The organism is Shewanella sp., assembly GCF_048265805.1.
Lineage (GTDB): Bacteria > Pseudomonadota > Gammaproteobacteria > Enterobacterales > Shewanellaceae > Shewanella.
Genome location: NZ_JBLXAT010000012.1, coordinates 1 through 57,671 on the forward strand (window position 1 = coordinate 1; position 57,671 = coordinate 57,671).

59 protein-coding genes and 1 tRNA gene are annotated in these 57,671 nt (G+C 47.5%); 42 read left to right on the plus strand and 18 right to left on the minus strand.

Translation table 11 applies throughout. From position 1 onward, the window contains the following. Positions 1–235: 235 nt before the first annotated feature. Entirely contained in the window at positions 236–1,231 is a 996-nt protein-coding gene (pseB, locus tag ACN0TT_RS09980; protein WP_417762000.1) for a UDP-N-acetylglucosamine 4,6-dehydratase (inverting), read from the plus strand. Beyond that, positions 1,228–2,376 carry a UDP-4-amino-4,6-dideoxy-N-acetyl-beta-L-altrosamine transaminase gene (pseC, locus tag ACN0TT_RS09985; RefSeq protein WP_417762001.1) on the plus strand — a complete coding sequence of 383 codons (1,149 nt, stop codon included), beginning with the start codon at positions 1,228–1,230 and terminating at the stop codon, positions 2,374–2,376. Before pseB ends, pseC begins: the two co-directional genes overlap by 4 nt. Here pseC and ACN0TT_RS09990 read toward each other — a convergent pair. Genes ACN0TT_RS09990 through ACN0TT_RS10050 form a run of 13 tightly spaced genes read right to left on the minus strand, consistent with a single transcriptional unit; the run spans position 2,369 to position 16,282 of the window. After that, the gene (locus ACN0TT_RS09990; RefSeq protein WP_417762002.1) at positions 2,369–2,959 is read right to left on the minus strand and encodes a class I SAM-dependent DNA methyltransferase; all 591 of its coding nucleotides are present in this window, start codon (positions 2,957–2,959) and stop codon (positions 2,369–2,371) included. The two genes, pseC and ACN0TT_RS09990, sit on opposite strands and share 8 nt — an antisense overlap. A 3-nt stretch (positions 2,960–2,962) precedes the next feature. Next, positions 2,963–4,063 (minus strand): ATP-grasp domain-containing protein, encoded by a 1,101-nt coding sequence (locus ACN0TT_RS09995; protein WP_417762003.1) that lies wholly within the window; start codon positions 4,061–4,063, stop codon positions 2,963–2,965. After that, positions 4,056–5,774 (minus strand): cytidylyltransferase domain-containing protein, encoded by a 1,719-nt coding sequence (locus tag ACN0TT_RS10000; protein ID WP_417762004.1) that lies wholly within the window; start codon positions 5,772–5,774, stop codon positions 4,056–4,058. Before ACN0TT_RS10000 ends, ACN0TT_RS09995 begins: the two co-directional genes overlap by 8 nt. After that, positions 5,771–7,678 (minus strand): glycoside hydrolase, encoded by a 1,908-nt coding sequence (locus ACN0TT_RS10005; RefSeq protein WP_417762005.1) that lies wholly within the window; start codon positions 7,676–7,678, stop codon positions 5,771–5,773. Before ACN0TT_RS10005 ends, ACN0TT_RS10000 begins: the two co-directional genes overlap by 4 nt. Positions 7,679–7,681: 3 nt before the next feature. Continuing rightward, on the minus strand, positions 7,682–8,899 hold the full coding sequence (locus ACN0TT_RS10010; RefSeq protein WP_417762006.1) for an ATP-grasp domain-containing protein: 1,218 nt from the start codon (positions 8,897–8,899) through the stop codon (positions 7,682–7,684). Beyond that, positions 8,900–10,087 (minus strand): class I SAM-dependent methyltransferase, encoded by a 1,188-nt coding sequence (locus tag ACN0TT_RS10015; protein ID WP_417762007.1) that lies wholly within the window; start codon positions 10,085–10,087, stop codon positions 8,900–8,902. It abuts the gene before it with no gap. Between the two features lies 1 nt (position 10,088). Next, a complete protein-coding gene (locus ACN0TT_RS10020) occupies positions 10,089–11,201 on the minus strand; it encodes an FkbM family methyltransferase (protein WP_417762008.1) in 1,113 nt (370 codons plus the stop codon). After that, complete coding sequence (locus ACN0TT_RS10025; protein WP_417762009.1) at positions 11,194–11,940, minus strand: SDR family NAD(P)-dependent oxidoreductase; 747 nt, start codon at positions 11,938–11,940, stop codon at positions 11,194–11,196. Before ACN0TT_RS10025 ends, ACN0TT_RS10020 begins: the two co-directional genes overlap by 8 nt. Continuing rightward, entirely contained in the window at positions 11,933–12,901 is a 969-nt protein-coding gene (locus ACN0TT_RS10030) for a transketolase family protein (protein ID WP_417762010.1), read from the minus strand. The genes ACN0TT_RS10025 and ACN0TT_RS10030 overlap by 8 nt, the downstream gene beginning before the upstream one ends. Further along, positions 12,891–13,733: a transketolase gene (locus ACN0TT_RS10035; RefSeq protein WP_417762011.1), complete on the minus strand. Its 843-nt coding sequence runs from the start codon at positions 13,731–13,733 to the stop codon at positions 12,891–12,893. Before ACN0TT_RS10035 ends, ACN0TT_RS10030 begins: the two co-directional genes overlap by 11 nt. A gap of 31 nt (positions 13,734–13,764) precedes the next feature. After that, positions 13,765–14,631, minus strand: a complete 867-nt coding sequence (locus ACN0TT_RS10040) for an N-acetylneuraminate synthase family protein (RefSeq protein ID WP_417762012.1) — start codon at positions 14,629–14,631, stop codon at positions 13,765–13,767. A gap of 44 nt (positions 14,632–14,675) precedes the next feature. Continuing rightward, on the minus strand, positions 14,676–14,954 hold the full coding sequence (locus tag ACN0TT_RS10045; RefSeq protein ID WP_417762013.1) for a hypothetical protein: 279 nt from the start codon (positions 14,952–14,954) through the stop codon (positions 14,676–14,678). Continuing rightward, the gene (locus tag ACN0TT_RS10050; protein WP_417762014.1) at positions 14,954–16,282 is read right to left on the minus strand and encodes a motility associated factor glycosyltransferase family protein; all 1,329 of its coding nucleotides are present in this window, start codon (positions 16,280–16,282) and stop codon (positions 14,954–14,956) included. Before ACN0TT_RS10050 ends, ACN0TT_RS10045 begins: the two co-directional genes overlap by 1 nt. Positions 16,283–16,659: 377 nt before the next feature. Here ACN0TT_RS10050 and ACN0TT_RS10055 point away from each other — a divergent pair, with 377 nt between their 5' ends. After that, entirely contained in the window at positions 16,660–18,231 is a 1,572-nt protein-coding gene (locus ACN0TT_RS10055) for a methyl-accepting chemotaxis protein (protein ID WP_417762015.1), read from the plus strand. A gap of 393 nt (positions 18,232–18,624) precedes the next feature. Here ACN0TT_RS10055 and ACN0TT_RS10060 read toward each other — a convergent pair. Together ACN0TT_RS10060 and ACN0TT_RS10065 are read right to left on the minus strand one after the other, a co-directional pair. Further along, a tRNA-Arg gene (locus ACN0TT_RS10060) sits at positions 18,625–18,700 on the minus strand. Between the two features lie 54 nt (positions 18,701–18,754). Beyond that, positions 18,755–19,897, minus strand: a complete 1,143-nt coding sequence (locus tag ACN0TT_RS10065; RefSeq protein WP_417762016.1) for a flagellar assembly protein T N-terminal domain-containing protein — start codon at positions 19,895–19,897, stop codon at positions 18,755–18,757. A gap of 229 nt (positions 19,898–20,126) precedes the next feature. Here ACN0TT_RS10065 and ACN0TT_RS10070 point away from each other — a divergent pair, with 229 nt between their 5' ends. Together ACN0TT_RS10070 and ACN0TT_RS10075 are read left to right on the plus strand one after the other, a co-directional pair. Next, positions 20,127–20,723, plus strand: coding sequence for a FlgO family outer membrane protein (locus ACN0TT_RS10070; RefSeq protein ID WP_417762017.1), 597 nt, complete (start codon positions 20,127–20,129; stop codon positions 20,721–20,723). Continuing rightward, entirely contained in the window at positions 20,723–21,172 is a 450-nt protein-coding gene (locus ACN0TT_RS10075; protein ID WP_417762018.1) for an LPP20 family lipoprotein, read from the plus strand. Before ACN0TT_RS10070 ends, ACN0TT_RS10075 begins: the two co-directional genes overlap by 1 nt. A gap of 198 nt (positions 21,173–21,370) precedes the next feature. Here ACN0TT_RS10075 and ACN0TT_RS10080 read toward each other — a convergent pair whose 3' ends face one another. The 3 genes from ACN0TT_RS10080 to flgA form a co-directional block, all read right to left on the minus strand. Then, the gene (locus tag ACN0TT_RS10080; RefSeq protein WP_417762019.1) at positions 21,371–21,799 is read right to left on the minus strand and encodes a flagella synthesis protein FlgN; all 429 of its coding nucleotides are present in this window, start codon (positions 21,797–21,799) and stop codon (positions 21,371–21,373) included. Next, positions 21,799–22,113 carry a flagellar biosynthesis anti-sigma factor FlgM gene (gene flgM, locus ACN0TT_RS10085; protein WP_417762020.1) on the minus strand — a complete coding sequence of 105 codons (315 nt, stop codon included), beginning with the start codon at positions 22,111–22,113 and terminating at the stop codon, positions 21,799–21,801. The genes ACN0TT_RS10080 and flgM overlap by 1 nt, the downstream gene beginning before the upstream one ends. Before the next feature lie 76 nt (positions 22,114–22,189). Continuing rightward, positions 22,190–22,897 (minus strand): flagellar basal body P-ring formation chaperone FlgA, encoded by a 708-nt coding sequence (gene flgA, locus ACN0TT_RS10090; protein WP_417762021.1) that lies wholly within the window; start codon positions 22,895–22,897, stop codon positions 22,190–22,192. Between the two features lie 190 nt (positions 22,898–23,087). On the opposite strand from flgA, the gene ACN0TT_RS10095 reads away from it, so the two are divergent. The 37 genes from ACN0TT_RS10095 to flhB all read left to right on the plus strand — a co-directional run bounded on the left by ACN0TT_RS10095 (position 23,088) and on the right by flhB (position 57,624). Next, positions 23,088–24,011 (plus strand): chemotaxis protein CheV, encoded by a 924-nt coding sequence (locus tag ACN0TT_RS10095; protein ID WP_417762022.1) that lies wholly within the window; start codon positions 23,088–23,090, stop codon positions 24,009–24,011. Positions 24,012–24,141: 130 nt separating this feature from the next. Continuing rightward, positions 24,142–24,975: a CheR family methyltransferase gene (locus ACN0TT_RS10100; RefSeq protein ID WP_417762023.1), complete on the plus strand. Its 834-nt coding sequence runs from the start codon at positions 24,142–24,144 to the stop codon at positions 24,973–24,975. A 182-nt stretch (positions 24,976–25,157) separates the two neighbouring features. Next, entirely contained in the window at positions 25,158–25,556 is a 399-nt protein-coding gene (gene flgB, locus ACN0TT_RS10105; RefSeq protein ID WP_417762024.1) for a flagellar basal body rod protein FlgB, read from the plus strand. A gap of 2 nt (positions 25,557–25,558) precedes the next feature. Continuing rightward, positions 25,559–25,981, plus strand: coding sequence for a flagellar basal body rod protein FlgC (gene flgC, locus ACN0TT_RS10110; RefSeq protein ID WP_417762025.1), 423 nt, complete (start codon positions 25,559–25,561; stop codon positions 25,979–25,981). Positions 25,982–26,000: 19 nt separating this feature from the next. Next, a complete protein-coding gene (locus ACN0TT_RS10115; protein WP_417762113.1) occupies positions 26,001–26,678 on the plus strand; it encodes a flagellar hook assembly protein FlgD in 678 nt (225 codons plus the stop codon). A gap of 53 nt (positions 26,679–26,731) precedes the next feature. Next, positions 26,732–28,096 carry a flagellar hook protein FlgE gene (gene flgE, locus ACN0TT_RS10120; protein WP_417762026.1) on the plus strand — a complete coding sequence of 455 codons (1,365 nt, stop codon included), beginning with the start codon at positions 26,732–26,734 and terminating at the stop codon, positions 28,094–28,096. 231 nt (positions 28,097–28,327) lie between these two features. Beyond that, the gene (flgF, locus tag ACN0TT_RS10125; RefSeq protein WP_417762027.1) at positions 28,328–29,071 is read left to right on the plus strand and encodes a flagellar basal-body rod protein FlgF; all 744 of its coding nucleotides are present in this window, start codon (positions 28,328–28,330) and stop codon (positions 29,069–29,071) included. Between the two features lie 11 nt (positions 29,072–29,082). Continuing rightward, the gene (gene flgG / locus ACN0TT_RS10130) at positions 29,083–29,871 is read left to right on the plus strand and encodes a flagellar basal-body rod protein FlgG (RefSeq protein WP_417762028.1); all 789 of its coding nucleotides are present in this window, start codon (positions 29,083–29,085) and stop codon (positions 29,869–29,871) included. 12 nt (positions 29,872–29,883) lie between these two features. Further along, the gene (gene flgH / locus ACN0TT_RS10135) at positions 29,884–30,561 is read left to right on the plus strand and encodes a flagellar basal body L-ring protein FlgH (protein ID WP_417762029.1); all 678 of its coding nucleotides are present in this window, start codon (positions 29,884–29,886) and stop codon (positions 30,559–30,561) included. Between the two features lie 11 nt (positions 30,562–30,572). After that, positions 30,573–31,661 (plus strand): flagellar basal body P-ring protein FlgI, encoded by a 1,089-nt coding sequence (locus ACN0TT_RS10140; protein ID WP_417762030.1) that lies wholly within the window; start codon positions 30,573–30,575, stop codon positions 31,659–31,661. Between the two features lie 17 nt (positions 31,662–31,678). Next, positions 31,679–32,740: a flagellar assembly peptidoglycan hydrolase FlgJ gene (gene flgJ, locus ACN0TT_RS10145; RefSeq protein WP_417762031.1), complete on the plus strand. Its 1,062-nt coding sequence runs from the start codon at positions 31,679–31,681 to the stop codon at positions 32,738–32,740. Between the two features lie 3 nt (positions 32,741–32,743). Then, positions 32,744–34,666: a flagellar hook-associated protein FlgK gene (flgK, locus tag ACN0TT_RS10150; RefSeq protein ID WP_417762032.1), complete on the plus strand. Its 1,923-nt coding sequence runs from the start codon at positions 32,744–32,746 to the stop codon at positions 34,664–34,666. Between the two features lie 12 nt (positions 34,667–34,678). Continuing rightward, positions 34,679–35,884 carry a flagellar hook-associated protein FlgL gene (flgL, locus tag ACN0TT_RS10155; RefSeq protein ID WP_417762033.1) on the plus strand — a complete coding sequence of 402 codons (1,206 nt, stop codon included), beginning with the start codon at positions 34,679–34,681 and terminating at the stop codon, positions 35,882–35,884. Positions 35,885–35,990: 106 nt separating this feature from the next. Continuing rightward, on the plus strand, positions 35,991–36,812 hold the full coding sequence (locus ACN0TT_RS10160) for a flagellin (RefSeq protein ID WP_417762034.1): 822 nt from the start codon (positions 35,991–35,993) through the stop codon (positions 36,810–36,812). A 223-nt stretch (positions 36,813–37,035) separates the two neighbouring features. Further along, positions 37,036–37,845, plus strand: coding sequence for a flagellin (locus ACN0TT_RS10165; protein ID WP_417762035.1), 810 nt, complete (start codon positions 37,036–37,038; stop codon positions 37,843–37,845). Positions 37,846–37,973: 128 nt separating this feature from the next. Next, complete coding sequence (locus ACN0TT_RS10170) at positions 37,974–38,375, plus strand: flagellar protein FlaG (protein WP_417762036.1); 402 nt, start codon at positions 37,974–37,976, stop codon at positions 38,373–38,375. Positions 38,376–38,402: 27 nt separating this feature from the next. Continuing rightward, positions 38,403–39,770, plus strand: coding sequence for a flagellar filament capping protein FliD (gene fliD, locus ACN0TT_RS10175; protein WP_417762037.1), 1,368 nt, complete (start codon positions 38,403–38,405; stop codon positions 39,768–39,770). Between the two features lie 3 nt (positions 39,771–39,773). After that, positions 39,774–40,097, plus strand: a complete 324-nt coding sequence (locus ACN0TT_RS10180) for a hypothetical protein (protein ID WP_417762038.1) — start codon at positions 39,774–39,776, stop codon at positions 40,095–40,097. 7 nt (positions 40,098–40,104) lie between these two features. Continuing rightward, positions 40,105–40,512, plus strand: a complete 408-nt coding sequence (gene fliS / locus ACN0TT_RS10185) for a flagellar export chaperone FliS (protein ID WP_417762039.1) — start codon at positions 40,105–40,107, stop codon at positions 40,510–40,512. 273 nt (positions 40,513–40,785) lie between these two features. Continuing rightward, the gene (locus ACN0TT_RS10190) at positions 40,786–42,216 is read left to right on the plus strand and encodes a sigma-54 dependent transcriptional regulator (RefSeq protein WP_417762040.1); all 1,431 of its coding nucleotides are present in this window, start codon (positions 40,786–40,788) and stop codon (positions 42,214–42,216) included. Positions 42,217–42,303: 87 nt separating this feature from the next. Then, the gene (locus ACN0TT_RS10195) at positions 42,304–43,383 is read left to right on the plus strand and encodes a sensor histidine kinase (RefSeq protein ID WP_417762041.1); all 1,080 of its coding nucleotides are present in this window, start codon (positions 42,304–42,306) and stop codon (positions 43,381–43,383) included. Continuing rightward, positions 43,380–44,720, plus strand: a complete 1,341-nt coding sequence (locus ACN0TT_RS10200; protein ID WP_417762042.1) for a sigma-54-dependent transcriptional regulator — start codon at positions 43,380–43,382, stop codon at positions 44,718–44,720. The genes ACN0TT_RS10195 and ACN0TT_RS10200 overlap by 4 nt, the downstream gene beginning before the upstream one ends. A 149-nt stretch (positions 44,721–44,869) precedes the next feature. After that, complete coding sequence (gene fliE / locus ACN0TT_RS10205; RefSeq protein WP_417762043.1) at positions 44,870–45,202, plus strand: flagellar hook-basal body complex protein FliE; 333 nt, start codon at positions 44,870–44,872, stop codon at positions 45,200–45,202. A 34-nt stretch (positions 45,203–45,236) separates the two neighbouring features. After that, positions 45,237–46,937: a flagellar basal-body MS-ring/collar protein FliF gene (gene fliF / locus ACN0TT_RS10210; protein WP_417762044.1), complete on the plus strand. Its 1,701-nt coding sequence runs from the start codon at positions 45,237–45,239 to the stop codon at positions 46,935–46,937. Further along, complete coding sequence (gene fliG / locus ACN0TT_RS10215; protein WP_417762045.1) at positions 46,927–47,964, plus strand: flagellar motor switch protein FliG; 1,038 nt, start codon at positions 46,927–46,929, stop codon at positions 47,962–47,964. The genes fliF and fliG overlap by 11 nt, the downstream gene beginning before the upstream one ends. Before the next feature lie 12 nt (positions 47,965–47,976). After that, complete coding sequence (gene fliH, locus ACN0TT_RS10220) at positions 47,977–48,867, plus strand: flagellar assembly protein FliH (RefSeq protein WP_417762046.1); 891 nt, start codon at positions 47,977–47,979, stop codon at positions 48,865–48,867. Then, on the plus strand, positions 48,836–50,176 hold the full coding sequence (fliI, locus tag ACN0TT_RS10225; protein WP_417762114.1) for a flagellar protein export ATPase FliI: 1,341 nt from the start codon (positions 48,836–48,838) through the stop codon (positions 50,174–50,176). The genes fliH and fliI overlap by 32 nt, the downstream gene beginning before the upstream one ends. 10 nt (positions 50,177–50,186) lie before the next feature. Next, positions 50,187–50,639, plus strand: coding sequence for a flagellar export protein FliJ (fliJ, locus tag ACN0TT_RS10230; RefSeq protein ID WP_417762047.1), 453 nt, complete (start codon positions 50,187–50,189; stop codon positions 50,637–50,639). Positions 50,640–50,754: 115 nt separating this feature from the next. Beyond that, positions 50,755–52,263, plus strand: coding sequence for a flagellar hook-length control protein FliK (locus tag ACN0TT_RS10235; protein ID WP_417762048.1), 1,509 nt, complete (start codon positions 50,755–50,757; stop codon positions 52,261–52,263). 53 nt (positions 52,264–52,316) lie between these two features. After that, on the plus strand, positions 52,317–52,835 hold the full coding sequence (gene fliL / locus ACN0TT_RS10240; protein ID WP_417762049.1) for a flagellar basal body-associated protein FliL: 519 nt from the start codon (positions 52,317–52,319) through the stop codon (positions 52,833–52,835). A 29-nt stretch (positions 52,836–52,864) separates the two neighbouring features. Then, positions 52,865–53,893, plus strand: a complete 1,029-nt coding sequence (gene fliM, locus ACN0TT_RS10245) for a flagellar motor switch protein FliM (protein WP_417762050.1) — start codon at positions 52,865–52,867, stop codon at positions 53,891–53,893. 12 nt (positions 53,894–53,905) lie between these two features. Beyond that, complete coding sequence (gene fliN, locus ACN0TT_RS10250) at positions 53,906–54,289, plus strand: flagellar motor switch protein FliN (RefSeq protein WP_417762051.1); 384 nt, start codon at positions 53,906–53,908, stop codon at positions 54,287–54,289. Positions 54,290–54,292: 3 nt separating this feature from the next. Continuing rightward, entirely contained in the window at positions 54,293–54,670 is a 378-nt protein-coding gene (gene fliO, locus ACN0TT_RS10255) for a flagellar biosynthetic protein FliO (protein WP_417762052.1), read from the plus strand. Between the two features lie 32 nt (positions 54,671–54,702). Continuing rightward, positions 54,703–55,410: a flagellar type III secretion system pore protein FliP gene (fliP, locus tag ACN0TT_RS10260; protein ID WP_417762115.1), complete on the plus strand. Its 708-nt coding sequence runs from the start codon at positions 54,703–54,705 to the stop codon at positions 55,408–55,410. Positions 55,411–55,419: 9 nt separating this feature from the next. Beyond that, positions 55,420–55,689, plus strand: coding sequence for a flagellar biosynthesis protein FliQ (gene fliQ / locus ACN0TT_RS10265; RefSeq protein ID WP_417762053.1), 270 nt, complete (start codon positions 55,420–55,422; stop codon positions 55,687–55,689). Position 55,690: 1 nt separating this feature from the next. Beyond that, a complete protein-coding gene (gene fliR / locus ACN0TT_RS10270; protein WP_417762054.1) occupies positions 55,691–56,488 on the plus strand; it encodes a flagellar biosynthetic protein FliR in 798 nt (265 codons plus the stop codon). After that, positions 56,488–57,624: a flagellar biosynthesis protein FlhB gene (flhB, locus tag ACN0TT_RS10275; protein WP_417762055.1), complete on the plus strand. Its 1,137-nt coding sequence runs from the start codon at positions 56,488–56,490 to the stop codon at positions 57,622–57,624. The genes fliR and flhB overlap by 1 nt, the downstream gene beginning before the upstream one ends. The last annotated feature ends 47 nt before the right edge of the window (positions 57,625–57,671 follow it).

Consider the following 57,671-nt stretch of genomic DNA (forward strand, 5'->3'; position numbering starts at 1 on the left):
TCATTTGATCACATGACAAGATGCGCATCTACCTTAATTTGATGATTTTTATCTAAATCATCAGGGGATTCCTCAGGACAATGCATGATAGGGCTGCAAGGTTCGAGAACAATTCAAGCGGCTAGTGGCAATATCTTGATATAAAATAGATTATACTTGCCTTGATTGTCTGTATCATACGATATGCGGTGCGCCTGCTTTTGGGTGTCTGTAAATGAAAAGGAATTGATAATAAATGTTTAACAATCAAACAATTCTCATCACGGGTGGAACAGGTTCTTTCGGGCAGATGTACACCAAGACACTGTTAGAGCGCTATCGTCCGGCTCGTTTAGTTATCTTTTCTCGCGACGAGCTAAAACAATATGAAATGAGTCAAAAATTTAACGCGAGCTGTATGCGTTATTTTATTGGCGATGTGCGTGATCGAGAACGTTTGATGCAGGCGATGAATGGCGTGGATTATGTCATTCATGCGGCAGCAATGAAGCAAGTGCCAGCCGCAGAGTATAACCCGATGGAGTGTATTAAGACGAATATCCATGGGGCGGAGAATGTTATTGCGGCGGCTATTGCCCATAACGTTAAAAAGGTTATTGCCCTGTCCACTGATAAAGCGGCCAATCCGATCAACCTTTATGGGGCCACTAAGTTAGCGTCTGATAAGTTATTTGTTGCCGCCAACAACATTGTCGGCAGTGGCCGCACACGGTTTGCGGCGGTGCGCTACGGTAATGTAATTGGCTCTCGCGGTTCGGTGGTGCCATTTTTCAAGAAGCTGATCGAAGACGGCGAGGTATCGTTACCGATTACCCATCAAGATATGACTCGGTTTTGGATTACGCTGCAACAGGGGGTGGATTTTGTACTCAAGAATTTTGCCCGTATGCAAGGTGGCGAGATCTTTGTGCCTAAGATTCCCTCTGTACGTATCACCGACTTAGCAAGCGCCTATGGACCTGATAGACAGCAGCATATTGTCGGCATTCGTCCCGGTGAAAAGTTGCATGAGATCATGTGTCCTGCGGATGATTCGCATCATACGTTGGAATTTGACGATCACTATGTCATTACTCCCAGCATTAAATTTTTCGGTCGCGAAAACGATTTTTGCCATAACTCGCTTAATGAAATAGGCACCTTAGTAGCGCAAGGATTTGAGTATAATTCAGGCAGTAACCCCCACTTTTTAACTGTCGATGAAATTTTGGCGATGGAAGCGGACGCATGATCCCTTATGGTAAGCAAGATATCAGTGCTGCTGATGTTGCTGCTGTGGTTGAGGTGCTGCAATCTGATTTTTTAACTCAAGGCCCTAGAGTTCCTGCTTTTGAAAAACTTATTTGCGAATATACAGGGTCGCATCACGCTGTCGCAGTGAGTAGTGCTACCGCAGCGTTACATATTGCGTGTCTGGCGTTAGGCGTTGGGCCGAGCGACTATGTATGGACATCTCCCATAACATTTTTAGCATCAGCTAATTGTGCGCTTTACTGCGGCGCTAATATTGATTTTGTTGATGTTGACCCTACTACTGGCAACATGAGTGTTGCTGCGTTAGCAGCAAAGTTGGCCGATGCTGAGCGGCAAGGTCAGCTCCCTAAAGTGATTATTCCGGTGCATTTGGCGGGGCATAGCTGCAATATGCAGCAAATTGCTCAACTTGCCAAAATCTATGGCGTGAAAATCATCGAAGATGCTTCGCATGGGATCGGCGGCAGTTATCATGCTTCACCACTAGGTAGCTGCGTCTATTCAGATATCACGGTATTCAGTTTTCACCCTGTGAAGATTATTACCACAGCTGAAGGCGGGATGGCTACAACCAACGATGCTGTACTCGCTGACAAGATGATGCTTTTGAGAGCGCATGGTGTGGTGCGAAATAAAGCGCTGTTGACTCGCCCCGATGAAGGCGATTGGTATTACGAGCAGCAGCTATTAGGGTTTAACTACCGTATGACAGAGCTGCAGGCGGCATTAGGTTGCTCGCAGATGCAGCGTTTGAATGAGTTTGTTAAGTGCCGTAACCAATTGGCTGAGCGTTATCAACGGCAGTTGCAAGATCTGTCGTTAACGATAGTTAATCCGCTAGACAATAGTTATAGTGCACGACATTTGTATATTGTCCGTTTGCCTTTAGAAAAACGTAAAGCTGTGTTTGATAACATGCGTCAACTTGGCATTCAGGTTCATGTCCATTATTTCCCGGTGCACTTGCAACCCTACTATCAATCATTAGGGTTTAAGGTGGGAGATTATCCTAATGCTGAGCGGTTTTATGCAGGAATCCTTACATTGCCGCTATTCCCAGGATTAACTGATGATGACGTCAGTTACATCTGTCGCATGCTCACTCATTTACTTGTTAACTAAATGCCGTCAACCAATAGAAAGATTCTACTTTACCAGCGCTATAGAACTCATCGGTGTGTTTACCAGATATCCCTATAGTGAATCCTGCATCGTGCAGTAACTGTTCTATTTCCTTTTTATTATAATACCTTTTTACCGTATCGACTGTTTCACGCTTATCTTCTTTGGCTGAAAAGGAGATGACTAATCCATGGCCTGGTTTCAAAACACGGTGAATAGCTTTAAGCGTTGGCAGTGGATCGTCTAAATAGTGGGTTAGCCCCCAGCAAAGTACCGCATCAAAGCGCTGGTCCTCAAAAATGACTAAACCTTCAGGGATCTGTGCACAATGACATTGCTCATCGGGTAGTCGATAACGGTTAGTAACAATGGCTAATGCTGATTGACTTTGATCCATAACATCGAGCAGGTCATAACCCATTTCTAATAAGGCGCGAGTATTACGTCCTTCGCCGCAACCAAGGTCTAGAATTCTCGCGCTATGCGGTAGTGATAGCTTTGAAATCTGTCTAATGACATTAATATCAGGCCATACCAGCGGTTCTTTGGTTCTTACATCACGATAGTGACTTTCCCAGCTCATCAGTTAATCCCCTGAAATTGAAAAATTAGTGCCTTGAAAATGACCCAATGCTTTTTGCATATCTGCGTCTGATTGAAAAGTATAGAGTAAACATTGGTGGTGCTGATACGGTGTTGCTGTTACGGGTGTAGTTATTGGCAACTGGTATTGTTGTACTTTATTTTGGAATATCAGTATGCACGGGCGAGTTGGAGCCTGTGGCAGTTCTGGGGGTAATCCTAATGCTAGCCGAATATTGTTAGCAAACACATCGTAACCGTTGAGGTGCAGAGGAATATAGACGTCGTTGACACAGTCTCCTCCAATTTCGCCATGCACTTCATAGATTTTTGCTTGCCTTGTTTGAGAATTAAATTTCATCGCTGTTTGGAAAAATCCATGTGATAGCGATAACGCCTGCTGCATCTGGCAAAATGTAGCTGAAGCTAGTCGATCCCAGTCTGTAGGGACGCTATACCACCCCAAACCATCAAAGGCTGGTGCCCCAGCCGATATTTCGCCTACTGTACACAGATGGATCACTTTTCCGTGACTGACAAAATCGATAGATACAATGTCATAACCATGCAGATACTCTTCGATATTAACCGAGTTGTCGTCGGATACGGCTTTTGCTTGCTGATAGCGCTCCAGTAGCTCGTCTCTTGTCGAGCATTTTCCCATCGCGGCATGGGATTTTATGGTATTGGCGGGTTTAACAAATACAGGCAGTGGTACATCGTCAGCCAACGAATAGCTAGCAGGACAGGGGACACCTGTTTGCCTCAGCATATTAATAAGTTTCTGTTTATGGCTAATGATTTTGCTTTGTTGAACAGTCATGCCGGGTAACTGTAACGCTTGGGCGATTTCCGCTGTCGTTATTACAGGTTGCCCTGTAGAACGGGTCAGCACTGCTGTGGGCTGTAACTGGCGTTGCTGTAACTCAGCGATGATCGGTTGTGCTTGATATGTACTTTGGTTGATAAATATATCGGCAGTTTTGCTACCTGGAGCAAGCGGATTAATATCGCAGGCAATTGCCTTGTAGCCTAATGCTTGAATGGCCGCGATTAATGGCAATTGATTGTTGCCAGCCCCAACACTGAGAATAGATTTATTCATGCTGTTGTTCCAGCAGTTGACTGATTTGAGCGCAAAAACGATTTACACCATCAATCTTAGTTGTGAGTTTTGCAGCATTTTTTAGTATTTGTTGTTTAGTATCAGTATCTTTGACATCAAATACTTGCCGCAAGATTGGTACTATCTCTTTGTCATGCTCACAAATAAAACAGCATTGAAGCTGCTTTAAAAACTGTAATTCATTACTGCTGGTCAGGTGTTTGGGTGGCAGTAATAGGGTGAGCGCTCCAGAGGCGATAGCCTCAAATAAAGATAAACCATAGCAACTGATAATGGTTGCTGATTCTGCAATCAACGTCGGTAGGTTTGCAGGATTCTGAAGTGTTTTCCAATGGGAATTTTCAGGGAGTGTTGGCGCTTCCGCATAGGGGCCTTGAATCCAAATACGCTCGATATCTCTCGGTATGCAGGCATCAATGGCGTCCGCTAACCATGGACCATAGTTAAGCGCATCACTACCGCCTGTAAGTACCAATAGTTGATTTTTCTTAGTTGCTGTTTGTGGGGGGAACAGATAGTTCTCCCAGCCAAAACTCAAATTGGGGTGTGCAAGCTCGCAAAAAAAAGAAGGTACAAATAGTAGATCTACGTGCGGCAGTAAAAAGTCACATTTGTCTATAGCAACGAGTTTTTGTTGGTTGGCCTTCGCTGTACAACAAAAATCGATCAGCGGTTGCTGTGGCACAAACGCTGGGTGCAAATCGACGATCCATAGATCAGGGTTGAGTGCTTTAAGTACCGTGAGCGCTTCGGTGATATCAGTATGCCATTGTGCTATGTTTGCTGGTAGCCAAGGTAGTGTTCTGGATTCACCAATGATATGCAGTTGCACTCCGATAGAAAGCTGCTCCATCAAGGCATTTGCCAATAGTACACTTCGACGTAAATGCCCCATACCAACATCAGCACCAACCTGGCAAAGTATCACGGCTTTACGGTACTTCACATTGGGCAACTTCTGGTGCACATGCGCATTTATTTGTCGTAACTGTGGGTCAGTGAGTAATTGCTGCTGAACCCAGCTGAGGCTGACGATAGTTGACTCGCCATGATGTTGATACCAGCGGCGGTAAACTTCACTCATAAAGCGGTAATCGGCGTCAGTATCTACAGAAATTCTATGTTTTATTTTACTGAAATCGGCGCAATCCTCAATGTCTAAGACATCCAGCACTGGCGTGAGTTTATTGCCGTAACCTACGTGTTCACGAGCCAAATCCAATGTGCTGATCGCCACTAATTTTTGCCAACCATGATGGCTGTAAACTGCAATACCTTCATGGATGGTCTCGGTTCCTGGGGCAAGCTTGATGCTGTCCTTTTGTGGGTGGGCGATAAGTTGCGTTAGCGCATGATCGATAAAGGCTGGTTCAATAAGTGGGCAGTCGCCGCAGATGTAGACAATATAATCAGCGTTATATTGTTGCACTACAGCGTCGATACGGCCTACCAGATCATCCACATTGCCGCTATAGGCCATCACCTCTATGTCGGGACGATGGGCCCAATCGACTAACGGCTGATTAAATGTATCGGCGGTGGTCGCCAGTACGCTAGTATTTATCTGCTGACATTGTTGTAGTCGCTGAAAAATATGGTGGATCATCGGCTGGTCGGCTAGCGATAGCAGGTGCTTCCGCGGTAGCCGACTGGAATTTAATCGAGCGCCTACGACTGCAAGAATGTTCACAAAGACCCCTTCGGCAATGAGCAAGGCTCGATCTGGAAACTGAAATCAGGCAGATAGCCATCGGTTTTCAATGTCTCGTCAGCTTCTGCTAGTGAAAACCATAAGCGGTTGAGATAAGTATCATTAATTTTTTTAGAGGAGAGCATCGGCAGTGCTGCACCACTGGCGGGATCCCAACTCAATTTAATGCCATCACTCGCAACCCCAAAGCGTACTTCCCCAGTGGTTGCCCCAAGCGCACAATTGGCGGAGACGATGGATGAGACGGGCGCTCCATGGTCAAAATCACAGTTGGCATGAAAATGTTCGGCTGTATCACCACCGAGATGAGTTTCGTACCAACAGCGACCATGGCAGTTAAGCAGGGTGAGGAATCCTAATCGTATTGATGCTTCAGGCCGCAGATGTTGCTCAAACAGAAATCCGCAGGTGACCGACTCGCCATTGAGCCGAAAATACTTAATCACTTTACCAATTTTTAAGGATAGTTCTGTGCTGATAATCAGTGCGTCTTCCTCCTGCCATAGCTGGTAGGAGACCCGCTCTAGATCTGTCACTCTATCTCGATGGGTAAAGCGTTCTATCACCATGTGGTTAGTATAGAAATCCGCACCATAACTTATGTGGTCAAAAAAACCATGGGAAAGCGTCCCCAAAATCGGCACAAATTGTTGTGAGGCAAATGCGAGTGATTCGACGGTCAACCCGCGGTTAGCATTGAGTTTCAGCTGTACTGCAGCTGTTTTTACCCATAATCGCCGCCGTTCGTCATCATAGCTGATATGCCAGTCACTGCGTTGCTGATTGTAAGTTTGCCATTGAGAGAACAGTTTATTCGGTGCCACAAGCGCCAGTTTTTGATAGCGGGTAGGCGTCAGATGGGTACGTAAATCACTGGCCCACAGGCGACATAAGTTACGCCAGTCTTGAGCCGTTGTTGCGTTATTAGCTGTTAATCGCCGGTAATGTTGGTAACAGAGACTATTAAGCAGTACATCATTACGGCCACTCAGTCCCCAACGGGTGATGTTGTATTTTGCTTGTTTCTTTACGGCAACAGGATGAGCGGCGGTGGCGAGTTTCAATTTCTCGCCACCTTGCCATAGTATTAGGGTTTGACTGGGTAGCAACCATCGGTGTCCTTCGCTTAGCGCCTGCTTAAACAGCATAGCGATTCGTTGCCATTCGCCGTCAATTCGTTCTGCTTCAGAACTGTAACGTCCGGGACGATAATCAAACACTTCGGCATCACTGCCGTAAACAGGGAAAACTTCAATGCCAGCATTGGTAATTTTTTGCAGGTACTGTAGATAGTCTTGTAGGACTAACTCCCCATGCGCATAACGCTGAAACTTTTGAAAGCTAATAGCATGATTCCAAATCACTTTTATACAGCGCCCAGACGCTGTTGCCAGCGTTGCAGGGCGATTAAGCGCTTGGTGGTCCCAATGCTCATTATAAGAAAAGGGATTATCCCATTCGACAACCACTGCTTCGAATCCAGCATCAAGGTAGATATCCAGCAGGCTCTCAGAGACGGCTTGTTCATTGATATAGGCAATAGATGGCGTGACGCCGATTAGCGCTTGATAGCCCTGTTGACCTAATCTCAGGTTATGGCGATTGACGTCCGCGGGGACTAACGGCCCAATAATTTGGCTATCGCCGCTAGCAATGAGCTCACAACAGCCTTGTGCTATGAGTTTCGAGAGCGCTGCTAGCCATTGAGGATCAACTTTTGCTATGGCTTCTAAGGTATAAACTGTTGCTTCAATGCCTATTGGAGACTCTGGCGTTGCTAAGGCTAAGAGCGGTTGGTAGCAACGTTTAATCACATCAGCATGACATTCTTCATCGATGGAAGAAAAAGCGAGGTTAAGATGGAAGATGGTATAGAGTTTCATAGGTTAAGATTCGTAACTGATATTCAGTTGTGCCAATGCCGAATTGGCAATGTCTATCGCATCTGCTTTTGTTGCGGCACAAGTGATGACAAAACCCGCGCGCTGAGTGTGGTTTGCCAAAGGGGCAATGCAGTCGCCTGCTTGAATGAACAGCGATAGCATTGCAACCCCCGCTAATGCGCTAGCTTTATCTTCGTTTTCGATCGCCTTAATTTTTCCCGGCATAAGGTCTAGGTAGCGAATAGCTACCCCTTTTTCATGCGTGGCAGTTACTTCCGGCATCGATAAGTGTTCGCCTAGGGCGAGTTTTATCGCTTTTTCAATAAAGTTCACGCCGGTAGCGAGCGGAATTTGTGTGGTTGAGAAGTACCCGCCAGACAATCGCCCAGCAATTTCTATGACCTTTGCTTGACCTCCAGAAAACACCATATCGCCTTTAGCCACACCGCTATCAATGCCTAACGCTTTGGCTGCGCGTTCGACGGTCGCAATAACTTGTTGTTTCACTTCCTTGGTCTGCGAAGTAGGACTATCGCCGCCATTTTCAATCATGAAGGGTTTCGTTTTTTCTAGCCATTCATAGTTTCGGTCAGAAAACCCCAGCGTAAAGTAGTTGCCACAATCTGCTAATGTTTCCGTACTAAATTGTGGGCCCGGTAAATACTCCTCCATCATCACCCGCCCAGTGGGGGATTCTTGCGCCGCTAGTTCCCAAGCATGTTCTAATGACGCTAAGTGATCGATGTATTGCACCCCGCGAGCACCACGGCTATCTACAGGTTTGATGACTAAGGGCAAGCCTATCTTTTCCGCACATTGGTAGACATCTGCTTGTGCAGGTACCGCACAATATGCCGGTATCGGAATGTTTTGTGCCTTTAGTTGATCTTTCATCGCTAGTTTGTCAGCGACCCAATGCGCCGACTCAAGCGTTAAACCGGGAAGGTGCAAAGTGTGAGCGACAATGGCAACACTCATGGGGACATCAGCGCACATCGCTATGACACCATCAATCGTTATGCCGGTAGCTTGCAAGGTCATTGCTTGGTTGGCGATAGCCTCGCCATCATAGGTGCTGGCAACAATGACGTGATTTGCCCACGCAAAGCCGAGCGCAGATGGGTTACCATCAGCGATAATCAGCCCTAAGCCCATACTTTTGGCGATTTTGATGCCTTCACAGGCTTCAACTCCAGCCCCAATAATCAGTAGGTTTCTCATTTAATTGGTCTTGGTATTGTCAATACGATGCAGACATAACGTTTTGATTTTCTTATCTCTTAGCCATTGCAGGGCATCAAATATCTCTTTTTCTGAGGCATATGAAGATATTAATACCGCGTCTCCCGGCTGCCACTCAATGGCCTCGGGGGGGACGCAATGCCAATTACCTTGCTTTAAGCCCCATTTTAGCTCTGACGTATCAGTTAAACCGGTTATGTGGACTTTTTCTAGCAGATTTGTGTTGGCAACTAGCTGGCAAGTATGAATTCCTGCCCCCCAAAGATAAACATTTTTAGCTTGCTGTAATGTCGGTAGAATCTCATCAAGCTTTTGCTGCCAATAGGCAACCTCTTGTTGACGATATTTTTGGACTTTTTTAGAGTTGTTCTCATACTCGCTTGAAAACTCTTCCGTATGATGTTGTGGCTTGGTGCTGGCTAATACACCGATGACAGGAGCCAAGTTACTGTTGTAATGCTCAACAGTTGAAACTGGGTAATAGCCCGTATCCAATAGACTTTTGAACAGATTGGCGCGGGTATAATAGTTTATGTGTTCAAATGAAAAGAATCCTGGGCACAGGCTGTCAGGTGACGCAAACAACGGAACTTCTACATAGATAAATCCCTCTGGCAGCGGATCTTGAATATGTCGGCATTTGTTTAATACGGTCTGCGGTGCGTAAAGGTGCTCTAGTACGTGGGTTAGAATGACTAATTCAAAGGTCTCTGTAGTTGTAAAATTTTCCGCACTGTCATTGATACAATCAATGTTGTAGAGCTTTTTCGCTAGCCTAACGGATGCCTCTCCCGGTTCAACACCTAATACACGGGTGACGCCAGCCTGTTTAAATCTGGAAAGCGTATAACCATCTGAACTACCAATTTGTAACGCTGACGAAGGTAAGGAACCCACCCCGCGTTTTATAAATTGAATTTGTTCATCTAAATCTCTAATTTTTGATTCAGACGGCTTCTCACGTCGTCCCGGATTGGTGTAAACAGCCATAGAACTATAGAAATGCATCATTTCGTCAAATGTCACCGTGGGGCTCTGACAGACAGAGCCACAGTTGCGACAAATAGAAAAACCAATTTCTTTTAAGTCTAATCCAGGAAGTACCCAAGTATTAACAAATAGACATTCTAAATCTCGACCACCACATATAAAGCATTGCCGTTGCATATTAGTTTTTCACCATCGCATAAATGACTGACTCAAATAATTGTTGAGAATGATGAACAAACCAAAATTTATAGTTTGGGTTGTATTCAGAAATTTGCTCGATAAGTTGCCAAAGTTGATTGGGTTCATGGTAGGCACTGATGGCTAGTTTGGGGCCATGATTACGTAGCAGGTTTTTGGCCCCTTCAATGGCTTGCGGCTCAGCCCCTTCAATGTCCAGTTTTAGATAAGTGGGATGACGATTTAACTCTAAACAATAATCGTCGAGCGTGGTCGTGGGAACCTCAGTTACTTGCTGGGAATCTTCAGTGACACTGACGCGTGATTGCATGCTGTGCACAGCTTCGTTAGACGTCACAAATTGCAGTGTGGATTTTTGGTTCCAGAGAGCTTTTTTGACGACAAAACAATTCGACAGCTCTTGCTTGGCTATATTTTCTTTAAGTATTTTACAATTGCTCTCATCCGGCTCGAAACTGTGGATCTCTAACTCATTTCCACAAAGGGCCTTTAAATCAAGTACAGTGTCTCCCTGCCAAGCGCCCCCATCAATATAAATATCGCTCGCCTCAACGGCTACAACTTTACTTAAGTAATGTTCATGACTCGGATTTGTCAAACATAGTGGATCATAGGTCTGTCGATAACGAATACAGCCAAGGAAACTGTGAAGATCCTCTTCAGTGAGGTATTTGTTAGCAACAGCAACAGCACTTTCAACATCAAAAATTTGACAATTAAAGTGATCTTTCCAACGTTGAAAGTCGACAAAGAAACTGAAATCTAGGTATTTAACGCCTAACTGCACCAGTTGTGTTGCAATATCTTTTGCCCAATAGCTAGCAATCAACACAGTAGCTGACGACTTATCCAGTTGATTTGGTGTTAACACCTGCTTTCCATGAAAATCTTGCTGCTGTTTTGAAAGCGAGTTATCAACGTAATAAAGAATGTTGACGCCGTATTCATCGAGTACTCGCGTAACACATTCTGCGGCGCCACCAGTCCCAAAAACAATCACGTCGTTTAGTTGTGATAGCAGCTCTACTGGTGATGGCCATTGTAAATTGGCTAGAATCGTAGTGCTCAGTGCTTGATTGGTCGTCTTATCCAAAATACATTCCTCCATTCATATTTAGAGTTTGCCCCGTCAGATAAAACGCATCATCTTGGCATAAATTTTCTACTTGAACCGCAATCTCTTCCGCAGTCGCCAATCTGCGAGCAGGTATATTTCGTACTTTTTCTTTTCCTGCTTCTGTTGCTAGCTCATTTGCTGACATCTCGGTGGCAACTAATCCAATCGCCACCGCCATGCTTGCAATACCCTCCGCCGAATATATTTTGGCGATAGATTTAGTGAAGTTAATTAAAGCGGCTTTTGATGCGGCATAATGCACCTGATTAAAGCCGCCCCATTGTCCACCAATACTTGTGATATTGATAATCCGTCCCCAATGCTGCTGTTGCATGAAAGGCAACACTTCTTGTGTGGCTCGAAAAGGCCCTTGGAGATTGATATCAAGCATTGTTTGCCAGTCACTGTCTGTGATCGTGGCAAACGGCTTTTCTTGCGCAATTGCACCATTATTAATCAAGATTGATACCTTACTACCAAAGTGATTTTCAATTGCTAGTAGCGACTGTTGGATGGTGTTTCTTGCACGATAATCAATATTAATGGCTAACGTTTGATGGCCCTTAGCATTTAATTCAGCCGCTAGATTTTCAGCCTGCTGTTTATTGCTATGGTAACCAAGTGCCACCCGATACCCTTTGGTTGCAAAGCAATAGCTCAAGGCTTTGCCAACCCCACCGGTTGCGCCAGTAATTAGGACGACATGACTAGCCATGGTCTGTTTCCTTATGAATGGCAATGATCTTGTGGATGAGGCTTTGCGTATCCAGCCCATAAAAGGCGGCTAATTCATCCGGTTCACCAGAGCGGCCGATAACATCTTGTAATCCCATCCGGTGTAACGGGGTCGCCGTTGTGCTCTCGGCGATGACTTCAGCGACGGCTGAGCCTAAGCCGCCAATAATGGAGTGATCTTCGCATGTGACAATGGCATTGGTTTGCTGGCAAGCGTCAATAATCTTTTCGCGGTCTATCGGTTTGATTGAAGGCATATGTAATACTCTGACACTTACTTTCCCCTCCAATGCTTTTGCTGCCGATAGCGCGCGGTGTGTCATTACTCCGCAACTGATAATGGTGATATCACCACCTTCATGCAGTACGTAACCTTTACCTATTTCAAAATTAGGCTCTTCAGTAAATATATTGGGACAAGGACTACGACCGCTTCTCATGTAAGCTGGTCCGTGATAATTCGCCAGCACTTTGGTGGCTGCAGTAATTTCAAAAGCATCTGCTGGAGAGAGCACAACCATCGAAGGAATCGCTCTCATACAAGCCATATCTTCAATACACTGTGCTGACGCACCATCTGGACCAACATCTAACCCCGGATGGCTAGCGACAAATTTCACATTTTTTTTTGAATATGCGACCGATAACCGTATCTGTTCAATCCCTCGCAGCATAAACGTCGCAAAAGTTGTAACGAAAGGTTTGAATCCCGTAGTCGCTAGTCCGGCGGCGGCACTAATCATATTTTGTTCCGCTATACCGCATTGAATAAATCGTTCTGGATGAGTGCTTCTAAAATGGTGTGTACCCGTACCGCCAGCTACATCAGCATCCATGACTAAAATTTTATCATCAGTGTTAGCAAGATCTGTTAGCGCAATACCGAAGGCTTCCCGTAATGAATTCCCTTGCTGTCCGACTAAACTAGGATTATTTGACATTATGGTAGGCCTCCAATTCCGCCTCTGTGCAGCCCAAGGCACGCATTGCAGCATTATATTGTTCTGTTGTAAGCGTTACACTGCCATGCCATAGCGGCTTATCCTCCATAAAATCAACTCCTTTCCCTTTGATCGTATGAGCAATAACGACTTTAGGTTTATTGTGATGTTTAACTTCAAAGGCTTTTTTTAGCGCTGAATGGTCGTGCCCATCAACCTCCAATACATCGCATCCAAACGCTGTCCATTTATCACGTAAAGGTTCAAGCCCACATATTTCACTATTGCGTGCATCACTTTGAAGCTTGTTGTAGTCAATAATGATGGTGAGGTTATCGAGTTGATGTTGTGCGGCGAACATAGCGGCTTCCCACACTTGTCCTTCCTGCAATTCACCGTCGCCCAGCAGCGCATAGACTTGTTGTTGACTCTCTTTAAGTTTGAACCCTTTGGCTATTCCGGTGGCAACGGATACGCCTTGTCCTAATGAGCCTGTACTCACCTGGACCCATGGCGTTTGTGTCACATCAGGATGGCCCTGCAGCGGAGAATTAATTTTACGAAGTGTCTTAAGTGATTCATGTGGGAGTATATTTTTACTCGCTGCTGCCGCATAGAGCGTAGGTACTGCATGACCTTTCGATAGAATAAAAACATCGTCTTTTTCAGCAGATTCTAATGGTGATGCTCCAGACATTTGCAGGTGGAAGAGCACTGCGACAATGTCTACACACGATAAAGAACCACCAGGATGACCTGAGCGAGCATGGTAGATTGACCAAATAATATCTTTGCGTATTTTGGATGCAATGCTCTGAGTGTTTATTAACATAATACTAGCTCTTAATTAACGATATAGTCGTTTACTTGTTCGGATTAAAGTTATGTCTCATCGCTTTCATCGGCCGTAAGCCATCGGTCGGATCGGCGCGCCAGTCTCGATCATTTGCTTCGCTTGGAACAAACTGTTTATCAGGCGAGCCGTCAATAGTTGTACTGGCCTTCGATGCCGCAATCAGAGGTGCCATCTGCTGTGGCAACCAGCAGTGTCCAGCGGCGTATTCGGCGCCAGTTTTGTCTAAATCTATATGAAATTCAATGCAGTCTGCTTGCCAGTGATGCACAGCTCTGGCAATGACGGCGTTTGACACTGAATGATCTGACCAGCCCACCTTGACACCATAACGTTGCCGAAATGTGCCTAATACCGCCAAGTTACACTCGTTCTCTGGAGTTGGATAGGCTGACACGCAATGCAGTAGCGTAATATCGTTACATCCTGCATTTTTCAGTACGCTAACGGCATGATCTATTTCATCAATGGTTGCCATTCCAGTAGACAGCACTACCGGGAGTCCTGATGCGGCGCAGGCTATCAGCAGTTCATCCCATAACAGTTCGTATGAAGCGATTTTATAAAAATCGACGTAAGGCTTTAGCTCGGCGACAGCTTGCAGATAAAACGGTGTGCACGAAAACTGGATTTGGTATTGATCACAGGCTTGTTTCAGCGCAGGCAGAAAGGAAACTGGTAGTTCCCACTCTTTGCGTTTGCGGTGCATTTCACTGCTATTAAGAATTTCTGGAGCAAAAAGTTCATCTATTTTAAACAGTTGAAACTTCACTGAATCACAGCCGATCTCAGCCGCAGCTTTGACAAATTCAATACAGCGCGCTAAATCACGATGGTGGTTGCTGGAGACTTCTGCAATAAAATGGGTTTGACTCATGATGTTGACGCCTTGTTTTTGTTTGCTAGTTTGTTATCGGCCACTCAACGCAATTCCTGATAGTTAGTTGAGGAGCATGTAGTAGGCGTCAATAATGGCAGCACTTCATATTCAAGGGTATCAGCTAGGCCCAACCAGTTTCTGCTCTCTTGCGCTTCGAGCAACTGAGGGATTACTACCATCAGTTGTTGTGCCAGCTTTGGCTGCTGTAATGCGATTTGTAGTTTATCTATACACTGTGCGAATAAAACAGAAGCAGCGGCTTCGCGTCCTAAACGAAATGTAGTAGCGGTTTCAATCAATAATTCTCTCATATCTGCCATTACAGTTCTCTGAAAGGTGCACCATGAATCTTAGCTCCGGCACGACTGGATTGGTAAAACTTTACGTTGCTATGATTCTCAATGAAGGATTCAAGATTGCGCAAATACGCTCGTAGGTTGAGGGAGGTTGGCATTTTTTCATTATCGCCATTTATTAGCCAATGGCCTGTATGTCTGACACTTTTTTGTAAATTGTTTGTCCAAGTTTTGGTGTCTTTGTCGTCAGACGATTTAGCAAAATCGTGCCAGTAAGCGTGAGACTTATTGTTGACATAGCAGAAATCTGCGCCACACAACGTTACCTCAACCGCCCCTAATTCGATGGCTAACGCCACCGCAGGATGGATAACACTCCCATTGGTATATAGGCGTGTCTTATTGGGGTAGATTTTAGCTAACTCATCATATAATTTGCTGCTCCCCAAAGCGTTATAGCGCGGTCCTTGCCACTGTCTAATGATTGCTGGCTTCAGCCGAGGAAGGTAGGCCAAACAGATATCACTGCTTTGCTGCAATGGTAGATGATACTCAGCAATGGCCCCGTCAATAGATACCACAATATCAGGCTTGACCTCATGGTGTAGTAATCCTCTTAATGCAGTATCCACCGCAATAATGAGCGGCCGTTCACTATGGCGGCTTATTTCTGCTAATTTGCCGTATTGAAGTTCAAGTGATGGGCCCGCGGCTATAACAATAGCAGTATCATGATCAAATGTTGATTTGAGTGCGCTTACATCGAGATCTTGCTGTATAAAAAGATGGTTATCAGCAAATCGTTGCTGTATCTCTGGGGCGTCGCTTTGGTGCTTACTGTTTGCGTAACTCATATTGAGTTCATACATCAGCAAATCGCGTAAGCGGGCGTTGTCGTCAGATGCGAGCTCTAAATCGGGGGCGATCACCATATAAGGCTTGAATAGCGTCTTTTGTGAGGGCTGCAATTCGAGTGATATGCCTGGGTGATTTAACCACGGTGTGTGGTCAACGTAGCTGAGGACTAACGCAAAAATTGCGGGATTTAGAATGCAGATCCTCAGTTGAGTCAGTCGTCCTTCATCAAGTGCCACAAACGGTACGTCGCCCATGCCAAAGCCGTAGACAGTTGCTGCTTTTGCTTGTTCTGGAAGCGTACTCAGAAACAGCTGCGTTTCAGCCATGCGGTTGTGGCGGCTACTGAGCTGAATGCCATTAACACTGATCGTTTGATTCGAGCCAGTGACCAGTGCGGCGTCCAGTTGCTCAATATCTTGTTGCTGCAAGATAGTCGCTGCCGATGGCCAGCGAGACTGAATAATGGCGAGGTTTGCTTGGAAAATATCTGTCATTCTTTGCGTCAGTCATCTTAAAACTGTTTGTAATATAACATCTTTAGCGCTGATATCACGCTTGTTATGCCATCAAGTTAATACTGCGTTTAGATTGCGAGCGGCAAGTATCATTTCCCCTCAGCCTATCGCGTTGGCCGTTGTGGTTGGGGGATACTGAACGCATTTGCGTTGCTAGTCGGTCATCAGCCAACTCTATGTCACTCAACGAGAATTTTATATTGGGCTAAGTATCACATTATGCCGCGTCACATTTTTGACGTATGCCACTTGAGTTGACTAATAATTGCCCGTATCTTTATACGTTTTTGTAGTTTTATTAAGTGGTCAGCTGTTGTGTGCTGGCCTCACAAAATAATCTGAAAGAGCGAGCTGTCATGCGTTTGAATCAACCTGTAACTCAAACGGAGAGAGTGCTATCAGATAAGGACATCTTGCTAACTACCACCGACTTACACGGCAATCTCAAGTACGCCAACAAGGCGTTTTGTGATGTGAGTGAATTCTCTGAAGCAGAGATTGCTGGTCAACCGCACAATATTGTGCGTCATCCTGATATGCCGCCCGTGGCATTCCACATGTTGTGGCAACGCATTAAAGCTGGACAACCATGGATGGGGATCGTCAAAAACCGCAGTAAAAATGGCGATCATTACTGGGTCAACGCCTATGTCACGCCGGTGATGGAAAACGGCGAGGTACACGAATATCAATCGGTACGCCATAGCGCCACTCGAGAACAGATTGAAAGCGCCAGCAAAATTTACCAGCAAGTGAATCAAGGCAAGACGCCAGCCACGATGCGTAAGCCATGGTTTGGCTTTGGTCAGTCTTTGCAAATATTGGGATTGGTGAGTGTTCTGCTGACCATGGCTGCCGCTTTTTATTCCCCTTGGTTGGGCTTAGCCGTTGCCGCCGTATGGTTGATGGCAAGCCAATGGCTATTAACACCGTTTTATCAGTTAGTGCGGGGCACCCGTGACATTGTCAACGATCCATTGGCCCGTGCCGTCTACACCGGCCGACAAGACGAACTAGGCCAACTGCGGTTAACCCTTAATTATCTCTCCGCCGAAACCGGCGGCGTGATCGGCCGCATGGCTGACTCTGGCAGCGCCATTAGCCACCAGAGTGGTGAACTACTCAGTGCGCTGCGTAGCAACGCCGCTCGCGCCGAAAACCAACGGGCGCAAACTGGACAAGCGGGCGTGGCGATGTCGGAAATGACCGCTAGCTTCAACGACGTGAATGGCAATTTACAGCGTGCCTTGCTCGAAATGCAGTCAAGCATGCAAGCCACGCAGTTGGGGCATACCAGCTTGCATAACGTGAAAACTTCCATTGAGGTATTGGATAAACGTATGGCCGAGTTCTCCGATGTGGTAGATCTCTTGCAGCAAGACAGCCAATCGATCAGTGAAGTATTAGAAGTGATCCGCAACATTGCTGATCAAACCAACTTGCTGGCACTTAACGCCGCCATTGAAGCGGCAAGGGCTGGGGAGGCAGGTCGCGGGTTTGCCGTGGTGGCTGATGAAGTGCGCAGCCTGTCGAGTCGTACCAGTGAATCTACCGTGCGTATTGAGCAGATTATTGCGCAGTTCCAGCAAACGACCTTGGCCGCCAGTCAAAAAATGCAGGCTAGCGAAGCAGATGCCAAACGGTCAGTCGCTTTAGCTGATGAAGCCAATCAAGTGTTTGAATCGTTAAAACACTCTACCCAGCGCCTTGGTGAGATGACTGAAGCGAATGCCGCAGCGGTGCAGCAACAGTTGATCGTTGCGGAAGAGATTAATCAGGCGATTCTTACCGTGAGTGATTTGGCAAATGAGAGTTCTGAGCAAACGCAGCTTGCTGAAAAACGTAGTGAGCAGGTGAGTCGTTTGGCGGTAAAAAGTAATGTGCTGTCTGAGCAGTTTTGGGGCCAGAGCATAGTACGCAAAATCTAACGCACTCAACTGGCATTAAAAAGCGGCGACAATTTGCCGCTTTTTGCTTCTGTACGTTCATGCTTAATCGTGAATTTTCACCTGGTGGTGGCAGCACACAAACTGCGGTCAAAATGTTTAATGGCACTGCCAACATAGCCCTTATTGACAGAACTCCAAGTAAGAGCGGTTGGTGCCAAGTGACCGCGATAGCTTCCATTTATGGTCGCGGGTGACAGCTCACGTTCCATTGCATACCCCAAAGCTCACACTGCATTCGGTAATCCAGCCATTTGATGCGACCAAGCACTTCATTGCCGTAGCGCTTGGTTTTTCATGACTTGCTAGCGTAGAGCGGCACCGAGGGGGCTTAGAGAGATAACGGACTGAAACGCTGTCAGTTATATGGTTGGCTGGTCTCCCCACAGGGACTCGAACCCCGATCGGTCGCTTAGGAGGCGACTGCTCTATCCTGTTGAGCTATAGGGAGACGCAACGATTATACTGTTTTTAGCATCCAATAAAAGTTTAATTGTCTAAGTGGTTAATTCTTAAGCGCAATATCGTTGATCTGGATATTAGCACCGTCATCTTTGGCACTGAGTACGGCGGTAGAGGTGTCGTCGGTGATCTGGTCAATCGTTACTTGCACTTCGGTTGCTTTGGCGACAGTACGGGTTTGACCAACACGATCGGGGAAGTTGTGTTGTAGCACCACTTTGAATTTGTCGCCGGTGCGTACGCCGCTTTTACGGCCGAGGTTGAGGATCACCCGTTGGCCTTGTTTGGCGATCACTTGTGCCATGGTAGGGCGGCAACCTAGCGCATCATCCATATCGAGTATGGCGCGCTTGATAACATCGACAATGGCGTTGCCATAAGTTGATTGCCAAAACTCATCGCTGTCAGGTTGTACGCTGGCGGAGGCGTCAAAGTCCCACTCGCTGTTAAATTGATAATCTTGCTGCCAGATAGTTTCGCCGCTGATGCTGTGAACCAATGACATCTTTAAGCGAAAGTCGCGCTTTTGTTTGTCCCACATGGCGCTAAAACCCGATGGCGCTTTGGACATGGCCATGTCTTCCACTTCTGGCAATAACAAATACAGTGTGTTGGTTCGTTGGTTGAGCCAACTGGCGCTGTCGCCGCGATGCTCATTATTAAAAATCTGGCTTGGTACGCTATTGGTTAGATCCAGCTTGGGATAAACCTTGTTGGAGTTGTTGTGGATCACGTCCGCTATTTTGCGTGATAAGGCTTGTGGGAACGCTTCCATCTGGCCGTAGCGCAGCTGTTTGCGGTCAAGCACCATGGCGCGGGGTAAGTAGAGTGGCGCTTTTAGGGCGTTGGCTAAACAGCTGTCTGCTGGGTTATTGGCGAGGTCGACGCGGATTGTCACTTCCAGGCGGTTGCCCCGCTGTTGTTCGCGCACCACTTCTAATTGATTGTAGTTAGCGTTATTACTGAGGGCGGAGGTTTGGTCTAACACGCCGTTGGTGACGGTTTGTTGGGCGCTGATGCTGCCACCGTTGGTGACGACAGCCATGCCTAGTGCGTGCTTAATTGCTTGTTGCCGTGCGGCAGTAATGTTGCCATCAACAATGGAGGCGTCTCCCGTGACGGTAACCCACGCGGCGTGTGCGGAGGGGATAGTCAGCAACATCAGCAAAGTGATTAAGCGCAACATAGGGTGAAGTTCCTGCAGTTAGTCGTGAGAGAGCCAATTTTTAGGCGGATTTAACGCCGCTTGCCAAAATATTCAAGTTCTATGCCATTAGTCGGCACAACTGTTGCTTAATAACCGCCAAAGGTTATTGGGCGTCAAGTTTTCACCTTGGCTGCCGATAGCTAATGATAACTCTCAGCTTAGTCGTTCACTTGAGCGGAAGCTTGGTGCCACATGGAGCAAAAAGGTTATGTACAAAAAATGGTTTTGTTTGATGGCGCTGTTGTGTTGTAGCTGCCAATCAAAGGCAGTGGTGCCTGAACCTCCGCCAGCAAAGGCAAAACTTTTCTTGGTAGCTCAGCAGCTTACTGCTGATTTAACCCGCTTTAGTGTGGCGTTTGAACAGGAACCTCTGATTCTGGTAACTACGCCGGTAGATGCTGAAAAGTTTGCTATGACTAACCCGTTAGCGGTGCAGTTGCAGCAAGATTTAATGACATCACTGCAGCAGTTGGGTTACCACGTGACCGATATGAACGTGAGCGATTCCGTGCGGGCGGCAGAAAACGGCACCTTTATTTTGACGCGCGACTGGCAAAAGATTGCCGCTGATGTGTCAGTGAGCCACGTGCTGGTATCAAGTATGGACTTAACCAAAACTGGCGTTGAGATAAATACGCGAGTGATTGATTTAAGCGATCACCGCGTTGCGGCGGCCGCGAACATTTTTGTTCCAGCGGTTGATCTGCCCGGTTACCTTACTGAAGCGAGTAAGAGCGTATCGCGCAATGGTTTGTTATATCGGCAATCTGAGCCCGGTAACGTGCAGTATATTGGAGCAGAGTGATGAACAGAATTCTGATGGTGTTATTGGCGTTGGTGCTAGCTGGCTGCGCAAGTAAAGATAAATTTGTGCAGTATGAAACGGTGGCGCCGGAGCAGTTTCCTACATTAACTGCTACAGGTTACGCGCCGCTGGCGTCGCAACCGGGTAAAACCCAAGCAGATCGGGTGCTGATGGCAATGCAGGCATCTAAAATTGCCGCTTATCGTGAGTTGGCTGAGCAAGTGTATGGGCAGCAACTGCAGGGGGCAAGTAGCGTCAGTGAATGGGCAATGCAGTCTGACACGATTAAGGCGTCGGTATCGGGGGTGATCCGCGGTGCCAAAGTAGTGGCGAGTTATCCCTCTGGTGATCATTACGTGACTGAATTGTCACTCGACTTTGCTACTGTTTGGCAGTTATACCAGCAGCAGAACCGGCCACAACGGGTCAGGGAAGTGACTTACTTCTAGTGGCCAAATCGGCTTTGCTTCCTGCGTTAACAAACAGCTAAACGCAAAAACGCCACATCAATGTGGCGTTTTTCATGGGCGCTTATTGCGGTGAGTCAGAGTAGGGGGCTTATCTTTGCTGGCTGTTTTTACAGCAGGTGGAGCGTGATTTAGGCAAGGCAGGTGATGTGCCGTGTAGTTATTCTCCACCAACAGCCCCTAGGCTTTTAAGTCATTCCCTAGGGTGGGAATGGTCGATGTTTTGCCTTTGCCATCATAGGTCAGGCTGCTGGAGTTGCGGCTCATTTGCAGTGCTTGGGCTAAGCGATTGATGCTGGCATTGCACAGTTCAATCAGTTTGCCGTTTTCCTGATTTTTAGTTTGGCATTCGTTCATCAAGCTTTTGGCATCGGCTACCAAGGTCGCCAGTGGTTCACGGCTAAAGTCATCTTTATTGGGATGCTTGGCTAGCTGGGTGTCCACTTCTTTGATGGCGTCTAACATGGTGTTTTTGTCGGCGGCGAGCGACATAAGCTTATCGGCATCGCGGCTGATTAACGCGTGCTTTTCTTGGTCGATCAAAAACAGCAGGCGCTCAAGATTGAGCGTCTGCTTGTTCAAATGTTGTTCCAAGTCTGACAGCTGCATTAAGCCTCCAGATCAAGATCACTCATATCCGCTTCAAATTGCGCGATATTGCCCGCCAGTTTTTCTGGGTCAACCTTGTAGCGTCCCTCAGCAATAGCTGCTTTGATTTCGGCTACTTTTTGTTGGTCGACATCTGGCAGAGATGAAATCTTACTTTGAAGACCTTGAAGTTGCTGCGCCTGACTTGAGACAACAACTGAATCTTGTTGATTACCAGCAACCGATGTTTGCGCTTTATCAGCTTGCGCTTGGTTGGTTTTTGGCGAGTTGACCGTGGTCACTCTAGCTTGGTTTTGCAGTTGTTTTATGTCCATAGCCTTCTGGGCTCCAGGGTTAAATCTAAGTTCTCAGGCTCTGTATCGGCAGATTAGTTTAATGCTTGAGCGATTTTTACATGTTTACGCGAACTTCGCCAACTTTAGTCACTAAAGCGTCGATAATCTTGTTTGATCTGGCATTTTTTACTCGAATTTGCTCGCCGATGTTGCCATCTGCTTCGGCAATGCCAACCGTTTTTATCTGAAAATTTTCTGAGGTGGCCACAATTGAGACTTGGTCACCTTTGCAAACAAAACAAACATTGGCCGAAAAAATCGGGTAGTCCTTGGTGACGCGCCGTTTTAATTTGGCACCAATTAATGGCTCCATATCATCAAACTGCTGGCCGTTCAGCGAGAACTGATCGATATAGCGTGTTGCGAGATTGCTGCGCATTAAGGTAGTGCCTTGTGCGAGCGTTTCATTAGGCACGATCACCGGAAAACTGATATTCACCCGCACAGACATATAAATCTGCCACGGGTAAGACTGACCAGCGACGTCACAGCCGACTTTAACTGTGTTGTTGCGGCTAATTTCGCGGTCGGTGGCCATTTCTACTGTGAGTTCACTGGCGCAATCAGGCAGCAGTAACCTGCTGTCTAACGACTGCGGCTCGATTTCTACGTGCGCCACTGGCGGCACTTCGATTTTTTTTGACACCGTTTCTTTAGCTAACTTTTCGATTGCCGATATACTTGGTATTGCGGCCTGCGCTGAGGCTATCGAATTGGCTGTCAGCAAGATAGAAAAACAAAAGTGTGCTAAATTTACTTTCATAATGAATAGGCTAGGTAGATTTACAGTTTTACACTTATACTTCAGGGCATTCCGTAGCTGCTGATACATCATCAACGCCAAGGCGACAGAACTTTGACTAAAGTGTTGGCTTATCAGTGTAAAGCAATATATATGCCTTTCTGAGTTTTCAGATAAGGTTTGGATGGTACAACCAATACAAGGCAGACATATGTCAGGCATTCTTGATTCAGTCAACAAACGTACCCAGCTTGTAGGGCAGAACCGCCTTGAGCTGTTACTCTTTAAATTGAATGGCCGACAACGGTTTGGCATTAACGTATTTAAAGTAAAAGAAGTGCTGCAGTGCCCACCGTTGACCATGTTGCCTAAGCTGAATCCTTATATTCGTGGTGTGGCTCATATTCGCGGTGCGACCATCTCCGTGATTGATCTCAGTGCGGCCACCGGTGGCCGTCCTATCGAGAACGTGAAAGACAGCTTTATTATCATTGCGGAGTATAACCGTAGCGTGCAGGGCTTCTTGGTGAAGTCGGTTGAGCGCATCATCAATATGAATTGGTCTGATATTATGCCGCCACCACAAGGGGCTGGTCGGTCATCTTATTTAACGGCGGTGACTGAAATTGACGGTGAGCTGGTAGAAATTATCGACGTGGAAAAAATTCTCGATGAAATTTCACCGATGAAAACCGAGATCAGTAAAGAAGTGGATGAGGCGTTAACCATCGACCGCGAACAAAACTTCCATATTATGGTGGTGGATGATTCTGCTGTCGCGCGTAAACAGATTATTCGTGCGTTGGAATCTTTGAACTTACAGATTGATACCGCCAAAGACGGCCGCGATGCATTGAATAAGTTAGAGAAAATCTCCACTGAAATGGAAAACGTGGCGACGGAAATCCCGCTGATTATCTCTGATATTGAAATGCCGGAAATGGATGGCTATACCTTAACTGCAGAAATTCGGGACAATCCTAAGTTGAAGCATATTAAGATTGTATTGCATACATCTTTGAGTGGGGTGTTTAACCAAGCAATGGTGCAAAAAGTTGGCGCCAATGACTTTATTGCCAAATTTAACCCGGACGAATTAGCGGCTGCGGTTAACAAACACCTAAGTTTGAAATGATTGTCTAACATTGTGCATTGATATTTCAGGGGAAGCTTGTCTTGCGGATGAAGCTAGGGTATAACCCAGCGCGATAATCTGTAGGACAATGCCTCATCAGTTGCATGTTCATTAACGACGGGAAGCCAGGGTGACAGATAAGTCTCTAGCAGAAACCGAATATAACCAATTTAGACTGTTCCTCGAGCAGCACAGCGGTATTGTGCTTGGTGAAAACAAGCAATACCTTGTCAGAAGTCGGCTCGCGCCATTGATGGGTAAATATGGTTTACCGTCATTATCGGACGTAGTTAAACAGTCGATGCGGCCAACTGAGCGTCAGTTACGTGCAGAAGTGATTGATGCCATGACGACCAACGAAACCTTGTGGTTCCGTGACCGTTACCCCTTTGAGCTGATGGCTAATCAGCTATTACCACAATTTGCCAAGCTGGGCCGCCCGTTGAAGATTTGGTCCGCTGCCTGTTCATCAGGCCAAGAACCGTATTCACTGGCAATGACCGCGTTGGAATATCAACAGCGTAAACCCGGTGGCTTGCCGGGCGGGGTGTCGATTCAAGCGACTGACTTGTCACCATCAATGTTGGAGCGTTGTAAAAACGCTGAGTATGACGGCTTAGCATTGGCGCGTGGTTTATCTGAAGAACGTAAGCGTCAGTTTTTTGATGCACTGCCGAATGGCAATATGCGTTTGAAGGAGAATGTACGTCGCTTAGTGAACTTCCGTGCGCACAACTTGCTGGAAAGCTATACCTTGCTGGGTAAGTTCGACATCATATTTTGCCGTAACGTACTTATCTATTTTGCCCCTGAGGCGAAGGCAAAAATCCTGCGGCAATTTGCTGCCGCTTTGAACCCGAAGGGCATCCTCTTTTTAGGGGCTTCAGAGTCAATTGCCGGGTTAACAGATGAGTTTGATATGATCCGTTGTAACCCAGGGATCTATTATCAGAAAAAGACTTAATGTTAAGTCGCTGAAAATAAAAAATTCTTTTAAATGCCAGTCTGTTTAACAGTCTGGCATTTTTGTTGCTGTAGTTTTACCACAGCGGCAATCCTCGCTCTCTATGCTAGTTAAATTTCCGCTACTGTTTTATGGCACGTTAATTGCTTTTATTTGCACATAAGGCAAATGAGGAAATTTTTATGGCGATCAGTTTTGATAATGCGTTGGGGATCCACCAATACACGCTGGGGATCCGTGCTCAACGCGCCGAAGTTCTCTCAAGCAATATTGCCAATGCTGATACACCGCATTACAAAGCGCGCGATGTGAATTTTTCGTCAGCATTAGAAAGTGCGGTGTCTCATCAACAGGGCATGCGCATGATGGCAACATCAGAAAAGCATTTTGATTTACAGGCGCTCACTCAGCAAAACGTGCAGTTTCGCGTGCCTGATCAGCCAGACACTGGTGATGGTAATACGGTTGATATGCAGAAAGAACAGCAGACATTTATGCAAAATACTCTTGAATATCAAATGTCTTTGGATTTTCTGGGGGGTAAGTTTTCCGGAATGCGCAAAGCCATTAGAGGAGACTAGCGATGGGCCTTTATAACATTTTTAATATCGCCGGTTCTGGCATGTCAGCGCAGTCTGTCAGACTTAATACCACGGCGAGTAACATTGCTAACGCCGATTCGGTCTCCAGTAGCATTGACCAAACCTATAAGGCGCGTCATCCGATTTTTGAGGCGGAGCTGACAAAAGCGTCTAATGGGCAACGCCAGCCTGAAGGCTATTCGGTCAAGGTGCAGGGTATTGTCGAGAGCGAAAAACCGCTACTTAAAGAATATTCACCCGATCATCCTTTAGCTGATGGTGACGGCTATATATACAAGCCAAACGTCAACGTTGTTGAAGAGATGGCGGATATGATTTCAGCTTCACGCTCGTATCAAATGAACGTGCAGGTTGCTGATGCCACCAAGTCGATGCTGCAACAAACGCTGCGTCTTGGTAAGTAAGGAGAACTAAATCGTGGCTATTAATTCGCTCAATTCATTGCTGGATACTTCGAGTACCAGCCAGGCTACGTCATCGGTTAATCCGAATAATCAAAGCCTAACGCAGGAAGATTTCTTCTCTTTGCTCAGTACGCAATTATCGATGCAAGATCCATCTAATCCAGTGGATAACGACCAGATGATTGCGCAGATGGCATCCTTCTCTACCGTTGATGGTATCGGTAAGTTGAACGACGAAATCGTCAACCTCAACACGGTGATGACTTCTAGCCAAGCGCTGCAAGCATCCGGCTTGGTGGGGCAAAAAGTGTTAGTGCCTTCTGGCGTGGGTTATCTGTCTGCTGAAGATAACAGCATTAAAGGGGTGATCAGTTCACCTTCGCCAGTGTCCACCATTAAAGTGTCGGTGACTGATGAATCTGGTCAAGTGGTTAAGAACTTCAATGTTGATGGCTCGGCGGGCGGTAATATCGATGTGGCGTGGGATGGTACTGATAACAATGGTAACCAGATGTCTCCGGGTATCTACACGCTTAACGCTAACGCCACGATTGATGGCGAGGCACAAGATCTCGCGGTGAGCAGTTATGGTCACGTGAGCAGCGTATCGCTGAACTCAACCAGCGGTGCGGTATTGAACGTACGCGGTATTGGTGGTGTGCGTCTAGCGGATGTACTGGCAGTAACCGAAGCTTAATTTTTGCGCCGGAAGTAACCGGACATTACTCAAGAAGATTTAAGAGGTGACCTATGTCTTTTAACACTGCTCTCAGTGGGATCAATGCGGCGCAGAAGGATTTGAACGTTACAGCAAACAACATTGCTAACGTAAACACCACCGGCTTTAAAGAGTCACGGGCAGAGTTTGCCGATGTGTACGCCAATTCTATTTTCACCAACAGCAAAACGGCGGTTGGTGGTGGTGTGAGTACTACCCAAGTAGCACAACAGTTCCACCAAGGTAACTTGTTATCTACCAATAATGCGCTGGATATGGCGATTAATGGTAATGGCTTTTTCGTGACGTCTTCTGGTATTGGAGATCAGGATTTTTCTTACACCCGTGCTGGTGCATTTAAACGAGATGATAGTGGCTTTTTGGTTGACTCAATGGGTAACTATTTACAGGCGTTTCAAGTGGATAGCGATGGTAATGCAGCGTCAGTAAGTTTAAGTACTACAAGACCTGTGCAGATCCCTGATACCGCGGGTAGCCCACAGGCGACCAGTGAAGTCGGCATCAGCATGAACTTGGATTCTAGCTCCGAGACGTACGATCCTACTGCCTTTGATCCGACTGATAGCTCCACTTTTAATAACTCTACCGCGGTGACAATTTATGATTCACTCGGCGAGTCGCATACGTTAACCAGCTATTTCGTGCGGCCAAACGATGCCGCTTATACCGGCAACAGCAGTTGGGTAGCTTATTACGCCATCGATGGACAGCCTGTCAACTTAGATGGTGCTGCCGGTACTTACGACATTGACGTTAATGGCGATGGTACGGCTGATGGTACGCCTCAAACGGCAACCACCGCTGGTGGTTGGACTGGCGCAGTGTTGAGCTTTGACGCATCAGGTAACTTTACAGGTAGTAGTCCAACAAGCATCACCACCCAGCAATTAGGGATCGCCGGAGCTAACGTGTTAGGTGCTTCCGCTGATGGTACTCAACAACTGGATATTTCGTTCAATACGCCGACGCAGTTTGCTGAAAGTTTCAGTACCACTTCATTGACTCAAAACGGGGTAACGGTTGGTCGTTTGACCAACGTGGAAGTCGGTACTGATGGTGTGATTTCGGCAACATACAGCAACGGTTCTACAGTGCCATTGGGCCAAGTGGCGCTGGTGCGTTTTGCTAACGAACAAGGCTTAACTCAGGTGGGGAACACCTCATGGAAAGCCAGTCTTGAATCTGGCGAAGCATTAGCCGGTGAGGCCAATACCGGTATCTTTGGAGCGATTCGTTCGTCATCGTTGGAACAATCCAACGTGGACTTAACCACCGAGTTGGTTGACTTGATTTCGGCCCAGCGTAACTTCCAAGCGAACTCGCGCACGTTGGAAGTGAACAACACGCTACAACAGACCATTCTCCAGATCCGCTAATCTTAGGGGGCGTTGATCTTTGTTGAACGACCATTCAACACGAAAGGCTAACGGCTTCTATTCTAGTAAGACAGCGGCAAGGCAGTTGCTACGGCAAAGCCTTGCCGCTTTGCTTTTCCTCTGTGGTGTCTCTTTTCTAACTACTTGTCTTGTTTGAATAAGTATTTGTGAGTTTTGTGGCACGAAGCTTGCAAATGCCTGTGTGAGCTCAATTTTTGACGGGGCATTGCAGTGGACAAATTTCTCTATATCTCCATGACTGGAGCTAAGCAAAACATGTATGCATTGGCAGTGCGGAGCAATAACCTCGCCAACGCCAATACTGATGGTTTTAAAGCGGATATGAACCAAGCGCGCTCAATGCAGGCCTTTGGTGAAGGTATGCCCACTCGTGTGTTTGCAATGACAGAAAAACCATCGTCTGACTTTAAAGCTGGCCCACTGCAAACCACTGGCCGCGATATGGACATTGCTGTGAAAGGTGATGGCTGGATTGCGGTACAGGCAGCAGATGGCTCTGAAGCCTACACCCGCTCTGGCAGCCTGAATTTTGACACTACAGGTATGCTGCGTAACGCCCGTGGCGAGCCAGTGATGGGCGATAACGGTCCCATTGTGTTGCCATTACCAATCCAAAAAATTGATATCGGTTCTGATGGCATGATCTCGGTACAGCCGCAGGGCGCAACACCAGAAGTGATTGAAGAAGTCGCACGTATCAAGCTGGTTAATCCCGGCAATGAAAACATGATGCGTGGCGAAGATGGCCTATTTAGAACCATGAATGGTCAGCCCGCGCCTGCGGATCCTACCGTCGGCGTGGTTAATGGTGCCATTGAAGGTAGTAACGTCAATGCCGTGAATGAAATGGTGGCGCTGATTGATTTGCAACGTCAGTTCGAGATGCAGGTCAAGATGATGAAAACCGCCGAAGACAATGACAAAGCTTCAGCCGAGCTGATGCGCGTTAGCTAGGAGTAATTATTATGCAACCCGCTTTATGGATCAGTAAGACAGGCCTTGATGCCCAACAGACCGATATTTCGGTGATCTCCAACAACGTTGCTAACGCCAGTACTGTCGGCTACAAAAAAGCGCGTGCGGTATTTGAAGATCTTTTGTACCAGACCGTCAACCAAGCTGGTGGCGTGAGTGCGACCAACACTCGTTTACCTAACGGCTTAGAGCTGGGTGCGGGTACCAAAGTGGTGTCAACGCAGAAAATCTTTTCTCAGGGCAACATGCTGACCACCGATAACTCGCTGGACATGATGATTGAAGGCCCGGGCTTTTTTGAAATTCAGATGCCAGATGGCACCACCGCTTACACCCGTAACGGTCAGTTCACGCTGGATGATACTGGCCAGATCGTTACCTCTGGGGAAGGCTATGTGTTGCAGCCAGCCATTACCATTCCCGATGATGCCACCAGTATTACCGTGTCGTCTGAAGGTGAAGTGTCAGTAAAGACTCCTGGCAACGCCGAAAACCAAGTGTTAGGTCAGCTAACGATGTCTGATTTTATTAACCCATCTGGCCTCGATCCTATCGGCCAAAACCTTTATTTAGAAACTGGTGCCAGTGGTGCTCCGGTACAAGGTGTCGCTTCTATCGACGGTATGGGCAGTATTCGTCAAGGGGCACTGGAAACATCCAACGTTAACGTCACCGAGGAACTGGTGAATCTGATTGAAAGTCAGCGCGTGTATGAGATGAACTCGAAAGTTATCTCGGCCGTGGATCAGATGCTGGCTTATGTGAATCAGAATCTCTAATGAGGTGATGATATGAGAACACTGATAATCGTACTGGGTTTTGCCATGCTTGGCGGCTGCGTGTCGACTAGTAATGATAAGCCAATCCCAGACGATCCTTATTACGCGCCGGTTTATCCCGACGATACCAACATTAACCAACCGCCTACTGGGTCAATTTATGCCTCGCGTAAAGCGAGTTCGCTGTTTACTGATCTGAAAGCGCACCGAGTGGGCGATATTGTCACTATCGTGCTGACGGAGTCGACTCAAGCGTCAAAAAGTGCCAATAACCAGATGGCCAAAGGTTCCAACATGACTGTCAATCCGATGACGGTTGCCGGCGCCAATGTGACCATGAATGGCAACCCATTGGACTTTGGTTATTCCGATTCGATGGATACCAACCGGCAGGCAGGCACCGACCAGAGCAACAGTCTCTCAGGTGAAATCTCCGCCAACGTGATGCAAGTGCTCAGCAACGGCAACTTGGTTATTCGCGGTGAAAAGTGGATCACCATTAACAATGGCGACGAATTTATCCGCGTAACCGGCATTGTACGGCCGCAAGACATTGCCACCGATAACACGGTGCAATCGCCACGCGTGGCTAACGCGCGGATCCAATACAGCGGAACAGGCACCTTTGCTGACTCGCAAAAAGTGGGCTGGCTCAGCAAATTCTTCTTCTCCGACTGGTGGCCTTTCTAAGGAGCAATATCATGAAATTGCTAAAAATTGTTCTATTGTCGCTGCTGTTGGCTCCCTGTGCACATGCAGAGCGCATCAAAGATATTGCCGATATTCAAGGCGTGCGTGACAACCAATTGATCGGTTACGGCTTAGTGGTCGGTTTACCCGGCACTGGGGAAAAAACCCGTTACACCGAACAAACCTTTATGACGATGCTGAAGAACTTTGGCATCAACTTGCCAGACGGTGTCCGACCAAAGATTAAAAATATCGCCGTGGTGGCTGTGCATGCGGATATGCCGCCATTTATCAAACCGGGGCAAACGTTGGACGTGACCGTTTCTAGCCTTGGTGAAGCTAAAAGTCTTCGTGGCGGTAGCTTGCTGCAGACCTTTCTAAAAGGGGTCGACGGTGAAGTGTACGCCATCGCCCAAGGGAGTTTAGTGGTGAGTGGCTTTAGTGCTGATGGTATGGATGGCTCTAAAGTGGTGAATAACACGCCTACCGTTGGCCGTATCCCCAATGGCGCCATTATCGAACGTGAAGTGCAAAGTCCGTTTGCGACCGGTGACTACTTAACCTTTAACCTACACAACGCGGATTTTACAACGGCGAAACGCACGGCTGAAGCTATCAACAATCTGCTTGGTCCTGGGATTGCGCGGGCTTTGGATGCCAGCTCTATTCAAGTGACTGCGCCGCGCGATGTATCGCAGCGCGTGGCTTACCTGTCTACCTTGGAAAACATCCAAGTAGAGCAAGCGGATGAAGCCGCCAAAGTGATTGTCAATTCGCGTACTGGCACCATTGTAGTCGGCAAAGATGTGAGACTACTGCCTGCGGCCATTACTCACGGTGGTTTGACTGTCACCATTGCTGAATCCCCGCAAGTGAGCCAACCGAACCCATTAGCGGGTGGCAATACTGTGGTCACGCCAAATAGTAATGTGAACGTGACTCAAGAAGACCGTCGGATGTTTATGTTCAACCCTGGCACCACGCTAGATGAGTTAGTGCGCGCGGTGAATATGGTAGGTGCAGCACCGTCTGATGTGTTGGCAATCCTAGAAGCATTAAAAGTGGCAGGAGCTTTGCATGGTCAGCTAATCGTGATCTGATTTATTGACGGTTAGATATGCAACGGCTAGCAGATACCTCACAATTTATGGACTTGGCAGGGCTTGATAACCTGCGTTCCAAAGCCCAAAAAGACCAGAAAGCTGCGCTGAAAGAAGTGGCGCAGCAATTCGAAGGTATCTTCGTGCAAATGCTGATGAAAAGCATGCGCGAAGCCAATGCCGTTTTTGAGTCTGACAGCCCATTCAACAGCCAGTACACCAAGTTTTACGAAAGCATGCACGACCAACAGATGTCGGTCGACCTATCAAGCAAGGGCATGCTGGGACTGGCTGATCTGATGGTACAGCAACTGTCACCAGAGGGGTCTAACATGACTCCAGCATCAGTGCTACGTACCCATGAAACGCCAGAAGCGGCGGCTAAATCTGAAGCACCAGTCACGCCCTCATTGGCCTCGTTATCGAGTGAACAACCTAAATCCGCTGTCACAGAGTTACCGCCAGTGGCACAGTTCGTTATGCCTGAAAAGCAAACCAGTTTCTTCCCCGAAGCCAGTCAGCTGGAATCTATCCTTAGCGGCAAAAAAACGCCTGTGGTTGCCGCTAAAGAGGATATGCAAAGCCCTGAAGGCTTTGTCAGAGCGCTGTATCCATACGCCCAAAAGGCCGCTAAACAGCTGGGAACAACGCCAGAAATTCTTATGGCTCAGTCAGCACTAGAAACTGGCTGGGGGCAGAAGATGACCAAAGGCAGTGACGGCCTTCCAAGTAACAACTTATTTAACATCAAGGCGGATGGCCGCTGGCAAGGCAATAAAGCCAACGTATCGACGCTGGAATATGAGCAAGGCCACGCGGTTAAACGGCGCGAAAGCTTCCGTGTGTACGACTCAATCAAGCAAAGCTTTGACGATTATGTGCAATTGATCAGCAATAGCGACCGCTATGAGCAAGCGCGAGCTGCGGCCGCAGATCCGGCTGCCTTTATCAAGGGGCTAGCCGATGCAGGCTACGCTACCGACCCGAACTATGCCAACAAAGTGTTGCGTGTACTTCAGACCATTAAAGCAGAATTCAACTTAGGCGGCAGCAGTGCAGCGCCAGCAGGGGAGCAATAATTCATGGCGATTGATTTACTCAACATTGCTCGTAGCGGCGTGGTTGCTGCGCAAGGGCAACTGGGCGTTACTAGTAACAACATTGCTAACGTTAATACCACTGGCTACAACCGCCAAGTTGCTAACCAAGTTGCTGATCAGTCATATAACCTTGGCGGCAATTATTATGGTACAGGCAGCTACGTTAATGATGTAAAACGTATTTACAACGAATATGCCGCACGTGAATTACGCATTTCGCAAACGTCACTCAGCCACGCTGAAACGATGAACGGTAAGCTTAGCGGCTTAGACGAGTTGTTCTCGCAAGTGGGCAATTCTATTACTACTTCGCTTAATGATTTATATGAAAATCTGAACAGCCTAGCGGACTTACCAAATGACACTGGCATTCGCCAATCTGTGCTGACCACAGCTGAGCAACTTACTTACAGTTTCAATCAAATGGATGGCTACCTCAGTAATCAGTCATCGCAGGTTAATGATGAGATTGGCAGTGTTACCAAACGCATCAACGAGATCAGCCAAGAGATGGCCAATATCAACGTTGAGTTGATGAAGAATGGTAATACTGATCCGCAACTGTTGGATAAGCAGGACGCATTGATTGATGAGCTAAGCCAATATGCTGAGGTGAACGTAGTGCCGCTAGACAATGGTGCCCGTAGCATTATGTTTGGCAGCAGTTTTATGCTGGTTTCCGGTGAGGTTGCCATGAAACTGGGGACAGTTAACGGCGATCCTTATCCAACCGATGTTGATTTAACTTACACCTTAGGCGGCAGCACGCTAAAAGTAGACCCGAGTAAAATTGGTGGGCAACTGGGTGCGCTATTTGAGTACCGTGAAGATGTACTCCAGCCAGCGTCCCAGCAGTTGGGGTTAATGGCGCTGGGTGTCTCCGATGCGTTTAACAAGGCGCAATCTCAAGGATTTGACCTTGAGGGAAATCTCGGCGCATCAATGTTCACCGAAATCAACGACCCAAGCTTTGCTTCCTCTCGCGTTGCCGCTTTTAACAACAACAGCGGTAGTGCGGTACTTAGCGTGAGCTTAGATGATATCGGGCAATTAACTGGTGAAAGCTATGAGTTGAAGTACACCAATGCGGGTGACTATCAACTGACTAACCTGCAAACAGGCTCCAGCACTAATTTGACGCTCAACGGTGGCGTACTTGAAGGTGCTGATGGTTTCTCAATTAACATTGATACTGGGGCGATGGCCGTAGGCGACCGGTTTGAAATTCGTCCAACTGGCGGAGCTGCAGGCAAAATCGATGTGTTGTTAGCGGAGCCTGAATCACTCGCTACGGCTGGCCCACGTATCACTGCCGATAGCGCCAATTCTGGTAGCACCAGTATCAGCCTTCAAGCGATTAACCGCAGTGCGGCAGGTTTTCCAACCACGAATAGTCCCATTACGGTGACGATTGATTCGAGCGTCGCAACACCGACCTATGAAGTGTTTGACGCCAACGGCAATAGCCTTGGCACAGGAACTGCCACTGGTTCGCCACCGCAAATTACTACCAACGGTTTTACCTTCCAATTGGATAGCACATCTGGTGCAACCGACAGCTTCACCTTTGATTTGAGCTTTGCTACGGGCGACGGTGCCAATGCAGTCAAGATGTCACAACTGAGCAATGCCAACATCATGAGTAATGGCACCGAAACGCTGAGCGACATCTACGAAAGCAATAAATTAAATATTGGTAGCTTAACCAAAGCATCGGACGTGCGGATGGCATCGGCCCAGAGTATCCACGATCAGGCGTACAACCGGGTGCAATCAGAGTCTGGGGTTAACCTTGATGAAGAAGCTGCCAACTTGATGAAATTCCAACAGGCCTATCAGGCTTCAGCCCGTGTCATGACAACGGCTAATACCATTTTTGACACGCTGTTTAATGCAGTGCAATAAGGGGAATAATTCATGAGAATCTCCACCGCACAAATATACCGCCAAAATGTCGGCAGCATTACCCGTAGTCAGCAACAGTCACAAGAGATTATTGACAAACTCTCCAGTGGCAAGCGAGTTAATACCGCTGGGGATGATCCCGTTGCCGCTATTGGTATTGATAACCTCAATCAACAGAATGCCCTCATCGAGCAGTATCTGAAAAATATCGATTACAGCAAAAATCGCTTGGCGGTTACCGAAAGCAAACTTGGCGGAGCTGAGTCGATTGCCACCTCTATGCGTGACCGTATATTGGCGGCGGCAAACGGCACATTATCGGGCGATGAGCGGCAAGGAATTGCCGACGAACTCAAAGCCAGCTTAGAAGAGATGAAAAGTATTGCCAATTATCAGGATGAATCCGGTAATTATCTGTTCGCAGGCACGAATATCGATACTCGTCCGTTTGATTTCAGCAACACAAATACCATTGTCTACAACGGCAACAACACGGTTCGCCAAGCAATTGTCGCTGATGGGATATTGATGGACACCAATGTGAGCGGCGAAGTGGCGTTTATGGCGGCCCCGAACGCTATTGGCGATTATAGCGTCAATTATTCGTCAACCCAGAGCGGTGATATGACGATCGAAAGCGCCGCTATCAGCGATCCCGCCAGTTATGTGGCCGACACTTATAGTTTTAATTTCACTGACAACGGCAGTGGTGGCGTTGATTTAACCGTCACGGATTCATCAGGCACCACAGTACAAACTACACCTAACTTCGATCCAACAAACCCTATTACTTTCAACGGGATAGAGGTTTCCTTCGATGGCACTCCAAAAGCTGGTGACAGTTTAACCATTGAACCTAATGACACCAACAGCATTTTCGACACTGTTCAACAGGCAATTGCCTTGTTTGAAAACGGCGAAGAAATAAATACGCCAGCCGGTAGATCAAAATTGGCACAGCTTTTGAATAACTTTGATAGTGGTGTCGATCAGATCCGCTTAGCTCGAGGTATCGCAGGTAACAACCTGAAAGCTGTCGAGAGTTACGCGAGTAACCATACAGATACTCAGTTGGTAAATAGTTCTGCGGTATCGGTGTTGGAAGATCTTGATTACGCCTCAGCTGTGACAGAGTTTGAGAAGCAACAACTTGCATTAAATGCCGCTTCCAATCTGTTTGGTCGAGTGAGCTCGGTTTCTTTGTTTGACTACCTGTGATGACAGGCCACAACGAAATTATGGCTTACAGGGAATAAGAGAAACTGTTTAACAAAGTTAGCCAAGCTCCGAGTCTTGGCGTAAGAACTAGGAAGAGGAACGTTACATGGCTATTACCGTTAATACTAATGTGACTTCATTAAAGTCACAAAAGAACCTGAATCAATCTAACAGCAACCTCGCTACGTCGATGGAACGTTTGTCTTCAGGTTTACGCATTAATAGTGCAAAAGATGATGCGGCTGGTCTGGCAATTTCTGACCGCTTGAATAGCCAAATCCGTGGTTTAGAAGTGGGTATGCGTAACGCAAATGACGCCATATCTATTGCACAGATTGCCGAAGGGGCAATGCAAGAACAAACGAACATGCTACAGCGTATGCGTGATTTGGCCATTCAGTCAGAAAACGGCGCGAATAGCAGCTCAGACTTGCAGTCAATTCAAGATGAAATTGATCAATTGGCGCAAGAGATCACTGAGATCGGTAACAACACCGCCTTTGGTAATACCAAGCTGATGACGGGTGACTTCGAAGCGGGTAAGTTATTCCAGGTGGGTCACCAAGCGGGTGAGGATATTACTATCTCGATTGCCACTAATAATGCGGCTGAATTTTCAGTTAACTCGCTTGATGTCCGTACGTCGGCGACAAGAAGTACTGTACTGAGTAAAATTGACGGTGCAATTAACTCAATTGACAGCCAGCGGGCGAAGTTAGGTGCGGTGCAGAACCGCTTGGAATATAACATCAGCAATAGCGCCAATACTCAAGCTAACGTATCTGATGCTAGAAGCCGTATTGTTGACGTGGATTTTGCCAAAGAAACGGCAACCATGACCAAGAACCAAGTGTTGCAACAGTCAGGCGCGGCGATGTTATCTCAAGCTAACCAGTTACCGCAGATTGCACTGAGCTTGCTGCAGTAATCTTGTTTTAACCGTTCACTCTTCCTATTAAGAAACCTACTCTGTGATTTATAGAGTAGGTTTTTTTATTTAAAAACAGTGGGATAATTATTTTTTAAAAAAAATTAAAAAAGTCGCTAAAGCTTAGAACCTCGGTGCCGTTAAAGTTAGTGTAAGCAGAATGTCCGCCTGGCTTAAGTAAGACAGGCCTGTTTCTTAAGTCAGGTATACGAGGAATTTAATTATGGCTATTACAGTTAACACTAACTTCACCTCAATGAGAGCGCAAAAGAACTTAAACAGTTCAAACAGTGATTTAGCGACCTCAATGCAACGTTTGTCATCTGGTCTGCGTATTAACAGCGCTAAAGATGACGCAGCAGGCTTGGCCATCTCTGACCGTCTGAATAGCCAAATCGGTGGGTTGGATGTTGGTATGCGTAATGCTAACGATGCAATCTCAATTGCGCAAATCGCCGAAGGTGCGATGCAAGAGCAAACTAACATGTTGCAACGTATGCGTGACCTGACGGTTCAAGCAGGTAACGGTGCCAACAGCTCTGACGACCTCGATGCGATTCAAGCAGAAATCGACGAGCTGTCTACCGAGATCACCAGTATTTCAGATAGTACAGCGTTTGGTAACACAAATATTCTGGATGGCACCTTCTCTAATAAGAGCTTCCAAGTAGGTCACCAAGCGGATGAAACTATTACACTGTCAATTGCTGGTACTGATGCGACTGACCTTGGCGTTGATACTTTGAATGTTTCGACTGGTCGTAGTGCGGCTTTGACTGCAATCGACGCAGCTATCAAGAGCATCGATAGCCAACGTGCCGATTTAGGTGCGAAGCAGAACCGCTTGAGCTATAACGTAAGCAACAGCTTAAACGTTCAAGCTAACGTGTCTGATGCGAAAAGCCGTATCGTGGATGTTGACTTCGCCAAAGAAACCTCCACTATGACTAAAAACCAAGTGTTGCAACAAACGGGTTCAGCTATGTTAGCGCAAGCTAACCAGATCCCTCAGATTGCACTGTCACTGCTATAAATACTTAGCTGGAACAGTTAACGCACTGATAAATTTGGTAAAAGGGAGGTTCGCTTGTCGAGTCTCCCTTTGTTGCTACCAAGGATTGTGTTAGTCAACAGTAAATTGACTTTTCAATTGGAGGTAAGATGATGGATATCAGTATTTCGTCATCCAACGCCGTAGTAGCAAAAACGGACGTCAGCTCAGCAGCTAACAATGCAAAGGCTGAGCAAGTTGTAAAGACGATGTTTCAGCAAAAAGACGCGGCTATTGAGTTAGAGCAACAGGCACAAACTCAATCAGAGCAGAACGATGCGATGAGTGCTGAAGATCTGCAAGGTGTTGTTGAACAACTGTCCTCGAATATGGAAATGATGAAAAAAGGCTTACAGTTTCGTGTAGATGATGATTCTGGCACGAATATTGTTAGTGTTATGGATATCAGTTCTGGGGAGGTTATTCGTCAAATTCCTTCCGAAGAAGCGTTGGAATTAGCAAGTAAACTTTCAGATGTAGCCGCTGGTTTGCTAATGAAGACGGAAGCATAGCTTAGCTAGATTTCGAGAGAGGTTAATATGGCTCTTACAGCAACAGGCATTGGTTCTGGCTTAAACATCACTGACATTGTGAACACGTTAGTCAGTGCTGAGCGGACACCAAAAGAAGATCGGCTAGATAGTCAGGAAAAAGATCTTGACGCTAAAGTTTCTGCCATCGGCTCGCTGAAGAGTGCGCTGACAACCTTTCAAGATGCGTTAGAGAAACTGAGCGACCCTGAAGCTTTGAATATCCGTAAGGTGACTCAGAGCTCGGAAGACTTCTTTAGTGTGACCGCTGATAAAGACGCACGTGCCGGCAGTTACAATGTGGTGGTTGAGTCATTAGCCTCATCGCAGAAGTTAGCCGGTGTGGCTGTGGCCGATGACAGTAACGGTATCGGTGAAGGCAGTTTGTCATTTGATATCCAGGGCAAGAGTTTTTCCGTGGATGTCGGTGCGAGCGATTCGCTAGAGGATATTGCTAATAGTATCAATAATGCCGACGACAATGTTGGTGTGACCGCGACGGTTGTCAATACCGATGCCGGTAAACGTTTGGTGTTTAGTTCCGATAAAACAGGGACTGAAAATGCTATCAGTGTGTCAGCCGTTGATACTGCAGGCACTGGGTTGAGTAGTACCTTTGGTGCTGGGCAGTTGGAGACAATCCAAGCAGCAACTGATTCCGTGATTAAAATTGATGGACAGACGCTTACCTCATCGTCAAACACCATTGAAGGCGCCATTTCTGGTGTCACCTTTGAGCTTACTGATGCTGATGTGGGTAAAACCACGAAGTTAACCATTGCTCAAGATGACGATGCCGTGCAAGAGAATATTCAAGGTTTTGTTGACGCTTATAACACCTTGATGAGTAAAATGGATTCTCTGTCCAGCTACAATATGGAGACCAACACCTCCGCGGCGCTACAGGGCGATTCCATCATTCGCTCGTTGCAGTCACAGCTACGTAATATGGTCAGCTCAAGGGTCGATGATGGTCAGGGCGGAAGTATCGCATTGTACGATATAGGGGTTTCTGCTGACCGCCAAGGTCGTTTGACGGTTGATTCGACTAAGCTGACTGACGCCTTGTCATCTAACATGAGCAGTATCGGTACGCTGTTCGCACAGAAAGATACAGGCATTGCAGCGCGGATGGACTCGGTGGTTGATGGGTATGTCAAATCTAATGGTATGATTGCAAGCCGGCAGAATTCGTATACGCAAGAGCAAAGTCGTATCGATGACCAACGAGAAGCGCTAGACCGACGTATGGAGCTGTTACAGTCGCGTTTGACTGCTCAGTATAATGCGATGGATCTGGTGGTTTCCAACCTTAACTCACAAGGTAATAGTGCACTCAGTGCCCTTAATTCATTACCTGGTGTTGTTAGGTCGTAATTTATGGAACTGAAAGATAACATCAGCCAAGTCAATAAGGAACTGACGTCAGTGCTTGATCAGCTGCTGACCATGGCGGTGGAAAATGAGCGTAGCGACGGGCTGGTCCAGCGAGTACAAGCTCTGGTCGAGGCACGGCAGCAACTGTTGTCCAAGCTCGTTCAAGTTGAAACGAATGCTAAAATACTGCAAGCTCAAGTCGATATGAGCCGCAAGTTGGAAGAAAAAGCGAAAGAGGTTCGTGAGTATCGAAAAAACTTGATCGTTTCGTCGAATAAGAAGCAACGCCAACTAAAAATATATAATTCTGTAGATGCTAACAGGTAGGTAGGATATGAGAGGCTCATTACAGTCATATCGCAAGGTATCACTAGAGAGTGAGATTGCAGTAGCATCTCCACATCGCTTAGTTCAGTTGATGTTTAAAGGCGCGCTTGAACGTGTAGCGCAAAGCCGATATGCCATTGAACAAGGCAACATTAGTGCTAAAGGTGAGTACATAGGTAAGGCCATTGGCATTATTAATGGATTACAAAATAGCCTGAATATGAACGCAGGTGGCAATATCGCTGCTAATCTGAATCAACTTTACGATTTCATGATTATGCGTTTGTCTCACGCCAATCTAAATAACGACGCTGCAGCATTAGATGATGTGTCAGCAATTCTACGCGAAATTAAAGAAGCGTGGGACGCGATCCCTTCTGAGCAACACCACTTGACGTCAAGCGACGATAACTAATTGTTGCTGAACATAAAATAATCAATTTTCACCGATATAATCTTGTCGTTGCGTCATTGTTTTGACGCAACTGCAGGCAGTTCATAAATTTTTGGTCTAAAATCGGAAAGATAGGCTGATAAAGGTAACGATAGGCTTGCTTATATCTGGCTGATAATACAATATTCAGCATTGCAATTTTAAATCGCCTGTGACGTGGATGTTATTATCGCGGTGCTTTCAAGAGCAACACTGTCAAAGTTAACAATAACCTAGAGCTTAGCGGCCTACTGAATGATGCAGATAGATCAACGGATTATACTTGTCGGAACCCCATCAGAAAGCGCCAATCGCCTTAGCTGTGTGCTAGAGTTTATAGGCGAACAGGTTGAAGTGATCACCGCTGATACCGCTGAAAAACTAACTCCGGAACTACGCTGTCGCGCGTTAATTCTGTTAACAGAAACGTTATCTGAATTAGAACAACAACTGCTTATTTCGCGTTTGCCATGGCAGCCAATGTTAAGTATGGGCTCAGCAGCTGTAGAAGCTTCCAACATTCTAGGTAACATTGAATTACCGCTAAGCTACCATCAAGTCACTGAGTTACTGCATTACTGCCAAGTCTTCGGACAAGTAAAACGTCCTCAGGTTCCTACCAGCGCAAACCAAACAAAACTGTTTCGTAGCCTCGTTGGCCGTAGCGATGGCATTGCCAACGTGCGTCATTTGATTGGGCAAGTGGCATCGTCTGATGCGACAGTACTGGTATTAGGGCCATCTGGCACGGGTAAAGAAGTGGTCGCACGTAACATTCATTACATGTCGGAACGTCGCGAAGGGCCGTTTATTCCGGTTAACTGCGGCGCAATTCCGCCAGAACTGTTAGAAAGTGAGCTGTTTGGCCATGAAAAAGGCTCATTTACAGGAGCAATTAGCTCTCGTAAAGGTCGCTTTGAGCTGGCTGAGGGCGGTACGCTATTCTTAGATGAAATTGGTGACATGCCGTTGCAGATGCAAGTGAAGTTATTACGTGTATTGCAAGAGCGTGTATTTGAACGTGTCGGCGGTAATAAGCCACTTCCTGCCAATGTGCGTGTGGTCGCCGCGACGCACCGCAATTTGGAACATATGATTGAGGAAGGTAACTTCCGTGAAGATCTGTTCTATCGCTTAAACGTATTCCCCATCGAAATGCCGCCACTGTGTGACCGCAAAGAAGATATTCCCTTGCTGCTGCAGGAGCTGGTAAGCCGTGTCTTTAATGAAGGTAAGGGACGTGTGCGTTTTACCCAGCGTGCTATCGATTCGTTAAAAGAGCATGTTTGGTCGGGTAACGTTCGTGAACTTTCTAATCTCGTTGAACGTTTGACTATCCTCTATCCGGGCGGTTTGGTGGATGTAAATGATCTGCCGATTAAATATCGTTACATTGATGTGCCGGAATACTCGGTTGAAGTCAGTGAAGAGTTACAAGAGCGCGATGCGCTAGCATCTATCTTTAACGATGATGAACCGGTCGAGATCCCTGAAACTCGCTTCCCAAGCGAGTTACCACCAGAAGGGGTGAACCTTAAAGACTTACTGGCCGAGCTGGAAATCGATATGATTCGCCAAGCGCTCGATCAGCAAGACAATGTGGTCGCCCGCGCCGCAGAAATGCTCGGTATTCGCCGTACTACGCTAGTTGAAAAAATGCGTAAATACGGTATGACCAAAGACTAAACTTCTATCTAACTGAAAATTATTAAAATTTTTATGGCATAGAATCTGCATTCACTCCGTCAATAGCATTATTTTGACGGAGTGCATATGGCAACCCAAGCACTGGCAAAACTCGAAACCATCTCTCATCGTGGTCATCAATGGATCCAGATGAGCGAAGCAGCGAATATGTCCGATCGTATGGAGCATATCCTGCAAGCTATGCCTTCTGGTATTGTCATTCTTAATGAAGATGGCCGAGTGTCTGAAGCCAATCCCGTCGCTGAATCTTTGTTAGGTCTGCCATTGGTGGGCGAACGTTGGTTGACCATTATCAACCGTTCTTTCGCACCGCAAAAAGACGATGGTCATGAGGTCTCTCTTCGCAATGGCCGTCGTGTGAAATTGCAAATTACTCCGCTAGGGCAAGACAATGGCCAGCTTATCGTCATTACCGACCTGACCGAAACCCGCTTATTGCAGCAGAACTTAGCTCACTTACAACGGCTAAGTGCACTGGGCAAGATGGTGGCCAACTTAGCACATCAAATCCGCACACCATTATCGGCGGCATTACTGTACGCCGCTAATCTTGGCAACCCACGTTTGCAAGATGAATCGCGTGGACGTTTCCAGCAAAAACTGGTGGATCGGCTGGGTGAGTTAGAGCGTCAAGTCAATGACATGTTGTTGATTGCTAAAGGGCGCCAAGAGCAGCAGGGCGAAGAAGTCCTCGTCAGTGATATACTGAATAATGTCTACGCCAACTGTGAACCTATCTGCGCCAAACATAATGCCAGTTTAGCGCTCGTTGTCACCGATGATGCGGCGGTGTTGGCAAACCTGCACGGGCTATCATCCGCCATCAATAACCTAGTGCTCAATAGCTTAGAAGCGGGCGCTACGCAAATTACCATGAGCACCGATTTAGCCGATAACCAAATCTGTCTCACCATTGCAGACAATGGCAAGGGCATGGACGGTGAACTGCAGCAAAAGGTGCTGGAACCTTTCTTTACTACCAAAGCTCGCGGTACCGGCCTCGGTTTGGCGGTGGTGCAGTCGGTCGTCAAAAGTCATGGCGGCGAGTTATCTATTCACTGTGTTCCCGGTAATGGTTGTGCCATCAGCCTGAATTTACCGTTACTTCAACGCCGCGCCTCAGCGCTAGCAGGAGAAGCGTTATGAGTGATACCAAATTGTTACTGGTCGAAGATGATAACGACTTACGTGAAGCGTTGATCGATACTTTGTCCTTGGCCGATTACCAATGCGTTGATGTGGCGAGCGCCGAAGAAGCGATTGTCGCATTGAAGAAATGCAGCTTTGACATGGTCATCAGCGATGTGCAGATGGACGGCATTGGTGGCATGGGGCTGCTTGATTATATGAAGCAAAATTGCCCTGAACTGCCAGTACTGCTGATGACGGCTTATGCCACCATCGATAGCGCCGTGAGTGCTATCAAACTCGGCGCGGTCGATTACTTAGCCAAACCGTTTTCGCCTGAAGTGTTACTGAACCAAGTGAGCCGCTATTTGGCACCTAAGCCAGTATCGGGCGAACCGATTGTGGCAGATGACAAGAGTATCGCGCTACTTGATTTAGCCAAGCGCGTGGCTCAGTCAGACGCGTCTGTGATGATCCTTGGTCCTAGTGGCTCAGGGAAAGAAGTGCTGGCACGCTATATTCATCAAAAAAGTCCTCGTATTGATCAGCCGTTCATCGCTATCAACTGTGCCGCTATTCCCGAAAACATGCTAGAAGCGACGTTGTTTGGTTACGAAAAAGGCGCGTTTACAGGGGCTTATCAAGCCTGTCCCGGTAAGTTCGAACAAGCGCAAGGCGGTACATTGCTGCTGGATGAAATTTCAGAAATGGATCTCGGCTTACAAGCCAAGCTGCTACGTGTGTTACAGGAGCGGGAAGTCGAACGTCTTGGCGGCCGCAAAACCATCAAGCTTGACGTGCGGGTACTAGCAACCTCTAACCGCGATTTAAAAGAGTCGGTGGCGAAAGGCGAGTTCCGTGAAGATCTGTACTACCGCATCAACGTGTTTCCACTCGCTTGGCCTGCGTTGAATCAACGCCCTGCGGATATTATTCCATTAGCCAAGCATTTAGTGGCAAAACATGCTGGGCTGAGCCATATTAAACCCGTGCCTGAGTTGTCCGACAGCGCGATACGCAAGTTGTTAAGCCATCGCTGGCCCGGTAACGTACGCGAGTTAGATAACGTCATTCAACGGGCGCTAATTCTGCATCGTAACAGCCAGATAGATGCTGCTGACATTATTTTAGACTTGTATGATGTGACTCAGCCGCTTGAAGAGCGCCAGCCAGACCCTATCAATGAAGGGCTAGGTGATGAGCTAAAAGCGCAAGAACACCAGATTATTTTAGAAACGCTCAACCAATGCCAAGGCTCTCGCAAACTGGTGGCCGAAAAACTGGGCATCAGTGCTCGTACCCTGCGTTATAAAATGGCGCGTATGCGTGATATGGGCATTGATATTCCCGCCTAACAATGTACCGACTCTCTCCGCGGTGGCAGGTTGTGTTGTTGTCACCGCATTTTTCTTTTCAAAACATCCACATAAAAAACTGGCAACCAAATTGCATTGTTCTGATTAAGTTGATTACCGCCGTCAAATAGCTGACGAAGGAGAAGAACATGCAAATCGGTGCTAACTCATTACTGCAACAGATGCAGTCCCTGCAAGGGGAGCTCGCCCCCGCTGGCGAAATCACGCCTTCAGTACGTAATGTCAACAACAGCTCCGGTGCGGATTTTTCTAATCTGTTAGCCCAAGCGGTCGGCCATGTCAGCAATTTACAGACAACTGCTGGTGATTTAGCCACTCGATTAGACATGGGGGATACCAGTGTCACCCTTTCTGATACTGTTATCGCCCGCGAAAAAGCGGGGGTCGCCTTTGAGGCCACAGTTCAGGTGCGCAACAAGTTAGTTGAAGCCTATAAAGAAATCATGAGTATGCCTATCTAGGCCTCAACCTTAATTCACTGAGCAGGTAACTATCGTGAGCACAGATTTAGTTGCAGATCCTAATGATGCTGCAGTCACCGACGAAGGCGTCCAGCAGGAGAATAAATCCGGCGTGATGGCGTCGTTTGGTAATGCTGACACGCTGAAGCAGGTCACTATGATCCTCGCGCTAGCGATTCTGTTAGCTGTGGCTGTGTTTATTGTGATTTGGGCCCAAGAGCCTGAGTACCGCCCTATTGGCAAAATGGACACCGAGCAAATGGTGCAAGTGCTGGATGCGCTTGATAAAAACCGTGTGCCATACAAGATTGATGTTGATGTGATTAAAGTGCCGGAAGATCAGTATCAGCAAGTAAAAATGCTGCTGAGCCGAGAAGGCATTGATAACTCCGAAGATAAAGACGACTTCCTCAATAAAGATTCCGGCTTCGGTGTGAGCCAGCGCTTAGAACAGGCGCGTTTGAAGCACAGCCAAGAGATGAACTTGGCGAAAGCAATTGAAGAGCTAAGTAGCGTTAGTCGCGCTAAAGTGATTTTGGCGTTGCCGAAAGAGAACGTGTTTGCTCGTACCCAAGCGCAGCCTAGTGCCACGGTGGTGGTGAGCACTCGCCGCGGTGGCTTAGGTCAAGGCGAAGTGGATGCTATTGTCGATATTGTGGCGTCCGCTGTACACGGTATGGACCCAACAAAAGTTACAGTGACCGATGCAAGTGGTCGCTTACTTAACTCTGGTAGCCAGAATGCGGTATCTGCGCGTGCACGTCGTGAACTTGAGATAGTGCAGCAAAAAGAGAGTGAATACCGTAATAAAATTGACTCGATTCTGATCCCTGTGCTTGGTCCTGAAAACTTCACCTCACAAGTTGATGTGAACATGGACTTTACCGCAGTAGAGCAAACGGCTAAGCGCTACAATCCCGACTTGCCAGCGCTGCGCAGTGAAATGACGGTAGAGAACAAATCGAACAACGGCACTAACGGTGGTATTCCTGGTGCGTTAACCAATCAGCCGCCAATGGAATCGAATATTCCTGAAGAAGCGGCAGGGGCTAATGCCAGCCAAAGCAATAGCAGCAGCCACAATGAAGCTACGCGTAACTTTGAGTTAGATACCACCATCAGCCATACCCGTCAGCAAGTTGGCGTCGTGCGGCGCATAAGTATCTCGGTCGCCGTGGACTATAAATCAGGTGAAGCTAGCGAAGCTGGCCAAGTGTCGCGGGTGCCGCGTACCGCAGAAGAGATGGCGAATATCCGCCGTCTGCTGGAAGGCGCTATCGGTTTCAGCACCCAGCGTGGTGACGTTATCGAAGTAGTGACGGTGCCATTCATGGATCACCTAGTCGATGATGCGCCAGAAATTCCGATGTGGGAACAACCATGGTTCTGGCGTGCCGCGAAATTGGCTATCGGTGCTATCTTGATACTGGTATTGTTCCTGTTTATCGTGCGCCCAATCATGAAGAAACTGATTTTGGCTGACGATAAAGATATGCCTGATGAGCCAGGCTTAGGACATGAACTGGCCGATATTGAAGACCAATTTGCCGCCGATACCTTGGGCATGTTGGGTAAACAGGATGCCGAATATTCTTATGCTGAAGATGGTTCAATCTTGATCCCCGATCTGCATAAAGATGATGACATGATTAAAGCAATTCGCGCTCTGGTGGCTAATGAGCCTGAGCTTTCTGTCCAAGTAGTGAAAAACTGGTTACAAGAAGATGGCAAATGAGACAAATGAAAAAAGCGGTTTTAATGTCGACTCGTTGAGTGGCATTGAGAAAACCGCCATCTTGTTGCTGAGTCTCAGCGAAGCTGATGCTGCGTCAATTCTTAAGCATCTTGAGCCGAAGCAAGTGCAGAAAGTGGGCATGATGATGGCCAGTATGGACGAGTTCGGTCAAGAACGCGTGCAGGCAGTGCATAAGCTCTTTTTGGATAATATTCAGAAGTATTCATCCATCGGCTTTAACAGCCATGAGTTTATCAAAAAGGCACTGACTGCCGCATTAGGTGAAGACAAAGCCGGTAACCTGATTGAGCAGATCGTCATGGGCTCCGGTGCCAAGGGTTTGGATTCGCTGAAATGGATGGACGCGCGGCAGGTGGCGAGTATTATTCAAAACGAACACCCGCAGATCCAAACGATTGTATTATCCTATCTTGAGCCAGACCAAGCGGCCGAAATTTTCTCGCAATTCCCTGAAAACACACGTGTTGACTTGATGATGCGTATCGCCAATCTTGAAGAGGTGCAACCCGCAGCGCTGCAAGAACTGAACGACATCATGGAGAAACAGTTTGCTGGTCAAGGTGGTGCGCAAGCGGCCAAAATGGGCGGCTTGAAGGCGGCAGCAAACATTATGAACTACCTCGATACCGGTATCGAAAGTCAGTTGATGGAAACTATGCGCGAATCCGACGAAGAGATGGCGCAACAGATCCAAGACTTGATGTTTGTGTTCGAAAACCTTATCGATGTCGACGATCGCGGTATTCAAGTGTTGCTGCGTGAAGTACAACAAGATGTACTGCAAAAAGCGCTGAAAGGTGCCGATGACAATTTGAAAGAGAAGATTCTTGGCAATATGTCAAAACGTGCGGCCGAGCTGTTACGAGATGACTTGGAAGCAATGGGGCCGATTCGTGTCAGCGAAGTGGAAGTGGCGCAGAAAGAGATCCTCTCTATTGCAAGACGTTTATCCGAAGCGGGTGAAATCATGCTCAGCGGCGGTGGCGGCGGTGACGAGTTCCTATAGGAATGACCAATAATGGCTGAACATGAGCAGGCGCACGAGCGCGATGATGAATCGCAAAATGAAGTTAGCCCTTGGGATCTTCCCGATGTAGGGGCTTCTCTGATTGCGCCTGAAACTAACGTTTTTGGCCGTAAATCAGTGCAACATCAGCCTGTTGAACCGCCAAAGAAAATCCTGCCCCCCACCTTAGCCGAAATCGAACAGATCCGTGCTGAAGCAGAACAAGAGGGGATCGCCCAAGGTCATGCAGAAGGCTTGCAGAAAGGCATAGAGGAAGGTCGCTTGCAAGGGCTGCAAGAGGGGCATGCCGAAGGTTTTGAGCAAGGTAAGGAGCAAGGTTTAGCTGAAGGTTTAGCCGCGGCCGAACAAAAGCTGCAGCAGTTCGACGAATTATTGGCGCAGTTTCACCTACCACTGGCGTTGTTGGATAACCAAGTTGAACAAAGTCTATTAGCGCTAGTGCAAACGCTAGCCAAGCAAACCCTGCACCATGAGCTGAATACTCATGCTGATATTATTCTGTCGGCCTTGCGCGCGGGTATCGACGCCTTACCTATGCGTGAGCAACGTGTGAGTGTACGCTTACATCCTGAAGACGTGACTTTGGTGAGCGAGCTTTACGGCGAAGATCAGTTAGCCAAGAATCAATGGCTGTTGGAAAAGGATCCAGGGCTGAGCCGAGGCAGCTGTATTGTTAGCTGTGAACGTTCTCAAGTGGATATGCAATTAGAGCAACGTATCGCGACCGTGTTTGCTGGCGTTGAGCAGCGTCAACAGCAGCTCACATCTGAACAACACGAACTAGAGCAGCAACTGCCAACGCCTCAACCCAACGCTGCGGTTGAAGATAGTGCGCCGGAGGATAACGATGATGCAACACCGGCAAACAGCACTGCTGAATAATCTTAATACGCTAGCACAGCGTGTTCCGCCTTATCGTCCAGTCTCCAGCGGGCAACTTGTTCGCGTGGTGGGGTTAACACTCGAAGCGAGCGGTTGTCGTGCGCCAGTCGGCAGCTTATGCGAAATTGAAACCACAGAAGGCAGTTTAGATGCCGAAGTGGTCGGTTTTAGTAACGATTTGCTGTATCTGATGCCGGTTGAAGAGTTACGCGGCGTGGTGCCGGGGGCGAAAGTGACCCCGAAAGGTAACCAAGCTGGGCTCAGTGTTGGCATGGAGCTGCTAGGACGAGTGCTTGATGGCAATGGTTTGCCGCTTGATGGCCTTGGCCCTCTGCATACTGAACAGCGCACCACGACCCATGCACAACCGATCAATCCGCTGGCGCGGCGCGCTATCTCAGAACATCTCGATGTCGGCGTGCGAGCGATTAACGCCATGCTTACCGTCGGCAAAGGTCAACGCATGGGGCTTTTTGCCGGCTCAGGTGTAGGTAAAAGCGTGCTGTTGGGGATGATGACGCGTGGTACTACCGCCGATGTGATTGTGGTCGGCTTAGTGGGCGAACGTGGCCGTGAGGTTAAAGAGTTTATTGAAGAGATCCTCGGTGTAGAAGGCCGTAAACGCTCAGTTGTGATTGCTGCGCCTGCCGATACTTCACCGTTGATGCGTTTGCGCGCCTGTGAAACCTCCACGCGTATAGCCGAGTATTTTCGCGACCAAGGGTTAAACGTACTGCTGTTAATGGACAGCCTGACCCGTTATGCCCAAGCACAGCGTGAAATTGCACTGGCTGTTGGTGAGCCGCCGGCGACTAAGGGCTATCCGCCATCAGTATTTGCCCGTTTGCCTCGTTTGGTTGAGCGAGCCGGTAATGGGGGCGAAGGCCAAGGGTCGATTACGGCATTTTATACCGTATTGACCGAAGGCGATGACCAACAAGACCCGATCGCAGACGCCTCGCGGGCGATTTTGGACGGACATATTGTGCTATCTCGTACCTTGGCAGACTCGGGGCATTATCCGGCCATTGACATCGAAGCGTCTATCAGCCGTGTTGCACCTATGGTGATCTCTGCCGAGCACTTAGAAGCCATGCGACGAGTGAAACAGATGTATTCCATTTACCAACAAAATCGTGATCTTATCTCTATCGGTGCCTATTCACAGGGCAGCGATCCGCGGATTGATAACGCCATTCGATTGCAACCAGCGACTAACGCCTTTTTACGGCAACGGATGCATGAAGCGGTGAGTTTTGCTGATAGCCAACAGATGCTGGGCCAGTTAGCCGCCCAGTGTAAAGTGTAGGTAATAACGTATGGCAACCGATCCGCTATTTACCGTACTCAAATTGGCGCAAGAAGCCGAAGAGCAAGCGGCGCTTAAATTGAAAGCCGCGCAGCTAGAGTGTCAGCGACGCCAATCGCAATTGCAATCACTCAACAGCTATCGACTGGATTACATGCAGCAGTTGACCAATCACCAAGGGCAACAGATCCGCGCTGACTATTATCAACAATTTCATCGGTTTATTCGCCAAGTGGATGATGCGATTAAACAACAAGCTATTGTGGTACAAGATGCTGATAAACAACGCCAGTATCGACAGCAGTATTGGATGGAAACACGGCAGAAGCGCAAAGCCGTGGAATTGCTACTCGAGAAAAAAGCCACCGCGCTCGCTATCAAGCAAGCCAAACAGGAGCAGAAGATGACCGATGAATTTGCCGCACAGCAATTTTATCGGCAGCGACTAAACTCATCTTCATAAGCTAAACTGACAACTAGCTATGCTTTTGGCCTAATTATTGCTTTCCTTGGGCATACGCCAATTATTCGCTTTGTACTGACGTTATGTATCGCGAGATACCCGCGCGGAGGATCTTATGCAGCAGTTAGCCAGCAGTGTTCTGCTTAATCATGATAACGCCAATACTCGGGCTAGTTCCGACAGAGGCTCGATATTAGATCCTAGCCAAGGGGCTGATTTAGGAGCTAAAACTTCCTCATTTCAAGAGTTATATGGCCAAGCACATCAGCAACTGAACCAGGCAAAGCAAGCCTATCACCGCGCTGAAGCTCAGCATGTCACAAACACGCAATCAACACCGGAGCAGCCCGCTGAACATAGCGATACGGTTGACTCTACGTTAGCGCAGATAGCCGCTGGCAAAAACTTGCCGTCTGATGCCGCCGAAGATAGCGATGCGATAGCGCAGCAGTTATCCAGCTTGTCAGATGATGAAAAACAGCAGGTTCAGCAGTTATTAGCGCAGTTACTCGATAAGTTAAAAGGCGAAGGTAGTGAACAGCCGGGTGATGTAAAAACCAGTGAGCAAAGTATTGCGGATATGCTGCAAGCGCTGCTAAATAACGTCGATAGCGATGATGCTGACGTGAATGAAGACAGTGTGGCCAGCTTACAAGATGTCTTAAAGCGCTTAGCTGATGGTGATGCGGTTAGTGATGATGAGTTGCGTGATGCATTAGCAACGGCCACTGATGCTAGCGCTTCTGATGGCGATCAGTCGGCTGCCATGCAGTTACTCGCCGCCCTATTGGGGCAGTTGCCGCAGCAAACCAAAAAAGCTGATTCAGCCAGCGAACCACCGCTAAATCTCGCCAATATTGACAGTAAAAATGCGGCAGGTAGCGCTAATGCTGACAGCCAACAAACGGCTACAGATAAACTCAGTGGTCAAAGTGCTGCACTCGACAATGCCGATGATAATGCCATTGCAGCATCTAAAACCTTGGCTGATGCGGCTGATAAAGTTAGCGCTGGTGCGATGAATCACGATAAATCCGTGGCAAATGCGCGGGACATGGCTGTCGGTGACAATGCTGGCGCTGGACTAAAAGATATCAGCGCCATGCTCAGCCAACAGCACAGCACGACCACGCAGACTTCTACTAGCCATGTGCAGTTGTCGTTGCGACTCGCTAATGAACAACAGGTACAGCAGCAAGATATGGTGCAGCGTTTTGCGCCAGTGATGCGACAACAACTGCTGACTATGGTGAAAGACGGTATTCAGCATGCCGAGATACGTCTCGACCCCCCTGAGTTGGGCTCGATGACCGTTAAACTCCAAGTGCGTGGTGATCATACCCAAGTGCAGTTCCATGTAACGCAAACCCAAGCAAAAGATCTGATTGAACAGGCGATGCCAAGATTAAGAGATTTGATGCAGCAGCAGGGCATGAACCTTACCGACAGCCAAGTTTCTTACGGCGGTGGTTCTGGTCAACAAGCACAAGGCGAGGAACAAGCAGAAAATGGTACGGGTTACGCTAGTGGCGATGACAATTCTGCTGAAACTTCAACCGAAATGACGCAGCAACCGCTAAATCGCTCAGATAGTTATGCTTCGGGTATAGATTATTACGCTTGAGTAGGTAACCTATGGCGTAAGCGAACCCATATTGGCGAATAAAGGATAAGTCGATGGCTGAACAACCAGAGCTACAACTGGCCGAAAAAAGCGGTAAAAGTAAAAAGATGCTGTTTATTATTATCGCCGTTGTGGTGTTGCTGTTAGGCGGGGGCGCAGCGGCTTATTTCCTGATGGGGGGTGAGGATACGCCAGCTGCAACGGAAGATGCTGCGAGTGCTGGCGCCGATAACGCCGCGGTAACGTCTGCTAGTGAAGCATTTTATATCGCCATGCCGCGACCATTTCTTTTTAATGTGGCTGGCACCACCCGTTCCCGTCTTGTTGAGATAAAAGTGCAACTGATGGTGCGTGGAGAGGCGAATGATACTTCGCTGAAAAAACATATTCCGTTGGTGGAAGACGCCTTGCTCACCACCTTTAGTGCCGCCAGTGAAGAAAAACTGAGTACGCAAGCGGGCAAAGATGAACTGCGCCAGACCGCTCTGCTCAATGTGCAAAATACGCTACAACCAATTACTGGCAAAAAGATTGTCGAAAAAGTGTTGTTTACTGGTTTTGTAATGCAGTGATGCTAATTGATTAAGCTAAGGCAGAAAACGTGAGCGATATATTAAGCCAAGACGAAATTGATGCGCTGCTCCATGGTGTAGATGACGTCGATGAGGACGAGGTTGATAGCGGTAGCGATAGTGCTACCTCCTATGACTTTTCCTCACAAGATCGTATTGTCCGTGGTCGTATGCCGACGTTGGAAATCGTTAATGAGCGATTTGCCCGTCACTTACGTATTAGCATGTTCAATATGATGCGCCGTACTGCAGAAGTCTCCATCAATGGGGTACAGATGCTAAAGTTTGGTGAGTACGTACATACGTTGTTTGTTCCAACCAGCTTGAATATGGTGCGCTTTAGCCCGCTCAAAGGCACCGCCTTAATCACCATGGAGGCTCGCCTCGTTTTCATACTGGTGGATAATTTCTTTGGTGGTGATGGCCGTTTTCATGCCAAAATTGAAGGGCGCGAATTTACGCCAACTGAACGTCGCATTATCCAGTTGTTGCTGAAAATTATCTTTGAAGATTATAAAGATGCGTGGGCGCCAGTGATGGACGTTGAGTTTGACTATCTCGACTCAGAAGTTAACCCTGCGATGGCTAACATCGTTAGTCCAACCGAAGTGGTAGTGGTTAACTCGTTCCACATTGAAGTGGATGGTGGCGGTGGTGATTTCCACATTACGATGCCTTACTCAATGATTGAGCCCATCCGCGAGCTGTTAGACGCCGGGGTGCAGAGTGACAAACAAGACACCGATATGCGGTGGTCACAAGCACTGCGAGACGAGATTATGGATGTTAAGGTAAGTGTCGATGCACGCTTGCTTGAAAAGGAACTGACTTTACGTGATGTGATGGAGATGCAAGCTGGCGATATTATCCCCGTCGAAATGCCGGAACATCTCGTGATGAAGATTGAAGATTTACCGTCATACCGTTGTAAATTGGGCCGAGTAAAAGAAAATTTGGCACTGCAAATTGCAGAGAAAATCCCGCGCCCAGAAACAGTGAAGAGCGAACTACAATTAGTTATGCGTAAGAACAAGTCCAAAGAGATCACTGAAATATAAGGTTTTAGTAGCATGAGTAATGATGATATGGATGATTGGGCAGCAGCGATGGCTGAACAAGCTGATGAAGAGGCTAAAGCGGTCGAACTCGAAGAGCTCAAAGACAATGGCGTTCATACGCTTACTGATGACGAATCAGCCAAGCTGGATACCATTTTAGATATTCCGGTGACTATCTCTATGGAAGTCGGCCGTAGCTTTATTAGTATCCGTAACTTGCTTCAACTTAACCAAGGTTCAGTGGTGGAACTTGATCGCGTTGCCGGTGAACCACTGGATGTGATGGTAAACGGTACGCTGATTGCTCACGGTGAAGTGGTGGTCGTTAACGACAAGTTTGGTATCCGTTTGACTGACGTGATCAGCCAAACCGAACGTATTAAAAAGCTTAAATAACTGATGTTAACTTCAACGATTTTAAGTGCTGCCGCTGCGGCAGCAACCACCTCCACCCCAGCACGTAATGGCGTCGATTTTAGTGCCATTGCTGGCATGTTCGGCGGCTTGCTGGTGGTATTGATGATCATTATTGCGTTAGCTTATGGCCTCAAAAAGCTCAACTTAACCAGCAACAGTAGCAGTGCTATTAAAGTACAAGCGCAAACGGCGATGGGGCCGAAAGAGCGCTTGGTGTTGGTTGCGGTGGGCGAACAGCAATATTTGCTCGGGGTTACGGCGCAACAAGTCTCATTGATCGATAAACTGGATACACCAGTAGTTATCGAAACTCACTCTTTCTCTCAACGACTCAAACAGGCGAGGGCCAACCAGGAATGAAGTGGCTGCCACTGGCAATACTCTGTTTATTGATGTTTTCGGGCTCGGTAGCAGCGCAGGATGCGTTGTTTCCGGCAGTAACGGTAACTTCTGGCCCCAATGGTGAAACCGAATATTCGGTAACCATGCAGATTTTACTGCTGATGACCGCGCTGAGCTTCTTGCCTGCAATGGTCATTATGCTGACGTCATTCACTCGCATTATTGTCGTGTTAGCGATTTTGCGCCAAGCCATTGGCTTACAACAAACGCCTTCGAACCAAGTATTGATTGGCATCAGTTTGTTCATGACCTTTTTTATCATGCACCCAGTTTTTGAAAACATTTACGATAATGCGGTGCAGCCATACATGAACGAGACCATGACGCTGCAACAAGCGTACGAAACTGGCCAGCAGCCGTTAAAAGCCTTTATGTTGTCGCAGACTCGCAACACTGACCTCAATTCATTTATCGAGATTGCGGGCTATACCGACATCCAAAAAGCCGAAGACACGCCAATGACGGTGGTGATCCCATCGTTTATCACCAGTGAACTTAAAACCGCGTTCCAGATTGGCTTTATGCTGTTTATCCCGTTCTTGGTGATAGACCTCGTGGTGGCCAGTATTTTGATGGCGATGGGGATGATGATGCTGTCGCCAATGATTGTATCGTTACCGTTTAAAATCATGCTGTTTGTTCTGGTTGACGGCTGGACCTTAGTGATGGGCACACTTGCCAATAGCTTTGGCAACTAGGAGAACATTATGTCACCAGAAACCTTTGTCGATGTATTGCGTGAAGCGTTATCGATCATTGTGGTGATAGTGTCTGCCGCGGTGGTGCCGAGCCTGATCGTTGGTTTGGTGGTGGCGGTGTTTCAAGCGGCAACCTCAATTAACGAACAAACGCTCAGTTTTCTTCCTCGTCTGCTGACAACTCTGTTAGCGCTGATGTTTCTTGGTCACTGGTTAGTACAGATGCTGATGGACTTCTTTATGGAGATGGTCCACCGGATCCCGCAAGTGGTGGGTTAGCATGGAGTTTCTGTTTGCTACGTTGCAACAGACCATCGCCGCATACGCATGGCCAATGTTCCGTATCTCTAGCATGTTGATGGTGATGGCCATTTTTGGCGCGTCCACGACGCCAATGCGAGTGCGGTTGTTGATGGCGGTGGCAATCACTGTTGCCGTCGCGCCGATGTTACCACCGATGCCGCAAGAAGATTTACTGTCGATAAAATCTGCCATCATCAGCTTGCAGCAAGTGTTGATTGGTGTGGCGATAGGGTTTGTATCGCTGATGTTGATGCAGATATTTGTGCTGACCGGCCAAGTTATCGGCATGCAAACCAGTTTAGGGTTTGCCTCTATGGTGGACCCGTCATCAGGTCAGCAAACACCGGTCGTCGGTAACTTCTTTTTGGTGCTAACAACATTGATTTTTCTAAGTGTTAACGGGCACTTAGTCATGTTACGTATGTTGATTGCCAGTTTTGATAGTATTCCCGTATCAACTTCAGGTATTGAGCTTGGCAGTATGCGAGCGCTAGCAGAGTGGGGCAGTTATATGTTTGGTGCAGCATTAACCATGTCGCTGTCTTCGATTATCGCGCTGCTGGTGGTTAACCTCTCTTTTGGGGTAATGACCCGAGCCGCACCGCAATTGAACATTTTTGCCATTGGCTTTCCGGTGACCATGATTGGCGGCTTGATCATCCTTTGGCTCACGTTAGATCAAATTATGAGTCATTTCGATGAGGTATGGCAGAGTGCGCAAGTGCTGATCTGCGATATTGCGGGCCTGCAATGTAATCTTGATGGGGTGCCATAATGGCGGAAAATGAAGACGGACAGGAGAAGAGCGAAGAAGCCACCTCCCGAAGGCTTCAGGAGGCACGTGAGAAAGGTCAGGTGCCTCGTTCAAGAGACTTGGGTACCTCCGCCGTGTTGCTTGCAGCCGCATTAGGGTTAATTGCTGTTGGCCCGAGTTTGGCTAGCGGCTTGTCAGCGATCATGACGCAACTGTTTTCTATTCAACGTGACCAAATCTTTGATACCAATAGCCTGTTCACCGTCTGGGGCGTTGTGGTTTCCGAAATTGGCATTCCGAGTCTCGGGTTTGTCGCGTTTTTAGCCTTAGTCTCATTCATCGGTAATATCGTGGTGGGCGGGATCAGTTTTAGTTCTCAGGCGATGATGCCTAAAGGCAGTAAGATGAATCCGCTTTCAGGCTTTAAGCGGATGTTTGGTTTGCAGGCGCTGGTAGAATTGACCAAAGGCATTGCCAAGTTTTCAGTGGTTGCACTATCCGCCTACTTTTTACTGTCATTCTACTTTCCAGATATCCTCAACCTGTCGCAAGACCATCTTCCTGGGAATCTGATGCATGCGATGAATATTCTATGGTGGATATTCATGCTGTTGTGTTGCTCGACTATTATCATTGTGATTATCGATGTGCCATATCAAATATGGAACCACAACAAACAGTTACGGATGACTAAACAAGAAGTTAAAGACGAATATAAAGACACGGAAGGTAAGCCTGAAGTGAAAGGTCGTATTCGTCAGTTGCAACGTGAAATAGCGCAGCGACGCATGATGGCCGAAGTACCCAAAGCCGACGTGATCGTAGTTAACCCTGAGCATTTTGCCGTGGCGGTGAAGTATGACGCCAAAAAGGCGGCTGCACCCTATGTGGTGGCGAAGGGCACTGATGACATCGCGTTTAAGATCCGTGAAATTGCCCGCGAGTACAATATTGCGATTGTGTCAGCCCCTTTGTTGGCGAGGGCGATTTACCATACCACTAAGCTAGAGCAGCAGATCCCTGATGGCTTGTTTACCGCGGTAGCGCAAGTGCTGGCCTACGTATTCCAGCTACGCCAGTATCAAAAAGGGCGTGGCCGCAAACCTACCCCCATTCCACTGAATCAACCCATTCCTGACGAGTACAGAAAATACTAACCTCGTCCCATGCCATGTTTTAACGGGTTTGGTTTGGCATAAAAGCG

Bases quoted from the DNA above. Each gene is read 5' to 3' on its own strand.
- pseB (WP_417762000.1), top strand. From the start codon at position 236: ATGTTTAACAATCAAACAATTCTCATCACGGGTGGAACAGGTTCTTTC.
- pseC (WP_417762001.1), top strand. From the start codon at position 1,228: ATGATCCCTTATGGTAAGCAAGATATCAGTGCTGCTGATGTTGCTGCT.
- ACN0TT_RS09990 (WP_417762002.1), bottom strand. From the start codon at position 2,959: ATGAGCTGGGAAAGTCACTATCGTGATGTAAGAACCAAAGAACCGCTG.
- ACN0TT_RS09995 (WP_417762003.1), bottom strand. From the start codon at position 4,063: ATGAATAAATCTATTCTCAGTGTTGGGGCTGGCAACAATCAATTGCCA.
- ACN0TT_RS10005 (WP_417762005.1), bottom strand. From the start codon at position 7,678: ATGAAACTCTATACCATCTTCCATCTTAACCTCGCTTTTTCTTCCATC.
- ACN0TT_RS10010 (WP_417762006.1), bottom strand. From the start codon at position 8,899: ATGAGAAACCTACTGATTATTGGGGCTGGAGTTGAAGCCTGTGAAGGC.
- ACN0TT_RS10015 (WP_417762007.1), bottom strand. From the start codon at position 10,087: ATGCAACGGCAATGCTTTATATGTGGTGGTCGAGATTTAGAATGTCTA.
- ACN0TT_RS10025 (WP_417762009.1), bottom strand. From the start codon at position 11,940: ATGGCTAGTCATGTCGTCCTAATTACTGGCGCAACCGGTGGGGTTGGC.
- ACN0TT_RS10030 (WP_417762010.1), bottom strand. From the start codon at position 12,901: ATGTCAAATAATCCTAGTTTAGTCGGACAGCAAGGGAATTCATTACGG.
- ACN0TT_RS10035 (WP_417762011.1), bottom strand. From the start codon at position 13,733: ATGTTAATAAACACTCAGAGCATTGCATCCAAAATACGCAAAGATATT.
- ACN0TT_RS10040 (WP_417762012.1), bottom strand. From the start codon at position 14,631: ATGAGTCAAACCCATTTTATTGCAGAAGTCTCCAGCAACCACCATCGT.
- ACN0TT_RS10045 (WP_417762013.1), bottom strand. From the start codon at position 14,954: ATGGCAGATATGAGAGAATTATTGATTGAAACCGCTACTACATTTCGT.
- ACN0TT_RS10050 (WP_417762014.1), bottom strand. From the start codon at position 16,282: ATGACAGATATTTTCCAAGCAAACCTCGCCATTATTCAGTCTCGCTGG.
- ACN0TT_RS10055 (WP_417762015.1), top strand. From the start codon at position 16,660: ATGCGTTTGAATCAACCTGTAACTCAAACGGAGAGAGTGCTATCAGAT.
- ACN0TT_RS10065 (WP_417762016.1), bottom strand. From the start codon at position 19,897: ATGTTGCGCTTAATCACTTTGCTGATGTTGCTGACTATCCCCTCCGCA.
- ACN0TT_RS10070 (WP_417762017.1), top strand. From the start codon at position 20,127: ATGTACAAAAAATGGTTTTGTTTGATGGCGCTGTTGTGTTGTAGCTGC.
- ACN0TT_RS10075 (WP_417762018.1), top strand. From the start codon at position 20,723: ATGAACAGAATTCTGATGGTGTTATTGGCGTTGGTGCTAGCTGGCTGC.
- ACN0TT_RS10080 (WP_417762019.1), bottom strand. From the start codon at position 21,799: ATGCAGCTGTCAGACTTGGAACAACATTTGAACAAGCAGACGCTCAAT.
- flgM (WP_417762020.1), bottom strand. From the start codon at position 22,113: ATGGACATAAAACAACTGCAAAACCAAGCTAGAGTGACCACGGTCAAC.
- flgA (WP_417762021.1), bottom strand. From the start codon at position 22,897: ATGAAAGTAAATTTAGCACACTTTTGTTTTTCTATCTTGCTGACAGCC.
- ACN0TT_RS10095 (WP_417762022.1), top strand. From the start codon at position 23,088: ATGTCAGGCATTCTTGATTCAGTCAACAAACGTACCCAGCTTGTAGGG.
- flgB (WP_417762024.1), top strand. From the start codon at position 25,158: ATGGCGATCAGTTTTGATAATGCGTTGGGGATCCACCAATACACGCTG.
- flgC (WP_417762025.1), top strand. From the start codon at position 25,559: ATGGGCCTTTATAACATTTTTAATATCGCCGGTTCTGGCATGTCAGCG.
- flgE (WP_417762026.1), top strand. From the start codon at position 26,732: ATGTCTTTTAACACTGCTCTCAGTGGGATCAATGCGGCGCAGAAGGAT.
- flgG (WP_417762028.1), top strand. From the start codon at position 29,083: ATGCAACCCGCTTTATGGATCAGTAAGACAGGCCTTGATGCCCAACAG.
- flgH (WP_417762029.1), top strand. From the start codon at position 29,884: ATGAGAACACTGATAATCGTACTGGGTTTTGCCATGCTTGGCGGCTGC.
- ACN0TT_RS10140 (WP_417762030.1), top strand. From the start codon at position 30,573: ATGAAATTGCTAAAAATTGTTCTATTGTCGCTGCTGTTGGCTCCCTGT.
- flgJ (WP_417762031.1), top strand. From the start codon at position 31,679: ATGCAACGGCTAGCAGATACCTCACAATTTATGGACTTGGCAGGGCTT.
- flgK (WP_417762032.1), top strand. From the start codon at position 32,744: ATGGCGATTGATTTACTCAACATTGCTCGTAGCGGCGTGGTTGCTGCG.
- flgL (WP_417762033.1), top strand. From the start codon at position 34,679: ATGAGAATCTCCACCGCACAAATATACCGCCAAAATGTCGGCAGCATT.
- ACN0TT_RS10160 (WP_417762034.1), top strand. From the start codon at position 35,991: ATGGCTATTACCGTTAATACTAATGTGACTTCATTAAAGTCACAAAAG.
- ACN0TT_RS10165 (WP_417762035.1), top strand. From the start codon at position 37,036: ATGGCTATTACAGTTAACACTAACTTCACCTCAATGAGAGCGCAAAAG.
- ACN0TT_RS10170 (WP_417762036.1), top strand. From the start codon at position 37,974: ATGATGGATATCAGTATTTCGTCATCCAACGCCGTAGTAGCAAAAACG.
- fliD (WP_417762037.1), top strand. From the start codon at position 38,403: ATGGCTCTTACAGCAACAGGCATTGGTTCTGGCTTAAACATCACTGAC.
- ACN0TT_RS10180 (WP_417762038.1), top strand. From the start codon at position 39,774: ATGGAACTGAAAGATAACATCAGCCAAGTCAATAAGGAACTGACGTCA.
- fliS (WP_417762039.1), top strand. From the start codon at position 40,105: ATGAGAGGCTCATTACAGTCATATCGCAAGGTATCACTAGAGAGTGAG.
- ACN0TT_RS10190 (WP_417762040.1), top strand. From the start codon at position 40,786: ATGATGCAGATAGATCAACGGATTATACTTGTCGGAACCCCATCAGAA.
- ACN0TT_RS10195 (WP_417762041.1), top strand. From the start codon at position 42,304: ATGGCAACCCAAGCACTGGCAAAACTCGAAACCATCTCTCATCGTGGT.
- ACN0TT_RS10200 (WP_417762042.1), top strand. From the start codon at position 43,380: ATGAGTGATACCAAATTGTTACTGGTCGAAGATGATAACGACTTACGT.
- fliE (WP_417762043.1), top strand. From the start codon at position 44,870: ATGCAAATCGGTGCTAACTCATTACTGCAACAGATGCAGTCCCTGCAA.
- fliG (WP_417762045.1), top strand. From the start codon at position 46,927: ATGGCAAATGAGACAAATGAAAAAAGCGGTTTTAATGTCGACTCGTTG.
- fliH (WP_417762046.1), top strand. From the start codon at position 47,977: ATGGCTGAACATGAGCAGGCGCACGAGCGCGATGATGAATCGCAAAAT.
- fliI (WP_417762114.1), top strand. From the start codon at position 48,836: ATGCAACACCGGCAAACAGCACTGCTGAATAATCTTAATACGCTAGCA.
- fliJ (WP_417762047.1), top strand. From the start codon at position 50,187: ATGGCAACCGATCCGCTATTTACCGTACTCAAATTGGCGCAAGAAGCC.
- ACN0TT_RS10235 (WP_417762048.1), top strand. From the start codon at position 50,755: ATGCAGCAGTTAGCCAGCAGTGTTCTGCTTAATCATGATAACGCCAAT.
- fliL (WP_417762049.1), top strand. From the start codon at position 52,317: ATGGCTGAACAACCAGAGCTACAACTGGCCGAAAAAAGCGGTAAAAGT.
- fliN (WP_417762051.1), top strand. From the start codon at position 53,906: ATGAGTAATGATGATATGGATGATTGGGCAGCAGCGATGGCTGAACAA.
- fliO (WP_417762052.1), top strand. From the start codon at position 54,293: ATGTTAACTTCAACGATTTTAAGTGCTGCCGCTGCGGCAGCAACCACC.
- fliP (WP_417762115.1), top strand. From the start codon at position 54,703: ATGTTTTCGGGCTCGGTAGCAGCGCAGGATGCGTTGTTTCCGGCAGTA.
- fliQ (WP_417762053.1), top strand. From the start codon at position 55,420: ATGTCACCAGAAACCTTTGTCGATGTATTGCGTGAAGCGTTATCGATC.
- fliR (WP_417762054.1), top strand. From the start codon at position 55,691: ATGGAGTTTCTGTTTGCTACGTTGCAACAGACCATCGCCGCATACGCA.
- flhB (WP_417762055.1), top strand. From the start codon at position 56,488: ATGGCGGAAAATGAAGACGGACAGGAGAAGAGCGAAGAAGCCACCTCC.